General features: G+C 73.0%; 47 protein-coding genes, 1 tRNA gene and 4 pseudogenes (2 of these 52 only partly in view). 27 read left to right on the forward strand and 25 right to left on the reverse strand.

Features of this window, described 5'->3' with window-relative positions; translation table 11 throughout:
* Positions 1-779: the 3' portion of a mannose-6-phosphate isomerase, class I gene (gene manA / locus DNK56_RS31590; protein WP_111339177.1), read on the forward strand. It extends 427 nt beyond the left edge of the window; 779 of the gene's 1,206 nt are visible here — the last part of the coding sequence; its start codon lies beyond the left edge, outside the window; its stop codon occupies positions 777-779.
* Positions 780-878: 99 nt separating this feature from the next.
* On the opposite strand, the gene DNK56_RS31595 is transcribed toward manA, so the two are convergent.
* The 3 genes from DNK56_RS31595 to DNK56_RS31605 form a co-directional block, all read right to left on the reverse strand.
* Entirely contained in the window at positions 879-1,781 is a 903-nt protein-coding gene (locus DNK56_RS31595; protein ID WP_241990148.1) for a carbohydrate ABC transporter permease, read from the reverse strand.
* Entirely contained in the window at positions 1,778-2,749 is a 972-nt protein-coding gene (locus DNK56_RS31600; RefSeq protein WP_111339178.1) for a carbohydrate ABC transporter permease, read from the reverse strand. The genes DNK56_RS31595 and DNK56_RS31600 overlap by 4 nt, the downstream gene beginning before the upstream one ends.
* 86 nt (positions 2,750-2,835) lie before the next feature.
* The gene (locus DNK56_RS31605; protein ID WP_199563563.1) at positions 2,836-4,122 is read right to left on the reverse strand and encodes an ABC transporter substrate-binding protein; all 1,287 of its coding nucleotides are present in this window, start codon (positions 4,120-4,122) and stop codon (positions 2,836-2,838) included.
* 303 nt (positions 4,123-4,425) lie between these two features.
* Between DNK56_RS31605 and DNK56_RS31610 the strand changes: the two are divergent.
* Together DNK56_RS31610 and DNK56_RS31615 are read left to right on the forward strand one after the other, a co-directional pair.
* Positions 4,426-6,835: pseudogene (locus DNK56_RS31610) on the forward strand (glycoside hydrolase family 2 protein).
* A complete protein-coding gene (locus DNK56_RS31615) occupies positions 6,832-7,857 on the forward strand; it encodes a LacI family DNA-binding transcriptional regulator (RefSeq protein WP_111339180.1) in 1,026 nt (341 codons plus the stop codon). Before DNK56_RS31610 ends, DNK56_RS31615 begins: the two are co-directional and overlap by 4 nt.
* A 45-nt stretch (positions 7,858-7,902) precedes the next feature.
* Here the strand turns inward: DNK56_RS31615 and DNK56_RS31620 are convergent, their stop codons facing one another.
* From DNK56_RS31620 to DNK56_RS31635, 4 genes are all read right to left on the reverse strand, one after another.
* Entirely contained in the window at positions 7,903-8,238 is a 336-nt protein-coding gene (locus DNK56_RS31620; protein ID WP_111339181.1) for a DUF6204 family protein, read from the reverse strand.
* A gap of 88 nt (positions 8,239-8,326) precedes the next feature.
* Positions 8,327-8,680 (reverse strand): VOC family protein, encoded by a 354-nt coding sequence (locus DNK56_RS31625; protein ID WP_111339182.1) that lies wholly within the window; start codon positions 8,678-8,680, stop codon positions 8,327-8,329.
* Positions 8,681-8,737: 57 nt separating this feature from the next.
* Positions 8,738-9,547 carry a class I SAM-dependent methyltransferase gene (locus tag DNK56_RS31630; RefSeq protein WP_111339183.1) on the reverse strand — a complete coding sequence of 270 codons (810 nt, stop codon included), beginning with the start codon at positions 9,545-9,547 and terminating at the stop codon, positions 8,738-8,740.
* Positions 9,548-9,721: 174 nt separating this feature from the next.
* The gene (locus DNK56_RS31635; protein ID WP_111339184.1) at positions 9,722-11,227 is read right to left on the reverse strand and encodes a bifunctional phosphatase PAP2/diacylglycerol kinase family protein; all 1,506 of its coding nucleotides are present in this window, start codon (positions 11,225-11,227) and stop codon (positions 9,722-9,724) included.
* A 116-nt stretch (positions 11,228-11,343) separates the two neighbouring features.
* Here DNK56_RS31635 and DNK56_RS31640 point away from each other — a divergent pair, with 116 nt between their 5' ends.
* From DNK56_RS31640 to DNK56_RS31655, 4 genes are all read left to right on the forward strand, one after another.
* The gene (locus DNK56_RS31640) at positions 11,344-12,120 is read left to right on the forward strand and encodes an IclR family transcriptional regulator (protein ID WP_111339185.1); all 777 of its coding nucleotides are present in this window, start codon (positions 11,344-11,346) and stop codon (positions 12,118-12,120) included.
* Positions 12,117-12,968 (forward strand): SMP-30/gluconolactonase/LRE family protein, encoded by an 852-nt coding sequence (locus tag DNK56_RS31645; RefSeq protein ID WP_111339186.1) that lies wholly within the window; start codon positions 12,117-12,119, stop codon positions 12,966-12,968. The genes DNK56_RS31640 and DNK56_RS31645 overlap by 4 nt, the downstream gene beginning before the upstream one ends.
* A gap of 83 nt (positions 12,969-13,051) precedes the next feature.
* Positions 13,052-14,296, forward strand: coding sequence for an aminotransferase class I/II-fold pyridoxal phosphate-dependent enzyme (locus tag DNK56_RS31650; RefSeq protein ID WP_111339187.1), 1,245 nt, complete (start codon positions 13,052-13,054; stop codon positions 14,294-14,296).
* 36 nt (positions 14,297-14,332) lie between these two features.
* Positions 14,333-15,373, forward strand: coding sequence for an MBL fold metallo-hydrolase (locus DNK56_RS31655; protein ID WP_111339188.1), 1,041 nt, complete (start codon positions 14,333-14,335; stop codon positions 15,371-15,373).
* 15 nt (positions 15,374-15,388) lie between these two features.
* Here DNK56_RS31655 and DNK56_RS31660 read toward each other — a convergent pair whose 3' ends face one another.
* Together DNK56_RS31660 and DNK56_RS31665 are read right to left on the reverse strand one after the other, a co-directional pair.
* Entirely contained in the window at positions 15,389-16,015 is a 627-nt protein-coding gene (locus DNK56_RS31660) for a DedA family protein (RefSeq protein ID WP_111339189.1), read from the reverse strand.
* Positions 16,012-16,794 (reverse strand): MBL fold metallo-hydrolase, encoded by a 783-nt coding sequence (locus DNK56_RS31665; RefSeq protein ID WP_111339190.1) that lies wholly within the window; start codon positions 16,792-16,794, stop codon positions 16,012-16,014. Before DNK56_RS31665 ends, DNK56_RS31660 begins: the two co-directional genes overlap by 4 nt.
* Positions 16,795-17,014: 220 nt before the next feature.
* Between DNK56_RS31665 and DNK56_RS31670 the strand changes: the two genes are divergently transcribed.
* From DNK56_RS31670 to secD, 6 genes are all read left to right on the forward strand, one after another.
* On the forward strand, positions 17,015-17,419 hold the full coding sequence (locus DNK56_RS31670; protein ID WP_111339191.1) for a hypothetical protein: 405 nt from the start codon (positions 17,015-17,017) through the stop codon (positions 17,417-17,419).
* Between the two features lie 83 nt (positions 17,420-17,502).
* The gene (locus tag DNK56_RS31675) at positions 17,503-19,572 is read left to right on the forward strand and encodes a phage holin family protein (protein ID WP_111339192.1); all 2,070 of its coding nucleotides are present in this window, start codon (positions 17,503-17,505) and stop codon (positions 19,570-19,572) included.
* 61 nt (positions 19,573-19,633) lie between these two features.
* Entirely contained in the window at positions 19,634-21,748 is a 2,115-nt protein-coding gene (ligA, locus tag DNK56_RS31680) for an NAD-dependent DNA ligase LigA (RefSeq protein WP_199563562.1), read from the forward strand.
* Between the two features lie 143 nt (positions 21,749-21,891).
* On the forward strand, positions 21,892-22,701 hold the full coding sequence (locus DNK56_RS31685) for a rod shape-determining protein (RefSeq protein ID WP_199563561.1): 810 nt from the start codon (positions 21,892-21,894) through the stop codon (positions 22,699-22,701).
* A gap of 62 nt (positions 22,702-22,763) precedes the next feature.
* The gene (locus tag DNK56_RS31690; protein ID WP_111339194.1) at positions 22,764-23,366 is read left to right on the forward strand and encodes a hypothetical protein; all 603 of its coding nucleotides are present in this window, start codon (positions 22,764-22,766) and stop codon (positions 23,364-23,366) included.
* A 43-nt stretch (positions 23,367-23,409) separates the two neighbouring features.
* Positions 23,410-25,734 carry a protein translocase subunit SecD gene (gene secD, locus DNK56_RS31695; protein ID WP_111339195.1) on the forward strand — a complete coding sequence of 775 codons (2,325 nt, stop codon included), beginning with the start codon at positions 23,410-23,412 and terminating at the stop codon, positions 25,732-25,734.
* A 64-nt stretch (positions 25,735-25,798) separates the two neighbouring features.
* Here secD and DNK56_RS31700 read toward each other — a convergent pair whose 3' ends face one another.
* Entirely contained in the window at positions 25,799-26,605 is an 807-nt protein-coding gene (locus DNK56_RS31700; protein ID WP_111339196.1) for a helix-turn-helix domain-containing protein, read from the reverse strand.
* Positions 26,606-26,658: 53 nt separating this feature from the next.
* On the opposite strand from DNK56_RS31700, the gene DNK56_RS31705 reads away from it, so the two are divergent.
* Positions 26,659-26,964, forward strand: coding sequence for a 4a-hydroxytetrahydrobiopterin dehydratase (locus DNK56_RS31705; RefSeq protein WP_111339197.1), 306 nt, complete (start codon positions 26,659-26,661; stop codon positions 26,962-26,964).
* A gap of 26 nt (positions 26,965-26,990) precedes the next feature.
* Here DNK56_RS31705 and DNK56_RS31710 read toward each other — a convergent pair whose 3' ends face one another.
* Entirely contained in the window at positions 26,991-27,953 is a 963-nt protein-coding gene (locus DNK56_RS31710; protein ID WP_111339198.1) for a LysR family transcriptional regulator, read from the reverse strand.
* Between the two features lie 334 nt (positions 27,954-28,287).
* Between DNK56_RS31710 and DNK56_RS31715 the strand changes: the two are divergent.
* The 3 genes and pseudogenes from DNK56_RS31715 to DNK56_RS31725 form a co-directional block, all read left to right on the forward strand.
* A pseudogene (locus tag DNK56_RS31715) lies at positions 28,288-28,494 on the forward strand (helix-turn-helix domain-containing protein); the annotation flags it as partial.
* Positions 28,491-29,384, forward strand: coding sequence for a class I SAM-dependent methyltransferase (locus DNK56_RS31720; protein WP_111339199.1), 894 nt, complete (start codon positions 28,491-28,493; stop codon positions 29,382-29,384). The pseudogene DNK56_RS31715 and the gene DNK56_RS31720, both read left to right, overlap by 4 nt.
* A 234-nt stretch (positions 29,385-29,618) precedes the next feature.
* Positions 29,619-30,683, forward strand: a complete 1,065-nt coding sequence (locus tag DNK56_RS31725; protein WP_111339200.1) for an IS110 family transposase — start codon at positions 29,619-29,621, stop codon at positions 30,681-30,683.
* Positions 30,684-30,771: 88 nt separating this feature from the next.
* On the opposite strand, the gene DNK56_RS31730 is transcribed toward DNK56_RS31725, so the two are convergent.
* The 3 genes from DNK56_RS31730 to fdhD all read right to left on the reverse strand — a co-directional run bounded on the left by DNK56_RS31730 (position 30,772) and on the right by fdhD (position 34,638).
* Entirely contained in the window at positions 30,772-31,608 is an 837-nt protein-coding gene (locus tag DNK56_RS31730) for an aldo/keto reductase (RefSeq protein WP_111339201.1), read from the reverse strand.
* 91 nt (positions 31,609-31,699) lie between these two features.
* Entirely contained in the window at positions 31,700-33,499 is a 1,800-nt protein-coding gene (locus DNK56_RS31735) for an AMP-dependent synthetase/ligase (protein ID WP_111339202.1), read from the reverse strand.
* Positions 33,500-33,789: 290 nt separating this feature from the next.
* Positions 33,790-34,638, reverse strand: coding sequence for a formate dehydrogenase accessory sulfurtransferase FdhD (gene fdhD, locus DNK56_RS31740; protein WP_111339203.1), 849 nt, complete (start codon positions 34,636-34,638; stop codon positions 33,790-33,792).
* Positions 34,639-34,925: 287 nt separating this feature from the next.
* Here fdhD and DNK56_RS31745 point away from each other — a divergent pair, with 287 nt between their 5' ends.
* Positions 34,926-35,876 carry a beta-ketoacyl-ACP synthase III gene (locus DNK56_RS31745; protein WP_111339204.1) on the forward strand — a complete coding sequence of 317 codons (951 nt, stop codon included), beginning with the start codon at positions 34,926-34,928 and terminating at the stop codon, positions 35,874-35,876.
* Positions 35,877-35,942: 66 nt separating this feature from the next.
* Here the strand turns inward: DNK56_RS31745 and DNK56_RS31750 are convergent, their stop codons facing one another.
* Positions 35,943-37,247, reverse strand: coding sequence for a DUF2254 domain-containing protein (locus DNK56_RS31750; RefSeq protein WP_111339205.1), 1,305 nt, complete (start codon positions 37,245-37,247; stop codon positions 35,943-35,945).
* A gap of 164 nt (positions 37,248-37,411) precedes the next feature.
* Here DNK56_RS31750 and DNK56_RS31755 point away from each other — a divergent pair.
* A tRNA-Leu gene (locus tag DNK56_RS31755) sits at positions 37,412-37,496 on the forward strand.
* Between the two features lie 109 nt (positions 37,497-37,605).
* Positions 37,606-38,463 carry an RNA methyltransferase gene (locus DNK56_RS31760; protein ID WP_111339206.1) on the forward strand — a complete coding sequence of 286 codons (858 nt, stop codon included), beginning with the start codon at positions 37,606-37,608 and terminating at the stop codon, positions 38,461-38,463.
* A 111-nt stretch (positions 38,464-38,574) separates the two neighbouring features.
* Here the strand turns inward: DNK56_RS31760 and DNK56_RS36325 are convergent, their stop codons facing one another.
* The gene (locus tag DNK56_RS36325) at positions 38,575-38,799 is read right to left on the reverse strand and encodes a hypothetical protein (RefSeq protein WP_241990149.1); all 225 of its coding nucleotides are present in this window, start codon (positions 38,797-38,799) and stop codon (positions 38,575-38,577) included.
* Between the two features lie 1,021 nt (positions 38,800-39,820).
* Between DNK56_RS36325 and DNK56_RS31770 the strand changes: the two genes are divergently transcribed.
* Positions 39,821-40,939, forward strand: coding sequence for a tetratricopeptide repeat-containing glycosyltransferase (locus tag DNK56_RS31770; protein ID WP_111339207.1), 1,119 nt, complete (start codon positions 39,821-39,823; stop codon positions 40,937-40,939).
* Positions 40,940-41,111: 172 nt separating this feature from the next.
* On the opposite strand, the pseudogene DNK56_RS31775 reads toward DNK56_RS31770, so the two are convergent.
* Positions 41,112-41,381 (reverse strand): annotated as a pseudogene (locus tag DNK56_RS31775) (hypothetical protein); the annotation flags it as partial.
* Positions 41,382-41,415: 34 nt separating this feature from the next.
* Here DNK56_RS31775 and DNK56_RS35620 point away from each other — a divergent pair.
* Complete coding sequence (locus DNK56_RS35620; protein ID WP_199563727.1) at positions 41,416-41,715, forward strand: hypothetical protein; 300 nt, start codon at positions 41,416-41,418, stop codon at positions 41,713-41,715.
* Positions 41,716-41,728: 13 nt separating this feature from the next.
* Here DNK56_RS35620 and DNK56_RS31785 read toward each other — a convergent pair whose 3' ends face one another.
* From DNK56_RS31785 to DNK56_RS31805, 5 genes are all read right to left on the reverse strand, one after another.
* Positions 41,729-42,322 carry a class F sortase gene (locus tag DNK56_RS31785; protein ID WP_111339209.1) on the reverse strand — a complete coding sequence of 198 codons (594 nt, stop codon included), beginning with the start codon at positions 42,320-42,322 and terminating at the stop codon, positions 41,729-41,731.
* Between the two features lie 87 nt (positions 42,323-42,409).
* Positions 42,410-42,784 carry a hypothetical protein gene (locus DNK56_RS31790; protein WP_111339210.1) on the reverse strand — a complete coding sequence of 125 codons (375 nt, stop codon included), beginning with the start codon at positions 42,782-42,784 and terminating at the stop codon, positions 42,410-42,412.
* Between the two features lie 104 nt (positions 42,785-42,888).
* A complete protein-coding gene (locus DNK56_RS31795; RefSeq protein WP_111339211.1) occupies positions 42,889-45,036 on the reverse strand; it encodes a sensor histidine kinase in 2,148 nt (715 codons plus the stop codon).
* A complete protein-coding gene (locus DNK56_RS31800) occupies positions 45,020-45,748 on the reverse strand; it encodes a response regulator transcription factor (RefSeq protein ID WP_241990150.1) in 729 nt (242 codons plus the stop codon). The genes DNK56_RS31795 and DNK56_RS31800 overlap by 17 nt, the downstream gene beginning before the upstream one ends.
* Positions 45,749-45,796: 48 nt before the next feature.
* Complete coding sequence (locus DNK56_RS31805) at positions 45,797-46,891, reverse strand: helix-hairpin-helix domain-containing protein (protein WP_111339213.1); 1,095 nt, start codon at positions 46,889-46,891, stop codon at positions 45,797-45,799.
* A gap of 323 nt (positions 46,892-47,214) precedes the next feature.
* On the opposite strand from DNK56_RS31805, the gene DNK56_RS31810 reads away from it, so the two are divergent.
* The 3 genes from DNK56_RS31810 (at position 47,215) to DNK56_RS31820 (ending at position 50,974) form a co-directional block, all read left to right on the forward strand.
* On the forward strand, positions 47,215-48,510 hold the full coding sequence (locus tag DNK56_RS31810) for a cytochrome P450 (RefSeq protein WP_111339214.1): 1,296 nt from the start codon (positions 47,215-47,217) through the stop codon (positions 48,508-48,510).
* Positions 48,507-49,760 carry a cytochrome P450 family protein gene (locus tag DNK56_RS31815; protein WP_111339215.1) on the forward strand — a complete coding sequence of 418 codons (1,254 nt, stop codon included), beginning with the start codon at positions 48,507-48,509 and terminating at the stop codon, positions 49,758-49,760. Before DNK56_RS31810 ends, DNK56_RS31815 begins: the two co-directional genes overlap by 4 nt.
* Positions 49,761-49,966: 206 nt before the next feature.
* Positions 49,967-50,974, forward strand: coding sequence for a LacI family DNA-binding transcriptional regulator (locus DNK56_RS31820; protein WP_111339216.1), 1,008 nt, complete (start codon positions 49,967-49,969; stop codon positions 50,972-50,974).
* A gap of 8 nt (positions 50,975-50,982) precedes the next feature.
* Here the strand turns inward: DNK56_RS31820 and DNK56_RS31825 are convergent, their stop codons facing one another.
* Positions 50,983-52,944: a glycosyl hydrolase family 95 catalytic domain-containing protein gene (locus DNK56_RS31825; RefSeq protein ID WP_111339217.1), complete on the reverse strand. Its 1,962-nt coding sequence runs from the start codon at positions 52,942-52,944 to the stop codon at positions 50,983-50,985.
* Between the two features lie 43 nt (positions 52,945-52,987).
* Here DNK56_RS31825 and DNK56_RS31830 point away from each other — a divergent pair.
* Positions 52,988-55,075, forward strand: a pseudogene (locus DNK56_RS31830) (glycoside hydrolase family 3 C-terminal domain-containing protein); the annotation flags it as partial.
* Positions 55,076-55,179: 104 nt separating this feature from the next.
* Here DNK56_RS31830 and tnpA read toward each other — a convergent pair.
* Positions 55,180-55,608 (reverse strand): IS200/IS605 family transposase, encoded by a 429-nt coding sequence (gene tnpA, locus DNK56_RS31835; RefSeq protein ID WP_111339218.1) that lies wholly within the window; start codon positions 55,606-55,608, stop codon positions 55,180-55,182.
* Positions 55,609-55,631: 23 nt separating this feature from the next.
* Between tnpA and DNK56_RS31840 the strand changes: the two genes are divergently transcribed.
* A complete protein-coding gene (locus DNK56_RS31840) occupies positions 55,632-57,029 on the forward strand; it encodes an RNA-guided endonuclease InsQ/TnpB family protein (protein WP_274543546.1) in 1,398 nt (465 codons plus the stop codon).
* Here DNK56_RS31840 and DNK56_RS31845 read toward each other — a convergent pair.
* Positions 57,013-57,396, reverse strand: partial view of an IS1182 family transposase gene (locus DNK56_RS31845; RefSeq protein WP_111335593.1) — the end only. 1,272 nt of this gene lie beyond the right edge of the window; 384 of the gene's 1,656 nt are visible here — the last part of the coding sequence; its start codon lies beyond the right edge, outside the window — the gene reads right to left on this strand; it ends in the stop codon at positions 57,013-57,015. The two genes, DNK56_RS31840 and DNK56_RS31845, sit on opposite strands and share 17 nt — an antisense overlap.

A 57,396-nucleotide genomic window follows, 5' to 3' on the forward strand; every position in this document is an offset into this window, starting at 1 on the left:
GGCTGTGCGGCTTCCGGCCGCCGCTGGAGTGCGCCGCGCTGCTGGCCGCGCTCGGGGTTCCCGAACTCGCGCTGCACGGCCAGATCCTGCGTACGCAGCCCGAGGAGTCCGTCCTGCGCACGGTGTTCTCCGCGTTCCTGGAGCCTGCGGCCGGCCTCGTCGCGGCGGTGGCCGGGGCGGTCGCGCGCGGGGCGCGGGAGGAGGGCCCGCACCGGGCGGACCTGGCGCTGTACGACGCGGTCGCGCGGGCGTACCCCGGCGACGCCGGACTGCTCGCGGCGCTGATGCTGCGGACCGTACGGCTGGCGCCCGGCGAGGGGCTGTTCCTGGGCGCCGGGGTGCCGCACGCCTATGTGCGGGGCCTGGCGGTCGAGATCATGGCCGCGTCGGACAACGTGCTGCGCTGCGGCCTGACGGCCAAGCACATGGACCGGGCGGAGCTGCTGCGGGTGGTGCGGTTCGCCGCCCCGCCCGTACGCGTACTGACGCCGGCGGCGGACGGGCCGGAGGAGGTGTACCCGGCCCCGGTGGACGACTTCCGGCTCTCGCGGGTACGGGTGGCGGCCGGCGCTCCCGCCGTCGCCCTGGACGTGGCGGCGCCGCAGATCCTGCTCTGCACGCGCGGCGAGGCCCGTCTCACCGCGGCGGACGGCACGCTCACCCTCCGGCCGGGCTCCTCGGCGTACGCGCCGGCGGGGGAGCGGGTGACGGTGGCCGGGGACGGCGAGGTCTACCGCGCCACCGCCGGCATCGGCCTCTGCACGGACTCCGGCGCTTAACCGGTTTTGTGCAGCGCCGCCTCCCTCCGCGTATTCCCTTCCCTTGTCGAAAGGGGTGGGAAGAGCGGAGGGAGGCGGCGTTTTCCTTTTCGTGTTCCGTTACTTCGTCGCGCCCTGCGCGAAGCCGTTGTAGATGTAGCGCTGGAGGAACAGGAAGGCGATCAGCGTGGGGACGATGACGAGGACGGCACCGGCCGAGATGTTCTCCCAGTGGGCGCCGAACGGCCCCTTGAAGCGGAACAGCGCGGTGGAGACCGTGCCGAGGTCCTGGGACGGCATGTAGAGGAAGGGGATGTAGAAGTCGTTGTAGACGGTGATCCCCTTGATGATCACCACGGTCGCGATCGCCGGCTTGAGCAGCGGCAGAATGATCTTGCGGTAGATCGTGAACGAGTTCGCCCCGTCCAGCCGCGCGGCCTCGTCCAGGGACACCGGGATGCCCCGGATGAACTGCAGGAAGATGTAGATCGAGACGATGTCCGTACCCATGTGGAGCAGGATCGGCGCCCAGCGGGTGTCGAACAGGCCGAAGCCGTTGACCACCTGGAAGGTGGCGACCTGGGTGGTGACACCCGGCACGAGCGTGGCGACGAGGAACAGCGCCATGACGAGCTTCCTGGCCCGGAAGTGGAAGCGGTCGACGGCGTAGGCCGTCATCGACCCGATGATGACCGTGCCGGTGATCGAGAAGAGCAGGATGAACAGGGTGTTGCCGAACGCGGTGAGCATCCGGCCCTCGGAGAACGCGGTCGCGTAGTTGTCGAAGTTCAGCCAGTCGCCCGGCAGCGACAGCGCCCCGCCGTCGGTGGCCTCCGCCGAGGTCTTCAGCGAGGTGAGGAAGACGACGGCGAGCGGCAGGATCACCACCAGCGAGGCGACGACGAGCGACACGTAGACGAGGGTCTGTCCGATCCGGCCGCGCAGGCGGACCCGCCGGGGGCCGGGCAGGGGGCGGGAGCGGCCCGCGGTCTTCACGGGCGCGGTCCGCTGGGCCGTGGTCATACGAGGTCCACCTTTTCGTCGGGCACGAGCCGGCGCTGGATCCAGGTGATCAGCAGCACGATCAGCAGCAGCACCACGGCGGCGGCCGATGCCAGCCCGGTCTTGTTGAACTGGAACGCGAGCTTCACGGTCTGGATGACGAAGGTCGAGGTGCCGGTCGCACCGCCGGTCATGATCCAGGGAATCTCGAACACCGCGAGCGACCCGGAGACCGCGAGGATGACGCTCAGGCTCAGCACGGGCCGGATGCTCGGGGCGATGATGTGCCGGAACTGGTCCCACTTGGTCGCGCCGTCCAGCTGGGCCGCCTCGTACAGCTCGCCCGGAATGGACTGGATGGCGCCGAGGAACAGCACGAAGTTGAGGCCGGTGTAGCGCCACACCGAGACGCCGGCCAGCGAGGTGTTGGCCGATTCCGGGTCGCCCAGCCAGGCGTGGTCCGGGTCCTGGCCGAACCAGGAGAGCACCGTGTCCAGGGTGCCGCCGTCCTGGAAGAAGTACAGGAACACGAAACCGATGGCCACGCCGTTGATGAGGTAGGGGAAGAAGAGCAGCCCCTTGAACAGGTTCCGGAACCGCAGATCGAAGCTGAGCACCGTGGCGAAGTACAGCGCGATCACGATCTGGAACGCCGAGGCCGCCAGGTAGTAGAAGCTCACGAAGAACACCCGGAACAGCTCGGGCCGGGTGAAGATCTGGACGTAGTTGTCCACGCCGGTGAAGTTCCGGTCGGGGCTGATCCCGTCCCAGTCCGTGAAGCTGTAGTAGAGCATGTTGCCCACGGGCACGTAGGTGAACGTGATCAGCAGGGCCAGCGGCGCCACCAGGAACAGCCAGGGTGTGGCGCGGCGGAGCAGCCTGCCCCGGTGGCCACCTCTGCGGGGGCCGGCTCCGGTGGCGGAGGTGCCGCGACGCTGGGGCGTCGCACGGTGCGTTCTCACGCTCACCGCCTCGGTCGTCTCGGTCATTGTCGGGCCTTTCATCATCCGCGTCCGCGTCGGTCGTGCGGGGCGCGGGCCCCGGCCGGTGTCGTTCGGCCGGGGCCCGCGCCGGTTCAGGAGCCGATGGTCTTCGCGGCGTCGTCCCACTTCTTGTTCAGCTCGGCGAAGTAGCTCTCGGCGCTGCCCTTCTGCGCGCCGCGCGCGATGTCCACCAGCTTCTGGCGGTAGTCGGGCTTGTTGAGGCCGATCTCGGCGGCGTTGTCGATGTCGTTGACCGTGCCGGTTTTGGCCTCCGAGCGCTCCACGAAGGTGACATCGTTGTCAACGAATTCCTTGAGGGTGTCGGGCATGGGGGCCGACTTCAGGGTGGGTACGGCGCCCTCCTTGGCGGAGTAGCCGGACTTCTCCGTGAACCAGTCGATCCAGGCGCGGGCCGCCTCCTTGTGGTCCGAGTGGATGTTGACGGCCTGCTGGTAGTCCGACACGAGGGTGGCGCACTGCCCTTCCTCGCGCTGGACGGGCGCCGGCATGTATCCGATGTCGTCGGGGTTGCCGCCCGCCTGCTCGGCGGCGTCCCGCATCTGGCTGATGGCCCAGGAGCCGACCATCATGGAGCCGATCTCGCCCTTGGCGAGCTTGCTCTTGGACGCCTCCCAGTTGGTGGTGCTCGGGTCCTTCTCGGAGAGCCCGTCCTTGACGATGTCGTACAGCAGGGTGTCGATCACGCGCAGCTCGCTGCCGGGCTTCCACGGGGAGACGGGCCCGGCCAGCTTGTTGTTCGCCTCCTCGCTGCACGTGACGGAGCCGATGTTGGCGGACCACTGGACCAGCGGCCAGCCGTCCTTGAAGTTGGTGTAGTACGGGACGGCGCCGGTCTTCTCCTTGATCGCCTCCAGGTCCGCGAGGAACTCCTCCGGCGAGCCGGGCCAGTCGGTGATGCCGGCCTTCTTCCAGAGGGCCTTGTTGTAGACGAAGCCGTTGGCGGTGCCGAACTGGGCGATGCCGTAGGTCTTGCCGTTGACCTCGGACTTGTCGCTGAAGCGGTACTTGTCTGCCATCTCGATGGAGGAGCCGAGCGGGGCGAAGAACTTGGGGTAGTCGTTCTTGGCGACCGCGGCCGGGATCATCAGGACGTCGCCGTACTCGTCCGTGTTCATCCGGATCTTGACTTCGCCCTCGTAGTCGGTGAGGCCCTCGAACTTCACCTCGATCTTGGGGTGGACCTTGTTGAACTCCGCCGCGTAGGCCTTCATCGCCCCGTTCTTGATCAGGTCCGTCCGCTGTGTCAGGACCGTGATGGTGCCGCTCGCGCTGCCCGGGTCGGCCGGGGCCGAGGCCGTCTCCGTGGACGGTGTGCCGCCGCCCCCGCATCCCGTGACGGTCAGTGCCGCGACGGCCAAAAACGTACCTGTGAGTGTCCTGGTCTTCCCCCATGTGCCCTGCTCCTTCGGACGGCGGCTCGGGTCTGTGCCGGATGTCGGCACTATGACAGGAGAGAAGTGAACCGGTAAAGCGCATGTTTCCCCTGAGATGCCGAATCGTTACCGGGGTTCGCGTTTTCGCAGGTAAGAGGGCGTGCGGTTCTGCGGGCATGTGATCACATGAGAACTAGACCGGTTTATGGACAGGGGTCGAACGACGGGCTAAGTTGTGCCGCGTCGTACATCTGTCACCGTGCGCACTGGGCCGATTGGAGCCGCACCATGAAGGACATCACCCCGCTCGCCGAAGGCTGGAACCTGCGCTACGACCAAGCGCTGCTGCCGGCCTCGGTACCCGGCTGCGTCCACACCGACCTGCTCGCGGCGGACGTCATCCCCGACCCCTTCCTCGACCGCAACGAGACCGAGGTCGCCTGGGTCGGCCGGCGCGCGTGGACCTACCTCACCGACGTGTCGCACCGGAGCACGCACGAGCGCACCGACCTCGTCTTCGACGGCCTGGACACCGCCGCCCGGATCACCTTCGACGGGCGCGAGCTGGGCACCACCCGCAACATGCACCGCACCCACCGGTTCGACGCCACCGGCCTGACCGGCCGGCTGGAGGTGCGGTTCGCCTCCGCGTACGAGGAGGCCGCCGCCGTCCGCGCCCTCACCGGCGACCGGCCCAACGTCTACCCCGAACCCTTCCAGTACATCCGCAAGATGGCGTGCTCCTTCGGCTGGGACTGGGGCCCGACCCTCGTCACCGCCGGCATCTGGCGCCCCGTACGCCTGGAGCACTGGTCCACCGCGCGCCTCGCCTCCGTCCGCCCCCTCGTCACCGCGGACGACACGACCGGGACCGTCGAGGTGCGGCTGCGCGTCGAGCGCACCGCGTCCGGGGCGGGCGCCGAGCTGCGGGCCCGCGCCACCGTTGCCGGAGCCGAGGCGGAGGTCCGCTTCGAGGGCGACGAGGCCGTGCTGCGGCTGACCGCGGACCGGCCCCGGCTGTGGTGGCCGCGCGGTTACGGCGACCAGCCCCTCTACGACCTCGACATCACCCTGCTCGACGCCACCGGACCGCTCGACACCTGGCACCGCCGCATCGGCTTCCGCACCGTCGAGGTGGACCGCGCCCCCGACGAGCACGGCACCGGCTTCACCCTCGTCGTCAACGGCGTCCGCGTGTTCGCCCGGGGCGTCAACTGGATACCCGACGACGTCTTCCCCTCGCGCGTCACCCCCGAGCGCTACCGCACCCGGCTGCGCCAGGCCGCCGACGCCAACGTGGACCTGGTCCGCATCTGGGGCGGCGGCATCTACGAGGACGAGGCGTTCTACGACGCCTGCGACGAGCTGGGACTGATGGTGTGGCAGGACTTCCTCTTCGCCTGCGCCGCCTACCCCGAGGAACAGCCGCTGCGCGGCGAGATCGAGGCCGAGGCCCGCGACAACGTTGTCCGGCTCATGCCGCACCCCAGCCTGGTCCTGTGGAACGGCAACAACGAGAACCTCTGGGGCTTCCGCGACTGGGACTGGGAGGAGCCGCTCGCCGGTGACTCCTGGGGCGAGGGCTACTACCTGGGCGTCCTGCCCCGGATCGTCGCCGAACTCGACCCCACCCGCGCCTACACCGCCGGCAGCCCCTGGTCCGGCTCCTGGGACCACCACCCCAACGACCCCGCCCACGGCACCCACCACTCCTGGGAGGTGTGGAACCGGCAGGACTACGCCGAGTACCGCGCGGACGTGCCCCGGTTCGTCGCCGAGTTCGGCTGGCAGGCGCCCCCCCGCGATGGCCACCCTCCGCCGCGCCCTGCCCGGCGAGGAACCGGCCGCCGACTCGCCCGGCATGCTCCACCACCAGTAGGCCGAGGACGGCAACGGCAAGCTCGACCGCGGGATCGCCCGCCACTTCGCCCCGCCCGAGGGCGACTTCGACCGCTGGCACTACCTGACCCAGCTCGTCCAGGCCCGCGCCGTCGCCACCGGCATCGAGCACTGGCGCTCCCACTGGCCGGTCTGCGCCGGCACCGTCGTCTGGCAGCTCAACGACTGCTGGCCGGTCAGTTCCTGGGCCGCGATCGACGGCGACGGCCGCCTCAAGCCCCTCCACCACGAACTGCGCCGGGTGTACGCGGACCGCCTGCTGACCCTGCACCCGGACGGCGACGGCGACGGCGCGGGCGTGGTGCTCGCGGTGATCAACCAGTCCGCGACGCCCTGGCACACCGAGGTGACCCTGTCCCGCACCGGGGCGGACGGCGCGCTCAACGGCCGGGACGTGCGGGAGGTGACGGTCGCCGCGCGCTCCGTCGTCCGCCTGACCGTGCCCGCCGGACTCGTACCGGCCGGCAGCGCCACCGAGTTCCTCGTCGCCGACGCCGAAGGGCTGCGGGCCACCTGGTTCCCGGTGCCCGACAAGGAGTTCGACTACCCGGAGCCGTCCTTCGACGTGACCGTGGAACCCGCCCCGGGCGGCGGTGGTAACGTCCGCGTGGTGGTCAACGCGCACACCCTCGTCAGGGATCTTCTCCTCCAGGCCGACCGGCTCGACCCCGCTGCCGCGGCCGACCGCGGTCTCGTCACCCTGCTCCCCGGCGAACAGGCCGTCATCGGGATCGACGGCTGCGGCGACGTGAGCGCCGACGACGTGCGCGCCGCCCTGTTCTGCGTGGGCACGAAGTGACCGCTCCGGCTCGCGTCACGATCAAGGACGTCGCCGCGCGGGCCGGTGTGTCCAAGGGGGCCGTCTCGCTCGCCTTCAACGGCAAGCCGGGCGTCTCGGACGCGACGCGGGAACGCATCTTCCAGGTGGCCCGGGAGCTGGGCTGGGAGCCCAACCGGACGGCGCGCAGCCTCTCCGGCCGCAGCGCCGACATCATCGGGCTCGTGCTGAACCGCCCGGCCCGGCTCCTCGGCCTGGAACCGTTCTACATGGACTTCATCTCGGGCATCGAGAGCGTCCTGGCGGAGCGGTCCTGTTCGCTGCTGCTGCGGCTGGTCCGCGACGTGGACGAGGAGATCGAGCTGTACCGGGAGTGGTGGCGCGGCCAGACCATCGCGGGCGCCGTCCTCGTCGACTTCCGGTCGGACGATCCGCGCGTGCCCGCGCTGGAGGCCGTCGGGCTGCCCGCGGTCGCCGTCGGCCATCCGTCGCTGACCGGGTCCTTCCCCGCGGTGTGGACCGACGACGCCACGGCCACGGCGGAGGCCGTCCGCTATCTGGCCGCCCTCGGGCACCGGCGCCTCGCGCGCGTCGGGGGCCCGGCCGGCTTCGGGCACAGCGCGATCCGCACACGCGCCTTCGAGGCCACGGTGCGGGAACTGGGCCTCGAACACGGCACCCAGATCGCGACCGGGTTCGACGAGCGGGAGGGCGCCCGGGCGACGCGCTCGCTGCTCCTGGCGAAGGACCGGCCCACCGCGATCGTCTACGACAACGACATCATGGCGGTGGCCGGCGCGGGCGTCGCCGCCGAGATGGGCTTCGTGGTCCCGGACGACGTCTCGCTGCTGGCGTGGGACGACTCCCAGCTGTGCCGGATCACCCATCCCACTCTGTCCGCGATGAGCCACGACATCCACCACTTCGGCGCGGAGGTGGCGCGGACCCTGTTCACGCTGATCGAGGGCACCCACCCCGGTGACCTCCGGGTGCCGACCCCGTCGCTCACGCCCAGGGGCTCGACGGCACCGGCGCCGCAGTGACGCCGCGCGCCGCGCGACCGGGACCTCCCGGTCGCGCGGCGCGGCTCAGCGGCGCTTGTGGTTGATCTTCATCGTGTCCATGTCGGTCGCGGTGGACCGCAGCTCGCCGTGCCCGTAGCCGGCCTCGCGCAGCGCCGTCAGCGCCCGGTCCTCGGCGATCGCGGACGCCATCTCCTCGCCGTCCGCGGCGTCCGACACGACCACGTAGCGGAAGCTGAAGTGCTTGAGGACCCGGTCGTAGGTGAGCGAGCCCTCCTCGGTGAACCGCATCCCGGCGAGGCCGTGCTCCTCGACCTCCGCGAGCAGCCGCTCGCGCGCCGCGTCCGTCAGGTCCTGCCAGGTGCCGCGCACGATCACCCGGTACGTGTGCTGCGTGCTCATCTGCCGCGCCGTTCCTCTCCGCCTGCCCCGTCGTCTGTCCGGGGCGAGCGTACGGCGGGCCGCAGCGGGACGGAAACGGAATTCCGGCTCAGCCGGTCAGGTTGCGGTCCACGTACTCGAAGACCGAGCCGTCCGGGTGCACGGCGATGAGGTTGCGGCCGACCGGGGTGGGCACCGGGCCCGCGATCACCCGGGCGCCGACCCCGGTCAGCGCCGCGTGCGCCTCGTCCACGTTCTTCACGGCGATGGTCGCGGTGACCTTGCGCAGGATCTCCAGCTCCGCTTCGGGACCGCTCATCAGCAGGAAGCAGCTGATCGCGGCGACGGAGACCCCGCCGCGCTCGAACCGCAGGGCGGGGGCGCCCGTGAGCTTCTCGTAGAAGGCCACCGCGGCCTCCAGGTCGTCGACGCAGATACGCAGCGTGGTTCCCAGAATCTCCATGGCGGCCAGGTTAGTTGGCCGCCCGCCGCCATGTGGTCCCTTCGGGCCGGGGCCGGCTCAGGCGCGGCAGAGCACCTCGCCGTGCGGCACCATGAACCAGCCGTCGCCCTGCTCGCCCCACGTCCGCCACGCGGCGGCGATCTCCGCCAGCTCCTCGGCCGTGGCGTGCCCGCCCTCCACCGCGAGCGCCGCGTACGCCGAGCCGACGGTGCGGTCCGCCCACAGCCCGCTCCACCAGGCGCGGGTCTCCGGGGTGGCGTAGCACCAGGTGGACGCGCCGGGCGTGATCTCGGTGAACCCGGCCTGCCGGGCCCAGGACAGCAGCCGGCGTCCGGCGTCCGGCTCGCCGCCGTTGGCGCGGGCCACCCGGCCGTACAGCTCCTGCCAGTGGTCCATGACGGGGGACTCCGGGAACCAGGTCATCGCCGCGTAGTCGCTGTCGCGTGCCGCGACCACGCCGCCGGGGCGGCACACCCGGCGCATCTCCCGCAGCGCCCGCACCGGATCGCCCACGTGCTGCAGGACCTGATGGGCGTGGACCACGTCGAAGGAGTCGTCGGGGTAGTCCAGGGCGTGGACATCGGCGACGGCGAACTCCACGTTGTCCAGGCCGCGTTCGGCGGCGACCGCGGCCGCCTGGCCCAGGATCTCGTCGGTGGTGTCCACCCCCGTCACCCGGCCCGGCGCCACCAGCGCGGCCAGGTCGGCGGTGATGGTGCCGGGGCCGCAGCCGACGTCCAGCACGGCCAGGCCGGGGCGCAGCTCACCGATGAGATAGGCGGCGGAGTTGGCGGCGGTGCGCCAGCGGTGCGAGCGCAGCACCGACTCGTGGTGGCCGTGGGTGTAGACGGCGGTCTCCTTCGGCATGGCCGTGCGTCCTCTCTCGAATCGCGAACCGCGAAAGCGCTGTCCGACGGTTCCAACGTAGAGCCTTTCGCCGAATAATGAGATGGGTATCTTGCGATGTGGACAGCGTGCGGAGGTGCGAAGGGGCGGCCGACTTCGCGCCGACCGCCCCGAGTTGGCCCTTCCGCCGACCGGCTACGCCTGCATCGGGCAGTACACCGTCAGCGCCTCCGGCAGCTTGTCCACCAGCAACTCCGTCCCGCTGTGCGCCACTTCACCGTCGTACGCATACGGCGTGCCCGGCTCCAGGCCGGAGATCCGCACCCGCTGCCTGCGCACCGCGGCGTGCATGGGGGAGCGGGTCAGCGGTCCGGCGACCGCCGCCGCCAGCAGCCGCAGACCGGGGGTCCGGCCACCGTGCACCATCCGTACGTCCAGCAGCCCGTCCGCGAGATTGTGCCGCCGGCCCGGCGCCGGGCCCACCCGCTGGAACATCCCGTTGCCGACGAACAGCAGCCACAACGGGCGCCGCCTGCCCTGGATTTCGGCCTCCAGCGGACGTTCCCCGCGCAGCACGCGCAGGGCGGCGAGCACCCCGGCCGGCCAGCCGCCGATCCGGGGCGACCAGTGCTCCCGCAGCCGCACCAGCTCCGGATAGACGCCCAGGCTGAACGCGTTCAGGAAGTATCCCGGCCCGCCCTCCGGCCCCTGCGGACCGGGCCGGAACCGCCCCAGGTCCACCCGCACCGCACTCCCCGAGGCGAGCGCGGAGCCGACGTCGGCGACGGTCTCAATGCCCAGGTCGTACGCGAAGTGGTTGAGGGTGCCGCCGGGGAACACCGCCAGCGGCACCCCCCGCGACGCCGCCACGGCCGCCGCCCGGTTGACCGTGCCGTCCCCGCCGCACACCCCCAGCGCCCGGCCCCGGCCCGCCGCCTTCTCCAGCTCGTCGGCAAGCAGCCCCGGCGAGCACTCCACGATCTCCGCCCGCGGCAGCGCGTCCCGCACCAGCGAGGCGGTCGCGGTCGCCGTCCCCGACTCCTGGTTGACGACCACCACCAGGCCCTCGCCGTCCGGCAGGGCGGGCGCGTCGGCAGGCGGCCGGCCCGGCGCGGGCAACTGCCCCCTCGTCGGCACCACCCCCCGCAGCGCGAACGCCGCCCCGACCCCCAGCACCGCCCCCGCCACCACATCGCTCGGGTAGTGCACCCCGGTGTAGACGCGGGACGCGGCCACGGACAGCGCCACCGGCGCGACCACCGCCCCCCACCCCTTCGACTCCAGCGCGACCCCGGTGGCGAACGCGGCGGCCGACGCCGCGTGCCCCGACGGGAACGACGTGGTCACCGGCTGCCGCTTCAGCCGCCGTATCACCGGCACCCCGTCCAGCACCGGCCGCTGCCTGCGCACCGCCCCCTTGCCCACCGTGTTGATCGCGGCCGAGGCCACCGCGAGCGAGGCGATCCCCCGCAGCGCCGCCCGCCGGGCCCGCGCACTGCCCCCGAAGGCGGCCATGCCCGCCGCCGCGCCGAACCACAGCAGCCCATGGTTGGCGCTGCGGCTCAGCCGGGGCAGCACGGGCCCGGCGGCCGGCCAGTGCCGCTGGGCCAGATTCCGGAACACGGCGGCATCGCGCCGGTGGAACCGGTCGCTCAGCCCGGCGAGCCGGGAGGGGACGGAGGCATTGCTCGCAGACGACATGCGACAGCGAATACCCCGCATCGCCGCGCCGAACCAGCGGCCACGCCGAAGGTAGCCTGTGATCGTCGTACCGGTCGCCGGCCGGGACGCCGCACACGAGAGGGGGGTGCACGGCCATGGGGCGACTCGTCCCCGCGGTGACCAGGGCGCTCGACGTGCTCGAACTCTTCCTCCACGGCGACGGAACGCTCTCCGCGCCCGAGGTGACCCGCAAGCTCCAGCTGCCGCGCACCACCGTGCACGAGCTGCTCACCACGCTCGCCGCCCGCTCGTACCTGGTCAGGGACCCCGACCGGCCCGGACAGTACCGGCTGGGCGTGCGCACCTACCAGCTCGGCAGCCGGTACGCGGAACAGCTCGACCTCGCCGCCGAGGGCCGGCAGGTCGCCCGCCGCCTCGCCGCCGAATGCGGCGAGAGCGTGCACGTGGCGATCCTGGACGGCACCGACACCGTCTGCGTCGCCCAGGCGGACTCCACCCACGCCGTACGCATGGTGTCGGCGGCCGGCCACCGGCTGCCCGCCCACTGCACCGCGGCCGGCAAGACGCTCCTCGCCTCACTGCCCGCCCCGGAGCTGGACGCCCGGCTCGACGGACTGGAGCTGACCGCGCTCACCCCGCACACCATCACCGCCGGGCCCGAACTGCGGGCCGCGCTCGACGCCGTACGGGAACAGGGCTTCGCGGTCGAGCACCAGGAGTCCGGACCCGGCGTCGGCTGCGTCGCCGCACCCGTGCGCGACCGGACCGGGCGCGTCGTCGCCGCCCTCTCCGTCGCCGTCCCGCTGATCCGCTGGACCGAGGAGCGCGCCCGCGAACTCGCCGTGCTCGCCGACCGGGGCGCGGACGACCTGTCGCAGCGCCTCGGACACGAAAAAAGGAGCCCGGTGTGACCCGCACCCGCGCCGAGGTCGCCGTACGGGAACAGGCCGTCCTCGGCGAGGGCCCGACCTGGGACGCCGCCACCGGACGGCTGATCTGGGTCGACATCCTCGCCGCCCGCGTCCACACCTACGCACCGGCGACCGGCCGCCGCACCCTCATGGCCACCGGACAGCACGTCGGCGCCGCCAAGCCGAGAGCCGGCGGCGGACTGGTCGTCAACCTGCGCGACGGCGTCGGCCTCTACGACACCGGCGGGGCCTTCCGCCGGCTGGTCCACGACCCCGTACCGGGCCGCCGCGCCAACGACGCCGCCGTCGCCCCGGACGGCGCGCTGTGGGCCGGCACCACGCGCTACGACCACGCCGAGGGCGGCGGCACCCTGGCCCGGATCGCCCCGGACGGCACCACCACGCCCGTCCTGCCCCGGGTGACGTGCAGCAACGGCACCGGCTGGAGTCCGGACGGCCGGCTCATGTACTACACCGACACCCTCACCCGCCGCATCGACGTCTTCGACGTGGACGGCCCCCACGTCACCGGACGCCGCCCCTTCGCCGTCCTGGAGGACGGCGCCGGCTACCCCGACGGGCTCACGGTCGACGCCGAGGGCGCCGTCTGGGTCGCCCTCTGGGACGGATCGGCGCTGCGCCGCTACACCGCGGACGGCCGCCTGGAGCGCACCGTGCACCTGCCGGTGCGGCGGCCCACCGCCTGCGCCTTCGGCGGCCCCGGACTGCGCGACCTGTACATCTCCACCGCCCGCACCGGACTCGACGCCCCGCACCCGCTCGCCGGCTCCCTGCTCGTCCTCCCCGACGCGGGACACGGCCTGCCCGGCACCCCCTTCGCCGGCTGACCGCCCGGCCCGGCCGCCCTCCAGAGCGGGCGCGCCACCCCGTTCCCTCGTATAAAGGAGGGCAAACGGCGAAGGAGGCCCGGATGGGCCGGACCGGGCGTCACCCCAGCGGCACACCCACCGTCCGCGAGGACCGCGGACCCGTACGGTACGGGCCGCCGGCCCCCTGGCCGGGGCTGCCCGTGCTCCCGGAACTGGCCGGCGTGCTGGCGTCCGCCGCCGGCCGCGCCGCCCCCGAACCGCCCGGCGGCTCGGCCGCCCTGCGCGAGGCCGCCTGCGGCTACTGGGAGCGGCGCGGACTGCGCACCGGCCCCGGACACATCGCCGCCGCCCCCGGCACCGCGCCCCTGCTGCTCGCGCTGATCGCCGCACACGGCGGCGACGTACTCCTGCCGCGCCCCTGCCCCGCCTCCTGGCTGCCGCAGGCCCGGCTCCTCGGCCGCCCCGCCTACCAGGTCCCCACCCCCGCCGAGTGCGGCGGCGTGCCCGACCCGTACGCCCTCCTGGAGACCGTACGCAGAGTGCGCGCCGAAGGCGGCCGGCCCCGGCTCCTGCTGCTCTCCCCGGCCGACAACCCCACCGCCACCGTCGCCCCGCCCGAACTCGTCCGCGAGGCCTGCGAGGCCGCCGTGGACCAGGGGCTGCACATCGTCAGCGACGAGACCTGGCGCGACACCCTGCACCGGCCGCACGACACGGTCCTGGTCAGCCCCGCCGAGATGTGCCCCGACGACGTCACCGTGCTCTCCGGCCTCCACGGCGCCCTCACCCCCGCCGCCTGGCCGGTCGCCGTCGCCCGCTTCCCGGACACCGCCCGCGCCGCCACCCGGCACGCCCGCACCCTGGACGTCCTCACCGCCCTCGACGCCACCGTCGCGGGCCCGGTCGCGGCCGCCGCCGCCCACGCCCTGCGCGAACCGGCAGCCGTCACCGAGCACGCCCGGCGCTCCGCCGCCCTGCACGGCCGCCTCGCCGCCGCGGCCCACCGCGCCGTCCTCGGCCGGGGCGCCCTCGCCCGGCCCCCGCAGGCCGGCCGCCACCTCTACGCCGACCTCGGCCCGCTGCGCGCCACCCTCGCCGCCCGCGGCGTCACCGACTCCCTCGAACTGGAGGAGTACCTCTCCGCCCGCCTCGGCACCCCCACCCCCGGCGGACACCGCTTCGGCGACGAACTCGGCGCGCTCCGGGTCCGGCTGGGCACCGGCGCGCTCCTCGGCACGGACCCCGCCGGACAGACGGCCGCCCTCACCGCCGCGGACCCCCTCGAATTGCCGCCGGTCGCCGCAGCGCTGAGCATTTTGCGAGCAGCCCTCGACACCCCGCGCTGACCCACCGCGCCGGCGCACTCCTGGACGGGAGCCCCGATGACGGACCGGACCACGCGCCAGGTCGCCCCCGACACACCCCCCGCGGCCTGCGGCGACATCGTCCCGCCCCGCCCCCTGGGCGAGGTGCGCGACTGGCCCCGGAGCTTCGCGGACCGGCTCACCGCCCCGCTCCCCGGCGTCAAGGGCATGTCCCGGCTGGCCCGCGAGCACTCCATCCGGCCCAACGCGGAGGGACTGCGCCACATCCACCGGCTGCCCTACGCCCCCGCGCCCCTGCCGCCCGTCCCGGCCGGGACCGCCTGCGTCACCTGGGCCGGACACGCCAGCTGGATCATCCGCACCGGCGGCCTCACCGTCCTCACCGACCCCGTCTGGTCCCGCCGCATCCTCGGCACCCCGCCCCGGATCACCCCCGTCGGCGTCCCCTGGGAGGACCTGCCGGCCGTCGACGCCGTCGTCATCAGCCACAACCACTACGACCACCTCGACGCGCCCACCCTGCGCAGACTGCCCCGGTACACCCCGCTCTTCGTCCCGGCCGGCCTCGGCCAGTGGTGCCGCCGCCGGGGATTTCGCACCGTCACCGAACTCGACTGGTGGGAGTCCGCCCGGCTCGACGGCGTCCGCTTCGACTTCGTCCCCGCCCACCACTGGTCCCGGCGCACCCTCACCGACACCTGCCGCTCGCTGTGGGGCGGCTGGATCATCGGGGACGGCGACACCGGCGGGCGGATCTACTTCGCCGGCGACTCCGGATACGGCCACTGGTTCACCGAGATCGGCCGCCGCCACCCCGGCCTCGACCTCGCCCTGCTGCCCATCGGCGCGTACGAGCCCCGCTGGTGGCTCCGCGACGTCCACACCGACCCGGAGGAGGCCGTGCGCGCGTACGAGGACCTCGGCGCCCGCGCCATGGCCCCGATGCACTGGGCGGCCTTCCTGCTCTCCGCCGAGCCCGTCCTCGAACCGCTCACCCGGCTGCGCACCGCCTGGCAGCGCGCCGGACACCCCCGCGACCGGCTCTGGGACCTGCCCATCGGCGGCTCACGCCTCCTGACGGCTGCCGACGCCGGCTGACCCCGCCCGCCGGACTCACCGCGCCCAGCGCGCCCGCGTACGCCGCCACACCGCCGGCGCCCCGCTGATCACCAGCGTCAGGACCACCGCGGCCACCACCCCCTGCCACGGCTCCGGGAACAGCGAACCGCCCAGGATGCCGATCAGCTGGTACGTCGCCGCCCACGCCAGACACGCCGGCACATCACCGCGGGCGAACCGCCGCAGCGGCATCCGCCCCAGCAGACACGCCAGCATCACCGGAATGCGCCCGGCCGGCACCAGCCGCGACAGCACCAACACCGCCGCCCCGTGCTCGTCCAGCTTCCGCTGCGCCTGCGCCAGCCGCTCCGGCGCCGCCCGGTCCCGGATCGCCCGCAGCCACCGCGACCCGTTCCGCGACCGCACCCCCCGCTGCCCCAGCCAGTACAGGCATATGTCCCCCAGGAACGCCGCCGCCGACGCCACCCCGAACACCACCAGCAGCGCGAACGGCGACGACTGGTGGAACGCCACCACGGCCGCCGAACTCACCAGCGCGCCCGTCGGCACCACCGGGACCAGCGCCCCCACCGACACCAGCAGGAACAGCGACGGATAGCCCACCGCCTGCTGCGTCGACTCCGGGGGCAGCTGCGTCGCGTCCCGCAGGAACCCGATCACCCGCAGCCCCCCGGCCGCACCCGCTCGCCGTGCGCCAGCCGGTGCACCACGACCTCCGGCGCCGCCGCGGCCGCCTTCCGCACGAACTCCTCGCCCGGCGCGTGGAACTCGTGCGGCCGGACCCCGTCCATCCCGATCGGCCAGTACGTGCCGTAGTGCACTGGCACCGCCGCGCGCGGCCGCAGCCGGGCCAGCGCCTGCGCCGCCCGCCCCGCGTCCAGATGCCCGTGCCCCAGATAGGGCCCCCAGCCGCCGACCGGCAGCAGCGCCACGTCCACCGGGCCGACCACCCGCGCCATGTCGTCGAACAGCCCGGTGTCCCCGGCGAAGTACGTACGCGCCGAGCCCTCGACCACGTACCCCAGGGCGGGGGAGCGGTGCCGACCCACCGGCAGCCGCCGGCCGTCGTGCAGCGCCGGAACGGCCCGCACCCGCACCCCGCCCACCCGCACCTCGTCGCCCGCCAGCACCTCCGTGATCCGCAGCCCGCGCGCCCGGCGCAGCAGCCGCAGCCCCGGCACCGACCGGACCGACCCGCGCGGCACGACCACCCGCGCCCCCGGCGCGACCCGCGCCAGCGACGGCAGATGCAGATGGTCGGAGTGCAGATGCGAGATGAGGACCACATCGGCCACCGCCGCGTCCGGGCCGGGCAGCGCGCCCCGGCGGCGCCGCAGATGCGCGAAGCGCCGGGCGAACAGCGGATCGGTCAGCAGCCGGACCCCGGAATCCTCGATCGTGCACGTGGCATGACCCCACCAGGTGATCTCCACCGGCACCCGCCGCCTCCTCCTGCTCACCGGGCCGCCCGGACCCGTTCCGCCTGCCCGTCGAGCCTACGGGCACTCCCGCCCGCACGGGCCGCACACCCGGCGCACCCGTCGTCCGGGGCGGGGGAGCCGTGCCCCCGTGCGCCCCCTCACCGCCCCGCGACACGCCCCCGGAACAGCGGCCGGCGGCGCATAGGGTCGGGACACGACGGACAGGGGGAGAACGGTCATGGGTGACGTACGGGTGGCGGCCATCGCCAGTCTGACGCCGCTGGAGGAGCTGGACAGCGACCCCTTCCTCGTGGACACCCGCGGCCAGCACGCCATGTGCGCCCGCTGGGCCGCGGACCGCGGCTACGTCGTCACCCGCCAGCTCCGCCTGTACGGACTGCGCCCCGACCACCCCGCGCTCTGGGCCGACATCGAGAGCGGCGCCGCCGAACTGTTCGTCGCCCCCTGCGACCGGGTCCTGGCCCGCGCCCTGGCCTCGGTGCCCGAGTTCACCGCGGAGTGCGAGCGGCGCGGCGTACGCCTGGAGATCGCCGGGCTCGACGAGCCGTCCTACACGGCGGACGGCAAGGCCGGGGTGCACCGCAGGCTCTCCATGCCGACCGCCGGCTACGACGGCTGCTGACCGGCCGGGGAACCGTCCGGACCGTTGTGAAAGGCTGGGTCCGGGCCCGGAAAGGCAGGGCCCGGACATGAGGTGACGACGGCGTGGGCGACAGGCGATGGCGGCGGGCCGGCAGCGCCCTGATGCGGGTGGTCGCGGTCTGGGCGGTCTCGACGCTCACCATGCTGGTGCTCGCCGGCATCCTCCCGGACTTCCGCCTCCAGTCCCCCGACGGCGACAGCACCACCAAGACCGCCTTCACGGCGGCCTGGGGCGCGGGCGCCTTCGGCCTGCTCTCCGCCCTGGTCTGGCCGGTCCTGGTACGGGCGCTGCTCATCGTGCCCGCCCTCGTCCTCGGCCTGCTCGTCTTCTTCCTCAACGGCTCGCTGTTGCTGATCGCGCTGCGCCTCATCCCGGACGGCCGGGGCGCCGCCGCGCCGGAGACCGCCGTCGTCGTCGCCGCCGCGATGTCCGCCGTCGCCTCCGCGACCTCCACCGCCCTCGCCGTCCGCGACGACGACGCCTACCGCCGCCGGCTCTCGCGCCTGGCCGACCGGCGCCGCCGCCGCAGCGGCACGGACGCCGACGCGCGCGGCGGCCCGCCGGGCACGGTCTTCATCCAGCTGGACGGCGTCGGCCACGACACGCTCGTCGCGGCCGCCGCCGGGGGCGTGATGCCGACCGTCGCGCAGTGGCTGGCCGACCCGGCCGGACACCGGCTCACCCCCTGGCGCACCGACTGGTCCAGCCAGACCGGCGCCAGCCAGCTCGGCATCCTGCACGGCAGCAACCACGACGTGCCCGCCTTCCGCTGGTACGAGAAGGAGACCGGCGTCGTCATGGTCTCCAGCAGACCGGCCAGCGCCCTGGAGCTCCAGCGCCGGGCCGTCGCCCGCACCGGCGACGACGGACTGCTCGCCCTGGACGGGGCCAGCCGCGGCAACCTCTTCGGCGGCGGCGCCGGCCAGCTCGCGCTCGTCCTGTCGATGGCCGCCCGGCGCGGCAAGGGCCGCCGCTCGCGCGCCGGGTACTTCGCCTACTTCTCCGACCCGGCCAACGCCGTGCGCACCGCCGGCTCCTTCGCCGCCGAGGTCTGCCGCGAGATCGCCCAGTCCACCCGCTCCCGCCTCCGCAAGGAGACGCCCCGCATCAAACGCGGCGGCCTCTACCCCTTCATCCGCGCCTTCGCCACCGTCGTCGAACGCGATGTGGTGGTCGCCGCCGTGATCGGCGACATGTTCGCGGGCCGGACCGCCGTCTACGCCGACCTGGTCGCCTACGACGAGGTGGCGCACCACTCCGGGCCGCGCAGCCGGGACGCGGAGAAGGTGCTCGCCCGCCTCGACCGGGCGCTCGCCCTCATCGCCCAGGTCGCCGAGCAGGCCCCGCGCACCTACCGGATCGTGCTCCTCTCCGACCACGGCCAGAGCCCCGGCGACACCTTCGCCGGGGTGTACGGGCTCACGCTCAAGGACCTGGTGCGGGCGGGCAGCGGGCTGCCCGTGCCCCGGCGCGCCCAGCGCACCCGCAGCGCGTCCGAGGCGCGCGACGCGGTCCGCATCGCCCTGCACCGGCCGGTCGCCGAGGGCCAGGAGGAGCGCGTCGCCAAACCCTCCGACCCGGTCGTCCTCGCCTCCGGGAACCTCGGCCTGATCTCCTTCCCCGACATCGCCGGGCGCGCCTCGCTGGAGCAGCTGGAGCACCGCCACCCCGCCCTGCTCTCCACGCTGGCCAGCCATCCGGGCATCGGCTTCCTGCTGGTGCGCGGCGAGCGGGACGGCTCGGTGGTGCTGGCCCGCGACGGGACGCGGGTGCCGGTGGCGGAGCTGGTGGACGGGAAGGGGCCGCTGGCGCCGTACGGGCCGGGCGCTGCGGACGCGATCCGGCGCACGGACACCTTCCCGCACGTCGCCGACGTGATGGTCAACTCGATGTACGACCCCGCCACGGGCACCGTGCACGCCTTCGAGGAGCAGATCGGCTCGCACGGTGGCCTGGGCGGCGACCAGTCGCGGCCGTTCCTGCTGTGGCCGCGCTCCCTGACGGACCCGCTGGACGCCGTCGCCGACGGGTCCGGGGAGCGGCCGGACGAACTCGTCGGCGCCGAGGCCGTGCACCGGGTCCTGCGGTACTGGCTGCGGGAGGCGTCGGAGCCCTGGGAGCCGGGGTCCTGACCGGTCCGGCGGGCCCCGCCGGACGGGCACGGACGGGGCGTTGTCAGTGGTGGGCGGCAGGATGGTGGGCATGACGAACTCAGCAGTCGTGCTCGCCGACCATGCCTCCTACGCCGCCGCCGTCGACGAGGCCGCGCAGGCCGCCGCCGCGTATTACGCCACGGGCGAGAGCACGCTCGACGACGACGCCTACGACCGGCTGGCGCGCGGCATCGCCGCGTACGAGCGGGAGCATCCGCAGGAGGTGCTGCCCGCCTCCCCGACCGGGAAGGTGGCCGGCGGCGCCGCCGTCGGGGACGTGCCGCACACGGTGCCGATGCTCTCCCTCGACAACGTCTTCTCGGCCGAGCAGTTCGCCACCTGGACCGCCTCGCTGGAGCGCCGCATCGGCCGCCCGGTCACCGCCTGGAGCGTCGAGCCGAAGCTCGACGGGCTCGCGGTCGCCGCGCGCTACCGCGAGGGCCGCCTGGAGCGGCTGATCACCCGCGGCGACGGGACCGCCGGCGAGGACGTGTCGCATGCCGCCGGGACCGTCGTCGGGCTCCCCGCCGAGCTGGCCGAACCGGTCACGCTGGAGATACGCGGCGAGATCCTGATGACCACCGAGCAGTTCGAGCGGGCCAACACCGTCCGCACCGAGCACGGCGGCGCCCCCTTCGCCAACGCGCGCAACGGCGCCGCGGGCACGCTGCGCGCCAAGGACCGGGCGTACACGGTGGAGATGACGTTCTTCGCCTACGGCGCCCTCCCGCTGCCCGAATCCGGCGAACCGGCCGACGCCCTGACGGAACTGCCGCACAGTCAGGTCCTGGCCCGCGTCGCGGAGCTCGGGGTGCACACCGCCGCCGACACCGACGTCGCGCCCCGCACCGCCGCCGGCGTCGAGGAGGTCCAGGCCCGGATCGAGGAGATCGCCGCGCTGCGCGCCTCGCTGCCGTTCGGGATCGACGGCATCGTGATCAAGGCGGACCTCGCCGCCGACCAGCGCGACGCCGGCAACGGCACCCGCGCCCCGCGCTGGGCCATCGCCTACAAACTGCCGGCCGTCGAGAAGGTCACCCGCCTCCTCGGTGTCGAGTGGAACGTCGGCCGTACCGGCATCATCGCGCCGCGCGCCGTCCTGGAGCCCGTCGAGATCGACGGCTCGACCGTCGGCTACGCCACCCTGCACAACCCGGCCGACATCACCCGCCGGGACCTGCGCGTCGGCGACCACGTCATGGTCTACAAGGCGGGCGACATCATCCCCCGCATCGAGGCCCCCGTCGCCCATCTGCGGACCGGTGACGAACAGCCCGTCGTCTTCCCCGAGGCGTGCCCGCAGTGCGGTTCGGAGATCGACACCAGCGAGCAGCGCTGGCGCTGCGTACGCGGCCGCGACTGCCGTCTCGTCGCCTCCATCTCGTACGCGGCCGGCCGCGACCAGCTCGACATCGAAGGACTCGGCACGACCCGCGTCGTCCAGCTCGTCGAGTCCGGTCTCGTCGCCGACTTCGCCGACCTGTTCACCCTGGAGCGCGAACAGCTCCTCACGCTCGACCGGATGGGCGAGACCAGCACGGACAACCTGCTGGCCGCCATCGACACCGCCCGCACCCAGCCCCTCTCCCGCGTCTTCTGCGCCCTCGGCGTACGCGGCACCGGCCGCTCCATGTCGCGCCGCATCGCCCGCTACTTCGCGGAGATGGACCGCATCCGGGCCGCCGACGCGGAGGAGCTGCAGCGGGTGGACGGCATCGGCAAGGAGAAGGCGGCGAGCGTCGTCGCCGAACTGGCCGACCTCGCCCCGCTGATCGAGAAGCTGGTCGCCGCCGGGCTCACCATGACCGAGCCGGGCGCCACCCCGCCCCCGCCGCCGGGCGAGGCGGCCGCCGCCGATGACGCCCCGGACACCGAAGGCGCCGCCGCCGACGCCGGGCCGCTGGCCGGGATGACGGTGGTGGTCACCGGTGCCATGACCGGCGCCCTGGAGAAGCTGTCGCGCAACCAGATGAACGAGCTGATCGAGCGGGCCGGCGGCAAGTCCTCCTCCAGCGTCTCCAAGCGGACCACGCTGCTGGTGGCCGGCGAGAAGGCGGGCTCCAAGCGGACGAAGGCGGAGGATCTGGGCGTACGGATCGCGAGCCCGGCGGAGTTCGCCGAACTGATCGGGGAGTTCCTGCCCGTGGACGCCTGAGACCTCGGTTCGAGCCCTTCGAATTTGCCCGGGAGTGGCTTTCTTTGCCTCCCTATTGCATAGTGAGGGCTCGGCCATGCCTCGCGATCAGCGGGTCACTGGGTGTGTGTACGGCCACGGCTGCGAGCCGGGGGTGAGGGGCGATGCGTTCTCTGCGCGACGGACAGCGGCACGACCGCGCCGTCAACCGGCGGCACCGGGGCGCCACCCGGGGCCTCGCGCTCGACCTCGGCAGCTCCCGGACCCGTGCCTGGGTGCCCGGCCGGGGCGTCGTCACCGAGACCTGCGACGACGCCGTCGAGCACGGCCGGGGCAGGCCCGTGCGGCGCGGCCGCATCGTCGACCCGGACTCCTGCCGCCGGATGCTCGCCCGCATCGCGGACCGGGCCCTGGGCGACGACCGCGACGACGCCCTCATCGTCGTCAGCCACCCCGTCCTCGCCGGACCCGCGCACCGCGCCGCCGCGCGCGACGTGCTCCGCGGCCTGGGCCCCTGCGACGTCATCGTCCTGGACAGCGCCAGGGCCGCCGCGGCCTGCGCCGGACCGCAGGACGGCGGACCGCTCCTCGTCCTCGACGTCGGCGCCGAGCTGACCGAGGCCACCCTGCTCGTCGACGGCCTGGTGCGCGACGCGCGCCTGGCCGAGACCGGCCTCAGCGACCTGGGACCGGGCGAGCCGCCCGCCGCCGTCGTCCGCGCCGTCCTCGACATGGTCATGGCCATGTGGCGGCAGGACCGGCACGGCGCGATGCTCGGCGCCCTGCGCCGCGGGCCGCTGCTCGCCGGAGGCGGTGCGCTGCGCCCGGACGTCACCAACCGGATAGCGCTCCGCCTCGGCGTCCCGGTCCGGCCCGCCGAGGACCCCGCCACCACGGTGGTACGCGGCGCCGGCATCGTCCTCAGCTCCGTCCTCCGCCACGCGGAGCCCGCCCTCCCCGGCCGAATCCGGTGACCCCGGTCCCCTGGGGGCCGCCTCGGGGGACCGCACACCCCGAAGCCCGCCCGGACGCCCCGGTGCGCGACGAGCCCGCCGCCGAACGCCTGCCCGCCGCGCACGCCTCCGCCGCGTGGCGGTGCCTCGTCGCGCTGCTGCTCGCCATGCTCGCCCTCGGCGGCGGCGCGCCCGCCGTGGCCGGCGCGGGCCTCCCCGTACGCGCGGTGGCTTCCCTCGCCGGTACGCACACGGCACCGGCCCCCGCCCTGCCCCCGCGCGGCACGCCCGCCGCCCGGACCGCCGGGGCCATGACGACCGTCCCCGGCCTCCCCGCACACTCCCTGTCCGGCACCCGCTCCGGCGCGTCCACCCCGGCCGCCGCCGCGCCCCCGACCCTCATCGACGGGGGACCGCGCCCCGGCCCGTGGGCGGCCGCCGAACACCCCCGTACCGCACACCAGCTGCCGCCGCCCGGCGCCGGCGGGCTCGTCCCCAGCCCCGCCGGCGTCCCGCTGCCGCTCCCCGTCCCCTCCTCCGCCCGCCCCGTCCCCGCCGCCGCGGCGCCGAACCCGCGCCCGGCGCTCCCCGGCGTGCGCGGACCTCCCGGCACCGGTGTCCACCGGTCCGGGGACCGCCCAGCGGTCCCGCTCACCCACCACGCCGTGCCGTTCCCGCCGTCCTGACCCGGACGGGGAGCGCCCGGCGCTCCCCGGAGGAAACCCCGCAATGACGCGCGCCACCACGGTGCGGGCAATTCTGGCTGCGGCCGTACTGCTCGTCTCCGTGTTCATCTCGCTGAACATGTCACCCAGACTCGGCCTCGACCTCCAGGGCGGCACCCGCATGGTGCTCCAGGCCAAGGACTCCGAGACCGCCAAGGCCGACCGCGAGAGCACCGACCGCACCCTGGAGGTGCTGCGCCGCCGCATCGACTCGCTCGGCGTGACGGAGCCCACGCTGACCCGCTCCGGCGACAACCGGATCATCGTCGAGCTCCCCGACGTCCAGGACCCCCGCAAGGCCGCCGAGGTCATCGGCAAGACCGCCCAGCTGACCTTCCACGCCGTCCAGGGCCCCGGCCTGCCCGAGGGCGCCGAGGGCGAGAAGGACAAGGACAAGGGCGGCAAGGAGCTGACCCTGCCCGACGAGGACGGCCGGCCGCTCGCCCTCGGCCCCGTCGCGCTCTCGGGCGCGGGCGTCAAGGAGGCGAAGGCGTCCTTCGACGCGCAGCAGGGAGCCGGCTGGACCGTCTCGCTCGACTTCCACAAGGACGCCGGCCGGAAGTGGACCAAGCTGACCGGTGAGGCGGCCTGCAACCCCGTCCAGGACGAACGGCGCCGCGTCGCCATCGTGCTGGACGAGAAGGTGATCTCCTCCCCGCAGGTCTCACCGTCCGTCTCCTGCGGTACGGGCCTGCCCTCCGGCTCCACCCAGATCACCGGCTCCTTCAGCGCCGACGAGGCCCGCGAGCTCGCCCTCCTGATCGAGGGCGGCGCCCTGCCGGTGCCCGTCGAGATCGTCGAGCAGCGGACCGTCGGCCCGACGCTCGGTGCCGCCGCCATCGACGCCAGCGCCCGTGCCGCCCTGATCGGCGCGTCCGCCACGGCCCTGTTCATCATCGTCATCTACCGCCTGTTCGGGGCGCTCGCCGCCGTCGCGCTGGTCGCCTACGGCGTCATCTCGTACGCCGCCCTCGTCGGCCTCGGCGTCACGCTCACCCTGCCCGGGCTCGCCGGGTTCGTCCTGGCCATCGGCATGGCCGTCGACGCGAACGTGCTCGTCTTCGAACGGGCCAGGGAGGAGTTCGCGGCCAGACCGGGCAAGTCCTCCTCCCTGCGCGCCTCGCTCGCCGCCGGGTTCAAGGGCGCCTGGAGCGCCGTCGCCGACTCCAACGTGACGACGCTCATCGCGGCCGGGCTGCTGTTCTTCCTCGGCTCGGGCCCGGTCAAGGGCTTCGGTGTCACGCTCGCCATCGGTGTGCTGGCCTCGATGTTCTCCGCGCTCGTCATCGCCCGCGCCCTCACCGAGATCGCGTCCCGCTCCCGGTTCGTCGCCGACTACCGGGGCGTCAACGGCATCGGCATTCCGGGCCGGGTCCGCACCTGGCTCTCCCGGCGCGACCCGCATCTGATGCGCCACCCGCGCCGCTGGCTGACGATCTCCGCGGTGCTGATCGCGGTGGCCGTCGCGGGCATCGTGGTGCGCGGCGTCAACTTCGGCGTCGAGTTCACCGGCGGACGCCTCGTCGAGTACTCCACCAGTCGCCCGGTGGACGTGGACGCCGCCCGCAAGGCCCTGGCGGGCGCCGGATTCGGCGACGCCGAGGTCACGACGGCCGGGGCCGGCGACATCTCCGTACGCACCAAGGACCTCGACAACAACGAGGAGCACACGCTGCGGGCCGCGCTGGCCGCCGAGGGAGGTGAGACGACCAAGGTCCGCGACGAGCTGATCGGCCCCAGCCTCGGCGACGAACTGCGGCGCAACGCGCTGATCGCCCTGGGCATCGCCGTACTCGTCCAGCTCGCCTATCTGGCGTTCAGATTCCGCTGGACCTTCGCCCTGGGCTCGGTCGGGGCGCTGGTGCACGACGTGATCATCCTGGTCGGGGCGTTCGCCTGGATGGGGCGGACCGTCGACGGCATCTTCCTGGCCTCCCTGCTCACCGTCATCGGCTACTCCGTCAACGACTCGGTGGTGGTCTTCGACCGGGTGCGGGAGCTGTGGGCCAAGGCCCGGAAGAAGCCACTGCCCGACGTCGCGAACCAGGCGATCATCCAGACCGTGCCCCGCACGGTGAACACCGGTATGGGCGCCCTGTTCATCCTCGTCGCGCTCACCGTCCTCGGCGGCGACTCGCTGGAGGACTTCGCGCTCGCCCTGCTCATCGGAATCATCGTCGGGACATACTCTTCGGTGATGACCGCCGTGCCGGCCGCGCTGCTCCTGGAGCGCACCAGCAAGGTCCCGCCGCCCGCCCGCACCCGCGCCCCGCGCGCCCGCCAGGGCTCCGGCCGGCGCGACCCGCAGGACAACGGCGCCCGGGTGTAACCCGTGGGGGCGCTCCGGGTCTCCCGTGCCACATCCGGCACGGGAGACCCGGACCCGCCCGCCCTCAGAGCACCAGCGACCGCAGATACGCGCCGGTCTCCGGATCGGCCGGCAGCAGCGTCTCGACGGCCAGCTCCGCCACCGTCACGTCCATCGGCGTGTTGAACGTGGCGATCGACGCGACGAACGACAGCACCCGCCCGTCGTGCTCGATGACCAGCGGCAACGCGAACGGCACCGAAGGGGCGGACGGCCGCCCGTCCACCCCGTCCGCGCCCGGCGGCAGCGGATAGCCCGCCACCTCCTCGTACAGCTCGCGCAGCTCCGCCGACCGCACCAGCGCGATCTGGCGCTCCATCTGCGCCAGCAGGTCCGCCCGCCACGCGCGCAGATTCCGGATGCGCGGGGCCAGCCCCTCCGGGTGCAGGGTGAGGCGCATGGCGTTCAGCGGCGGCGCCAGCAGATGATCCGGCACGCCGTCGAGCAGCCGGGTCATCCCCCGATTGGCGGCCACCACCGTGTACGTCCCGTCCACCACGAACGCCGGATACGGGTCGTAGCCCCCCAGCAGCCGGTCCAGGCCGTCCCGCAGCGCCCCCATCGCCGGGTCGTCGAGCGCGGTCTCCGTGTAGTGCGGGGCGTAACCCGCCATCACCAGCAGGGCGTTGCGCTCCCTGACCGGCACCTCCAGATGCTCGGCCAGCCGCAGCACCATCTCCTCGCTGGGGCGGGCGCGCCCCGTCTCGATGAACGAGATGTGCCGGGCGGAGGAGCCGGCCCGCAGCGACAGCTCCAGCTGGCTCATCCGCCGCCGTTCCCGCCAGCTGCGCAGCAGCGGCCCTACCCCCGTGTCGAGCGCGACAGTCGTCATACCCAGACCGTAACGTCACCGGCATCGACCACCACCAGTGAGGGAGCCGCCCCATGCCCGCCGCACCGCTGTCGCCGCAGGAGATCGAGGACGGGCTGCGCGACCTGCCCGGCTGGTCCCCGGACGGCGACCGGATCACCTGCTCCTACCGGCTGCCCTCGCACGTCGCCGCCGCCGCGTTCACCGTCCACATCGCCGCCATCCAGGACGAGCTGAACCACCACAGCGACCTGACCCTCGGCTACAACACCGTCACCCTGGCCGTGAACTCGCACGACGCGGGCGGCAAGGTCACCGGCAAGGACCTCGCCCTGGCCGCCCGCATCGCGGCGGTCGCCCCCGGGCACGGGGCCGGCTAGGGGATCTGTCGGACACCCCCGGCCGCTCAGACCACGGCGCCGAAGCCCGGGTGCGCGGCGAGCCAGCGCGTGTAGCTCTTGCTGCGCCCCACCGCCTCGGCGTACGCCGCCCGCATGTACCCGCTCACCGCCCCGGCCGCCGCCGACGCGGCGGCCGAGCGCGGGTGCCAGCCCAGCAGATGGCGCCAGCTGAGCGGCGCCCCGGCGACCGGCCGGGTGACCACCCCCGGGGTCGGCGGGAACGTCGCCCGGCACAGCCCGACCGCCCGCCCCACCTGCACCAGATGCACGACCGATGTGGTGTCCGTCTCGTACACCGAGGCCGGGCTGAACCCGGCGCGGGCACAGGCCGCCACGAAGCAGTCCGCGAAACAGCCGTCCCCCGGCACGTCCGCCCAGCACTCCTCCGCCAGCTCGGACAGCTCCAGCTCGTCCCGGCCCGCCAGCCGATGGGTCTCCGGCAGCATCACGAACACCGGATCGACCCCGACGACCTGCCACTCCAGCCGCCCCGCGTCCGGCGGCGCGCTCTCGCCACACGTCCCGATCAGCGCGAAGTCCAGCCGCCCGTCCACCAGTTGCGAGGCGATCTCCGCCACCGACCAGGAGGTGTACGTGGACACCGGCGCGGCCGGGTGCGCGGTCGCCAGCCGGTCCACCAGCCCGCCCAGCAGCGGGCCGTGCGTGCCGCCGAGCCGGAACCGCTCCATGGCGCCCGTGGCGTTGGCGAACCTGACCGCCTCCTCCTGGAGCTCGCTCACGGCCGGCAGCACCACCCGGGCGCGCTCCAGGACCAGTTCGCCCAGCGGGGTCGCCCGCGCGCCCGTGTGGTCCCGGTCGAACAGCGGGCCGCCGAGCGCCTTCTCGATCCGTCGCAGTTGTGCGCTGAGCGCGGGCTGCGCAAGACCCAGCGCGGCGGCGGCCTTGGTCAGGCTGCCGGTTTCGGCGATGGCACGTACGGTTCGCAGATGCCGCAACTCCAGGTCCATCACCGCACGTTATGACCCCGGTGGCCCCACGGCAATACGTCGTTGGTTTAGACCTCTTCTTCAGCCACCTGGACGCGCGTCGATGGCCGGTAGTCGCCCCCGGACAGCCGGATCGCGCCGATGCGCCCGCCAACTGCGAAGCTCCGCACGGGAGTCGAAGCGGGCAGATGGCTGAAAGCGGGCGACGGACCGCCGGACCGGCCGGAAACGCCACCGCCACACAGCTCGGCGCCGCCTCCCACCCGCCCCATCCCCGAGGCTCTCGGCTCCCCACGCCCGCGTCGACGCTGCTGCGCATGGACGCACTGGCCGAACTGCTGGACGGGCCGCGACCGCCGTCGCGGCCGACCTCCTGCGCGGGACCGACGCCACCGTCGAGGCCGTGGCCCGCAAGGTGGGCTACAGCCAGGCCTTCGCGTTCAGCACCGCCTTCAAACGCGTACGCGGCGTCAGCCCGCAGGAGTACCGCAAGGGCGGCGGCTTGCCGGAACGGCAAGGAAGTTTGCGCGCGGACCCGGGTGTGGCGACGCTGGAGCCATGAGCAACCACACCAGCCACGGGCACCACCACGGCGGCCACGGCGGCGGCGAACCCGACTGGGACGTCATGGCCCCGCTCCTGGAACGGAACGCCGAACTCAGCGCCGGGCAGTACACCGAGGCGGCCCGCTGGATCGCCGCCCTGCCCGACGCGCCCGAGGTCCGCCGGGTCCTGGACGTCGGCGCCGGCCCCGGCGTCGTCGCCTGCCTGCTCGCCGAGGTCTTCCCGGACGCCGAGATCGTCGCCGTCGACGGCACCCCCGCGCTCCTCGAACGCACCCGCGCCCGCGCGCGGCGGCTCGGCCTCGCCGACCGCGTCACCACCCTGCACGCCACCCTCCCCGAACAACTCCCCGAGCTGGGCGAGGCCGATCTGATCTGGGCCGGCAACACCCTGCACCACATGGGCGACCAGCGCGCCGTGCTCGCCGGATTCGGCTCGCTGCTGCGCCCCGGCGGCACCGTCGCGCTCGTCGAGGGCGGCCTCCAGCCCCGGCAGCTCCCGCGCGACCTCGGCTTCGGCCGGCCCGGCCTGGAGGCCCGGATGGAGGCCGCCGAGGCGGAGCTCTTCCAGACGATGCGCGCCGAACTGCCCGACGCCCGGCGCGAGGTGGAGGACTGGGCCGCCCTGTTCGGCGCGGCGGGCCTCACCCCGCAGGGCACCCGCAGCTTCCTGCTCGACCTGCCGGCCCCGCTCCCCGACCCGGCCCGCGAACAGGTCGTCGCCGACTTCACCCGCCGCCGCGACGGGCTGCGCGACCACCTCGACGCCGAGGACAACGCCGTCCTCGACCGGCTGCTCGACCCCGAAGACCCGGCCGGGCTGCACCGGCGCCCCGACGTCTTCCTGCTGCTGGCCCGCACCCTCCACCTGGGCCGGCGCGACGCCTGACAGTGAGGATCAGCCATGGCATCGCCCGGGGGTCTGACTCTCCGCCTGACTGACGCTTCGGTTGTCCTTCTGGGGAATCGTCGGCCTGCCGGGCGATGCCGTCTGGCGCGTGGCCGGTCGGGCTTCCGTGACTTCATAGGAGCCCGGCCAAAGGTCCCATCACTGTCTTGTCCGTCTGCCCGACCGGCTCGCGCCCTCCCACCGTTGAGCGTTGGAAGGGCAGCACACACCAGCATGGCAGACGAGATAGCGGTGGTCGGCGGGATCGACACCCACACCGACCTCCACCAGGCAGCGGTCATCGACAGCATTGGCCGGCACCTGGCCACCAAGCGGTTCGAGACCACGCCGGAGGGATACCGGCGGCTGCTGGACTGGCTCCGGTCCCACGGTGAGGTCCTCGCCGTCGGGGTCGAGGGGACCGGTGCCTACGGCGCCGAGATCGCACGCTTCCTCACCGCGAACGGGGTCGCAGTGGTCGAGGTGGACCGGCCGGACCGCAAGGCGAGGCGCGACAACGGCAAATCCGACCCGATCGACGCCTACGGGGCCGCGACCGCGGTCCTCTCCGGCCGGGCCGGAGGAACACCCAAGGCGCGCAACGGGATCGTGGAGGCGATCCGCGCCCTGCGGGTCGTCCGCAAGAGCGCCGTCAAGGCCCGCACCCAGACCATCAACCAGATCCGCACCCTCATCGTCACCGCTCCCTCCGTGGTGCGGGACAAGCTGCGGGGACTGTCCACGCGGGAGCTGATCGACACCCTGGCCCGCTCCCGTCCGGCCGGTGAACTCGACGATCCAGCCTGCGCGGTGAAGACCGTCCTGCGGCGGCTCGCCCGCCGCTACCAGGCGCTGGACGAGGAGATCAAGGACGCGGACAAGGAGATCGGACCGCTGGTCACCAAGGCGGCCCCGAGGCTCATCGCCCTGCCGGGCCTCGGCCCCGAAACCGCCGGCCAGCTGCTGACGAGCGCGGGCGACAACCCCGACCGGCTCCGCTCCGAAGCAGCCTTCGCCCACCTCTGCGGGGCCGCACCGGTCCCGGCCTCCTCCGGCCGCACCAACCGCCACCGCCTCAATCGCGGCGGCGACCGCCAGGCCAACAACGCCCTCCACACCATCGTCCTGGTCCGCATGAAGTACGACCAGCGCACACGGGACTACGTCGCCCGACGCACCGCCGAAGGCATGGTCAAGAAGGACGTCATCCGGTGCCTGAAACGGTTCGTCGCCCGCGAGATCTACCGCCACCTACCCCATGTGATCCACACCACCAAACCGCTCCCACAGACCGCTTGACGATCTATAGGAGCTTCCCCGGACACGACGAAGCCGCCGCCCCCGCTCGCGAAGGAGCGGGGGCGGCGGCCCGGCGGGAGTGCGGCGGTCAGGCGCCGAGGTTGAACTCGCCCGGATTCGGGCCGAGCCGCTTCCCCTCGTCCAGCGCCGCGAACGCGGCCAGGTCGTCGGCGTCCAGCTCGAAGTCGAACACGTCGATGTTCTCCGCGATCCGCGACGGCGTCACGGACTTCGGAATCACCACGTTCCCCGTCTGGATGTGCCAGCGCAGCACCGCCTGGGCGGGCGTACGGCCGTGCTTGCGGGCGACCGCGACGACCGTCGGAACCTCCAGGAGCCCCTTGCCGGAGCCCAGCGGCGACCACGCCTCCGTCAGGATGCCGTGCTCGGCGTGCAGCGCACGGGACTCCGCCTGCTGGAGCTGCGGGTGCAGCTCGATCTGGTTGAGCGCCGGCACCACGGAGGTCTCCCCGAGCAGCCGCTTCAGGTGCTCCGGGAGGAAGTTGGACACACCGATGGCCTTGGCCCGGCCCTCGGCGTGGATCTTTTCGAGCGCGCGGTAGGTGTCCACGTACGCGTCCTTGGCCGGGACCGGCCAGTGGATCAGATACAGATCGACGTACTCCAGACCCAGCTTGGCCAGGGACGCGTCGAAGGCGCGGAGCGTGGAGTCGTGGCCCTGCTCGGTGTTCCACACCTTGGTGGTCACGAACAGCTCGTCGCGGGGGACGCCGGAGGCGGCGATGGCCCTGCCCGTACCCGTCTCGTTCTGGTAGATCGCGGCGGTGTCGATGCTGCGGTACCCGGACTCGATGGCGGTGGCGACCGCCTTCGTCGCCTCGTCGTCCGGCACCTGCCAGACACCGAAACCGAGCTGGGGCATCTCGACGCCGTTGTTGAGAGTGAGGGAGGGTACCTGGCTCACGAGCGGACGATCCTAACGTTGAGGGGTGGGTCTCCCGCGTACAACGATCAAGGGCGCCCGCGCATTCCCGGCACCGGACCCTTTCGTCCGCTCAGCGGTACAGCGCGTCCACCTCGGCCTCGTACGCCGCCTCGATCGCCCTGCGCTTCAGCTTCAGCGACGGCGTCAGCAGCCCGTGCTCCTCGCTGAACCGGTGGGCCAGGATGCGGAACGTACGGATGGACTCCGCCTGCGAGACCGCGGTGTTCGCCGCCACCACCGCCCGGCGCACCTCCATCTCCAGATCCGGGTCGCGCACCAGCTCGCCCGGCGTCAGCGCGGTGCGCCCCCGCATCGTGAGCCAGTGCTCCACGGCGTCCTGGTCGAGGGTGACCAGCGCCGCGACGAACGGCCGGTCGTTGCCGACCACGATGCACTGCGCCACCAGCGGATGCGCCCGCACCCGCTCCTCCAGCGCGGCCGGCGAGACGCTCTTGCCGCCGGACGTCACCAGGATCTCCTTCTTCCGCCCGGTGATCGTCAGATAGCCGTCCTCGTCCAGCGAGCCCAGGTCGCCGGTGGCCAGCCAGCCGTCGTTGAGCACCGCGCCGGTGGCCTCCGGATTGCCCAGGTACCCGCCGAAGACGTGGTCCCCGTACACCCACACCTCGCCGTCGTCCGCGATGTGCACCGTGGTGCCCGGGATCGGCTGCCCCACCGTGCCGTACCGGGTGCGCTCCGGCGGGTTCGCGGTGGCCGCCGCCGTCGTCTCGGTCAGCCCGTACCCCTCGTACACCGTCACCCCGGCGCCCGCGAAGAACAGCCCGAGCCGGCGCTCCATGCCCGAGCCGCCCGACATGGCGTGCCGGATGCGGCCGCCCATCGCCTCGCGGACCTTCCGGTACACCACCTTGTCGAAGAACTGGTGCTGCACCCGCAGCCCGGCCGCCGGGCCGGGTCCGGTGCCGAAGGCCCGCGCCTCCATCGCCTCCGCGTACTTCACCGCGACGTCGACCGCCTTGTCGAACGGCCCCGCCCTGCCCTCCGCCTCGGCCCTGCGCCGGGCCGTGTCGAAGACCTTCTCGAAGATGTACGGCACCGCCAGGACGAACGTGGGACGGAACGAGACCAGGTCCGGCATCAGCGCCTTCGCCGCCGGCTCCGGCTGGTGGCCCAGCTTCACCCGGCCCCGGATCGCGGTGACCTCGACCATCCGCCCGAAGACGTGCGCCAGCGGCAGGAACAGCAGCGTCGACGCCTCGTCACCCGGCCGGGAGCGGAACACCGACTGCCAGCGCGCGGCCATGGTGTCCGTCTCGAACATGAGGTTGGCGTGCGTGAGGACACAGCCCTTGGGCCGGCCCGTGGTGCCGGAGGTGTAGACGACCGTCGCCACCGACTCGGGGGTCACCGCCCGCCGGTGCCGGTGCACCACCTCGTCCCCGACGCGCGCGCCCGCCTCCACCAGCTCCGCCACCGCGCCCGCGTCCAGCTGCCACAGCCGCTTCAGCCCCGGCAGCCGGTCGATGACCGAGGCCACCGTCATCGCGTGGTCCTCGTGCTCCACCATCACCGCCGACACCTCGGCGTCGTGCAGCATCCACAGCACCTGCTCCGCCGAGGACGTCGGATAGACCGGGACCGACTGCGCGCCGACCGCCCACAGAGCGAAGTCGAACAGGGTCCACTCGTAGCGGGTGCGCGACATCAGGGCGACCCGGTCGCCGAACCGCACCCCGTGCGCGATGAGCCCCCTGGCCAGCGCCAGCACCTCGTCGCGGAACGCCGCCGATGTGACGTCCTGCCAGCGCCCGTCCGCATCTTTTCGGCCGAGCGCGACCCGGTGCGGCTCGGTCTCGGCATGATCGAACACCACGTCGGCGAGGCCACCCACGAGGGGCGCGGCCGCCATGGCTGGGACAGTGAACTCGCGCAATGACCTGCTCCTCGGGGCTTTGCACAGCGCCGCGACGCTACCCCACCCGGCGCCTTCGCGGGAGGGTCCGGAGCGTTCCGTACCGCTGGGGATACGCACTGGTCAGGGACCGAAATCCGGCCAGATGGGCAGGGCTCGGGCGCGCTTGGGACCGCCGGGTAAGCGGCTCGCGCCGGAATCTCCACCGAATCCGTACGGTGCGGCCACCGCCATGTACGGGTGCGGCCACCGCTCCGCACGGGTGCGACCACCGCCGTTTCCGGTGGTCAGGGGGTGGTGCCGGCGAACCCCAGCGCGATGCGGTGCTCGCCCGCGTACACGTTCATCGAGGGCCCCCGCAGGAAGCCGACCAGGGTCAGCCCCGTCTCCGCGGCCAGGTCCACGGCCAGCGACGAGGGCGCCGAGACGGCCGCCAGCACGGGGATGCCGGCCATCACCGCCTTCTGCGCCAGCTCGAACGAGGCCCGGCCCGACACCAGCAGGATCGAGCGGGACAGCGGCAGCCGCCCGTCCGTCAGCGCCCGCCCCACCAGCTTGTCCACCGCGTTGTGCCGCCCCACGTCCTCCCGGACGTCCACCAGCTCGCCCGTCTCCGAGAACAGCGCCGCCGCGTGCAGCCCGCCGGTCCGGTCGAAGACCCGCTGGGCGGCCCGCAGCCGGTCCGGGAGCACGGCCAGCAGCGCGGGCGCGATCCGCAGCGGGGGAGTGTCGGCGACCGGATGCCGGGTCGTGGTGCGGACGGCGTCCAGGCTCGCCTTGCCGCAGAGCCCGCAGGACGAAGTGGTGTAGACGTTGCGCTCCAGCGTGATGTCGGGGACCTCGACGCCCGGCGCCAGGGCGACGTCCACCACGTTGTACGTGTTGACCCCCTCGGCGGTCGCGCCTGCGCAGTACACGATCGACCGCACGTCGGCCTGCCCGCCGATCACCCCCTCGCTGACCAGGAACCCCGCCGCCAGCGCGAAGTCGTCGCCCGGTGTGCGCATGGTGATGGCGAGCGGTCTGCCGTCGAGCCGGATCTCCAGCGGCTCCTCGACGACGAGGGTGTCGGGCCGGGTGGAGACGGCCCCGTCCCGGATGCGGATGGTGCGGCGGCGCTCGGTGACCCGTCCCATGACCGTTGAACCCGATTCCTGTGCGTACGAGGGCCCGAGCGGCGCCGGGCGGCGGCTGCCGGGAGCCACCGGACCCGCCTGCGGCGGAGGGCCCCGACCGTCACATTGTCCTGCACCCGGAACACGCCGCCGCAACCGGACGGCCGGGTCCGAAGCCGTCCCCAGCCCTTGCCAAGCGCAGGCCCTCCAAGGCGGAGCCGGTAATCCTGTGGGATCACCTGCCCCCGTACCGGTCGGTAGCGACCAAGACTGGATGGTTCCAGACAGATGGAGCGAGGGGAACCTGCATGACCGGCTCACGTGTCGTCGCACTCGGCCACTACCAGCCCGCCAAGGTGCTGACCAACCATGACCTGGCGGCCATGGTGGACACCAGTGACGAGTGGATCACCAGCCGCGTCGGTATCAGGACCCGCCACATCGGCGGCCCCGACGAGCCGGTGGACGAACTGGCCGCGCACGCGGCGGCCAAGGCGCTGGCCTCGGCCGGGCTCCAGCCGGCCGACATCGACCTGGTGCTGGTCGCCACCTCCACCGCCATCGACCGCTCGCCGAGCATGTCGGCCCGGGTGGCCGCCCGCCTCGGCATGGCCTCGCCCGCGGTGATGGACATCAACGTGGTGTGCTCCGGCTTCACCCACGCCCTCGCCACCGCCGACCACGCCCTGCGGGCCGGTGCCGCCACCCGCGCCCTGGTCATCGGCGCCGACAAGATGGGCGACATCGTCGACTGGTCCGACCGCTCCACCTGCGTCCTGATGGGCGACGGCGCCGGGGCGGCGGTCGTCGTCGCCGACCCGGCGGACGCGGAGCGGCCCGGCATCGGCCCCGTGCTGTGGGGATCGGTCCCCGGCATGGGCGACGCCGTCCGTATCGAGGGGACCCCGCCGCGCTTCGCGCAGGAGGGCCAGTCGGTCTACCGCTGGGCCACCACCCAGCTGCCCCCCATCGCCCGGCAGGTGTGCGAGCGGGCGGGCCTCACCCCGGAGGACCTGGCCGGGGTCGTCCTGCACCAGGCCAACCTGCGGATCATCGAACCCGTCGCCCGCAGGATCGGCGCGGTCAACGCCGTCGTCGCCCGCGATGTGGTCGACTCCGGCAACACCTCGGCCGCCTCGATCCCGATGGCCCTGTCCAAGCTGGTCGAGCGCGGCGAGATCCCGAGCGGCGCCCCGGTCCTGCTCTTCGGCTTCGGCGGCAACCTGAGCTACGCGGGCCAGGTGATCCGCTGCCCGTGATCCGCTGCCCGTGAGGCGCGGCCGGACCCCCTCCCCGGCCGCCACCGGGCGGCGCGGGCGAATCGTTCAGCCGATGCCCTGCCGGTCGGGGCGCAGCGCGAACGCGCGCTCGGCCGCGTCCGGCACCGCCCGCCGCACGTTCTGCACCAGCAGGGCACGATGCCGGACCAGCGGCCCCCGCCGCTCCGGCCCGGCCAGCCGCACCAGGTCGTCGATCCCGGCCAGCAGCCGCCGCGTCACCTGCGGGGCGGGCGCCGCGCACCGCCGCACCTCCTCGAACCCGAGGTCCACCAGGTCCTCCCACGACGGCACCTCCTGCACCAGCCGCACCGCACCCGTGCGGTCCCGGTGGTGCACCGTGCCCAGCGGCAGCCGCACCGCGGCGGCCAGGAACTGCACGATCCGGTCCAGGCACTGCACGGCCGTCGTCGGGTCGTTCACCGCCGAGGACAGCGCCCGCAGCGCGATGTCCGACAACTGGCGCAGCCCGAACGCGAGATCCAGGTGCAGGGTGCGCTGCACGCCCACCGAGACCGTGTAGCGCAGCGCGTGCCGGGGCGGCGCCGCCCCGCCGTGCACGGCAAGCACCGGCGTCCCCGGCACCACGAAGTCCCCGAGCCGGGGGATCAGCCGGAGCACCACACCCTGGCGGCGGGCGGTCCGCACCAGCCGTGCCACATTGACGTCCCGCAGGACCCCGGCCCGTCCCTCGTACAGGATCTGCCCGGTCTCGGCGGGCAGCGGCTCCGTCGCCGGACGCCCCGCCGGCATGCGGCCCAGCACCCGGAAGGTGTCCCGGGTGATGCGGTCGAGGACCGGTCCGACCTGCATCAGGCGCAGCGTGGAGCTGACGTAGCCGATGAACAGCAGCAGGCTGAGCCCGACGAGCACGGCGGTCAGCACGCTCTGCACGAACGGCAGCGAGGTGACCAGGCGCGGATCGGTCTCGCTCTCGTACGAGCTGAGCACCAGCAGCGAGAACACGAACGTCGCCAGGAACACCGACAGGGTCAGCTTGCTGATCCGGCTGCGGATGAAGATCCGCACCACCCGGGGGGTGAGCTGCCCGCTCGCCATCTGCACCGCGACCAGCGAGATGCTGAAGACCACACCGATGAAGGTCATCATCGCCGAGCTGACCGTGACGACGATCTGCTTGGTGTCCTCGGCGACCGACACCAGGTCCTGGATGTCGTCGTACGCCTGTTCCCGGCGCAGATACGAGACCAGCTGCTCGTCCACCGCCGCCGCGGCGAACCACAGCACGAAGGCGCAGACGAGCGTCAGGGCGGGGGCGAACCAGAACGTCTCGCGCAGATGTTCGCGCAGGGGTGACAGGGCGCGGGGCGGACGGGGGCCGCGATCTCTCATGGAGGGGAAAGTAACCCGCCGCGCGCCCCGCCCGGCGGACCCCGCCGCCGACCCGCCGCCGACCCGCTGTCCACCGTCCGGCCACCGGATATGCAGGTGAGAGGCACTCCGAACCCCTGGTATTGTTTTCCTTGTCGCCGCGGGAGACCGGGGCGGATCACCTGGTCCGGGTGGCGGAATGGCAGACGCGCTAGCTTGAGGTGCTAGTGCCCTTTATCGGGCGTGGGGGTTCAAGTCCCCCCTCGGACACTCATCCAGTTCCCACGGTTCATCGCGAACCGTGGGAATTTCTGGTTTCCGGGGCGGCCCGCGCCGCCTCCGGAGCGGCCGATCACCCCTTGGAGGACCCCCGGTGGCTGTGCAGCGGATCACGACCCGCAACGCCCGCTTTCAGCAGTTCCAGACGCTGCTCACCAACCGGACCAAGCGCGGACGCGCCGGCGAGTTCATCGTCCAGGGCGTCCGGCCGATCACCATGGCCGTCGAGCACGGCTGGACGGTGCGGTCCCTCCTGTACGACGCGAGCCGCCCGCTGTCCCGCTGGGCGGGGGAGCTGATGCGCGGGAGCACCGCGGAGCGCATCGCCATGGCCCCGGAGCTGCTGGCGGAGCTGAGCGAGAAGGCGGAGGGCGCCCCGGAGGTCCTGGCGGTGGTCGAGATGGCCCCCGACGACCTGGCCCGCATCCCGGTCGACGACGACTTCCTCGGCGTCGCCCTCGACCGCCCGACGCAGCCCGGCAACATCGGCAGCATCATCCGCTCCGCCGACGCCTTCGGCGCCCGCGGCCTCGTCGTCACGGGCCACGCGGCCGACCCGTACGACCCGAAGGCGGTCCGCGCGACCACCGGCTCCTTCTTCGCCCTCCCCGTGGTCCGCACCCCCTCGCACCACGAGGTCGCCCGGTGGCTGGACGCCGAACGCGGCCGGGGCCGCCCCGTCCTGGTCGTCGGCACCGACGAGGACGGCGAGTGCGACGCCTCCGAGTTCGACCTCACCGGCCCGGTGCTGCTGCTCGTCGGCAACGAGACGACGGGCCTGAGCAACGCCTGGCGCGAGCACTGCGACCATGTCGTCAGCATCCCGATGACGGGCTCCGCCAGCTCCCTCAACGCCTCCAACGCGGCATCGATCGTCCTCTACGAGGCCCGCCGCCAGCGCTTGGCGAAGGCGCGGCGCCAAGCGTCCGCGCCCCGGGCGGACAGGGCGGCCGGATAGCGCGGCAGCGCGCGGCCGGCGAGTCGACTCTGGTGCGTGGTGTTGCCGCGATGAGTTGAGTCCCCGCCGGAAGGCCGGCGGGGACTCAATGCGGAGACGTGAGGTGTGCGGTCAGCTACAGATCGCGTAGACCGTAATGGTGGTGAGAGCGCCCGCCGTCGCGGTCACGGTCCAGTGGTCTCCGTTCGGGTAGGACTGCCCGAGGGCGGTGGCGAGGCCGTTGGCAGACATGCCTCCGGAGATGGGAGTGGTGCCTGCCGGGCATGCGGGGGAGTCGTAGGACCCGTTGACGCCCAACAGGACCTCGTAGTCCTGGGAGACGATCTGCGCATCCACCGGTCCGGCCGGTCCGGTGGCACCAGTCGCACCCGCAGGACCGGTGGGTCCGGTTGCGCCGTCGGCTCCCGCGGGTCCGGTGGGTCCGGTTGCGCCGTCGGCACCCGCAGGTCCGGTGGGTCCGGTTGCGCCGTCGACTCCGTCAGCACCGGCGGGTCCGGTGGGTCCGGTTGCGCCGTCGGCACCCGCAGGTCCGGTGGGTCCGGTTGCGCCGTCGGCTCCGTCTGTGCCGGCGGGTCCGGTGGGTCCGGTTGCGCCGTCGATGCCGTCAGCACCCGTCGGGCCGGTCGGCCCAGTGGGACCCGTCGGCCCAGTGGGACCGGTCGGCCCAGTCGGGCCGGTCTGGCCCCCGTGGCCGTTGTCGCCCCCATGGCCGTTGTCGCCCTTGTGGCCCTGCTCGCAGTGGCTCTGGCCCTCTCGGCACCCTTCGTCACCCGGGTCGGTAGCCGAGGCTATGCTTCCGACCGTCTTGGTGCGCTCCGTTGCGAGAGCTGGGCCGGCCATGCCCGTGAGCATGAGAGCGATGGATGCGAGGCTACTGCCCGCAACCCACGCGCTCCGGCTGGGAAGCGGAAGCGGTCCGAGTGAGGAACGTGTCCTGCGGTCAGGACTCATGCGGTTCTCCTGATTCCGGGAAGTCGAGTGGTCACGTCGCCCCGGAGAGGGCAACACCCTCATCATTACCAACTGCAATGGTTTGCGCACGTTGTGTGAAGAGTGGACTCATTCGCACTGCCCGCCGTCGATCACAATGCACATGTCATTTCCTTGTCGGCTTTGACATGTGCAGCGAGCTCCGAGGTGCCTGCCGGGTGCATCCCGGCCGTGCGGCGCGGGTGGCGGCCGGTCTCACGAAACCCGCGCCTGCTGCCGCCCGGCCCGGCTCGCTCATAACGAGAACCGGCGTTGCGTCGACAATCCTTGGTGTCGAAGTGTCTAAAGTGATTGCGGCGACTTCCTCCACGCGATTCAGGCTTTTATCGGCACGCCCGATGGGAAACTCGAAGGTAGGGCCAGAGTAATGAAACCGACCATCTGCCTGTGCATGATCGTGAAGAACGAGTCGGCCGTAATTGAGCGGTGTATCGCCTCGGTGCGCGACATCGTCGACACCTGGATCATCTCTGACACGGGCTCGACGGACGGGACCCAGGATTTGATTCGCAAATCCTTCGACGGTGTCCCCGGTGAGCTGCACGATGACCTCTGGGTTGACTTCGGGACAAATCGCACGCTGAATATCCAACGTGCCCGCGGGAAAGCGGACTACCTGCTTCTGATCGACGCCGACATGACCATCCGGCTAGAAGGGCCATTGCCTCCTCTGACCTGTGCGTCCTACATGATCCGGCACGCCGGCAGCCTCGCCTACCGGATCAAGCGTCTTGTCCGTGGCGATGTGCACTGGCGCTACGAGGGCGTGACGCACGAGTACCTGACAGCCGACGAGGCGCACGACGAGGAGAACCTCGACGCCCTTGTGATCGAGCACTTCGCCGACGGTGGCTCCAGGCACGACAAGTTCGAACGGGATATGGCCCTGCTCAGCTCGGAGCTCGAACGCGATCCCACGAACGCGCGCAGCACGTTCTACCTGGCCCAGACCATGCGTGACATGGGTCGCACCGAGGAGGCGATCGCCCTTTACGAACGCCGTGCGGAGATGGGCGGCTGGGGGGAGGAGGTCTATTACTCGCTCCTGCAGTCAGGAATCCTCAAGGATGAATCCGGCGACTGGCCGGGAGCCATGGATACCCTCTCGCGGGCATGGGAACAGCGGCCGCAGCGTCTGGAAGCGTGCTTCGAGTTGGTCTCACGGCTGCGGAAGCGTGGAAACTATCGCGCCGGTCATGCCTTTGCGTGTGCGGGGATCAATCGCACAGAGCCTGACGATATCCTCTTCACTCAGCCATGGGTCTATAAGTGGGGGCTGCTCTTCGAATATTCCATCGTTTCCTACTGGGCAGGGGATGCGGCGGGTTCCCTCGATGCGTGCGACCGTCTCCTGGCCATTCCTGACCTGCCGGAAGCGCATCGCACGCAAACACTGCGGAATCGCGATTTCGCCCTCGCTCGGCAAGCCGAAAAATCGAACAGCATCGAGGGGGAGGCATCCGGGCGGCCCGGAGCCGAAATCTAGCCTCGTCTGCGGACTCGAAGTCAACCTCGATCACCGTGAATTGCGGCACGCAGGTCTGCCTCTGGCGCACGATCCGCACGCCGCGGATCGGGTGCGGCGGGACCGGGGCGACACCGACGTCATAACCGGAACGCTACCCAAACGGACGCGCGAGAGCTGCCGCCGGACGAGGTTCACGGAGCGCGGCCCGCGCAGCGGTGGCGGCGTCACCGGACTGGGAGGAGCGCGCCTCGTCCACGATGATCGCGAAGCTGGTGCCGCTTGTCTCGGTCGGGTTGCGCTGGATGCGGTCCAGCAGCGCCGGGAACGAGTGCAGGGTGACGGTCACGATCCTGCCCGTGTCGCGGGACAGCGCGCGGGCGAGCTGTTCGCTCTTCGAACCGTGCCTCTCGTCGGCCTTCACGACCAGGCCCTCGGTCTGCGAGCAGCTGCCGACCGTCTCGCCCCATGGCGAGGGCCGCCTCCGCGCGGAGCGTGTGCACGCGGCGGAACGCCTCGCCGCAGCGTCGTTGCTCGTCCAGCGGCAGCAGCGGCACCCTGAGCCGGCCCGGGCTGACGTGCAGGACCGTGCTGCCCGCCTCCGCCGCGTGGTGCCGGTGCCGGCCCGCCTCATCGACGGACACACGACCCAAGAGTGGGAGCGGGCCAAGGACGCGCGTGGGGAATTCGGGTCCACCGTCGCCGACAACAGCCTCACCGGCCCCGGCCAGGTGACGCGCACCAAGGGTGAGTACTTCAAGACGAACCGGTGCGCGGAGTGGAAGCGGACCGGCTGAGCGGTCACCCCCGTCACGTCCGCTTCGCGTACACGATCAGGTTGTCCACCGGGTGGCCGTTCGCGTCGATCGCGCCGTCGCAGGTGATCAGGCGCAGGGCGCGTTCCGTGGTGCGGCCGTAGACGCGGGCGGTGGGGAAGTCGTCCTTGCGGACCGTTTCGCGGGCCGTGACCTCGAAGTGGACCTTCTTGCCGTCCGCGTTCCGTACGACGATGTCGGCGCCCTCGGCGATCTTCTTCAGGTCGTGGAAGACGGCCCGCCCGTAGCGGGTGTCGTTGTGGCCGATCAGGACCGCCGCGCCCGGTTCGCCGGGCACGGCGCTGCCCGTGTACCAGCCGGTCGTCATGCCCCGGTCGGCCGGGGGCACCTCGACGGTCCGGTCCGGATTGAGGCCCAGGCGCATGATGTCGGAGTCCACGCCCAGGGACGGGATGGACACATGGGCGGGGGGCCGGGCGGCGGCCGGGCTGTCGGCGGGGGTCCGGACCGCCGCCGGTGACTTCTCCGCCGCCGGAGCGGGGTCGCCGGAGCAGCCGGTGAGGGCGGCGAGCGCGGTGAGGGCCAGGGCGGCGGCGACCGGCAGGGCGACGCGGTGGGTGCGGGGCATACGAGAGGGCTCCAGGATCGTGCGTACGGCGGTGGCGCCGCCCGGTCGGCCGGGCGGCGCCACCGCGTTCATCGGCTGCGGGACGGGTCAGCCGTCGCGGCGGGCGGTACGGCGGCGCAGGACGACCGTCCCGGCACCGGCCAGCAGCAGCGCGCCGGCCGCGGAGCCCGCGATCACGGCCGTGCTGTCGTCCGAGGAGCCGGCCGGGTGCTCACCGGCCGCGACACCCCCGCGCGGCGCCTCGGAGGGCACCGCCGAAGGCACGGCGGACGGCACGGCGGACGGCTGTTCCGACGGCGGCAGCGTCGGCTCGGGCGACGGCACGATCGTCGGCTCGGCGGACTGCCTGCTCGGCGCCGCCGACGGGGTGGAGTCGGCGAAGGCCGCGGTGGCCGGTACGCACACCGCGCCGGCCGCGACGGCGGCGAGCAGGGCGGTACGCAGGGTGGTGCGCAGGGGCATGGGCAGGGCTCCGTTCCGGATGGGCCTCGGAGAACGGCCGCGGTGCGGGTGCGCACCGGGCGCGAGGCATGCGGACAGGCTCGCGCCAAGTTGTGAGGAAGCTGTCAGATCGTTGTGTTCATCGCATCAGGGTCGCCGCCGGAACCGCCCTTCGCCGCCGCACCCGCAGCTCCCGCCGCACCCGTAGCTCCCGCCACTCCCGGCGCACCCGTGCCTCCCGCCGCCGGGGCGTCGGCCGGGAGGCGGAGCGTGAACACCGAACCCTCGCCCGGAGTGCTCACCGCCGTGGCCGTACCGCCGTGCGCCTCCACGAGTTTGCGGACGATCGCCAGCCCGAGGCCGCTGCCGCCGGTACGGCGGTTCCGGGACTTCTCACCCCGCCAGAACCGGTCGAACACCCGCGCGAGGTCCGCCGCCGGAATGCCGCTCCCCGTGTCGGCGACGTCCACCAGCACCGCACCCCCGTCCTCGGAGCCGTACGGCCGCAGCGTCACCGTGCCGCCCGCCGGGGTGTGCCGTACCGCGTTGGACACCAGGTTGCCCACCGCCTGCCGCAGCCGGACCGGATCGGCCGTCAGCCGGGGCGGCGGCCGGTCCGCCGGGGACGGCACCACGCCCAGCGCCACGCCCGCCGCCTCGGCGCCGGCCTGGTGCGCGGCGGCGACCTGCCCCAACAGCTCCTCGATCCGCACCGGTTCGGGATGCAGCCGCAGCGCGTCCGCGTCGGCCTGCGCCAGGTCCCGGAGGTCGTCGATGATGTGCTGGAGCTGGACCGCCTCCGTGTGCAGGAAGGCGATGAACTCCGGGTCCGGGTCGGCCACCCCGTCCTGCGCCGCCTCCAGCCAGCCCCGGATGTTGCTGAGCGGGGTGCGCAGCTCGTGCGCGACATCGCTCACCATCGCCTTGCGCTGGGCCTCCAGCCGGGCACGGTGCGCGGACATGTCGTTGAACGCGGCGGCCAGCCGCCCGAGCTCGTTGTCCGCGGCCACCACCACCGGCGCGGTGTCCTCCCCGTCCCGCATCCGCTGCGCGGCGCCCGTCAGATCCCGCAGCGGGCGCACCAGCCGGGCGCCGACGAGCACCGAGGCGCCCACCGTGAGCGCCAGCACGAGGGCGGCCGCGCCCGCGATCCGCGCGGTGTTCGCCGGTGAGAGGTCGAAGCCGGGCACGGTGGCGCCGCCCGGATCGCCGATGAACAGCAGCGCGGGCGAGGCGACGTACGAACCGAGCTGCTCCCGGCGGGCGGCGCCCACACAGGACGCGACGGCCCGGTCGTCCTCACTGGTGACGGCCGCCTGCTCGTCCCCGGGGCCCGGCACGGTGCTCGGCACCGGGCTCGGCTCCGCGCGGGGCGCGATGCTCGGCGCGTCGCTCGGGACGGCGGTCGGCGGCAGGGTCGGCACCGGCGGGGCGGGCACGGGCACCGCCTCCGCCGGAACCGGCTGCGCCGCCTGCCCCCAGGACACCCCGAGCTTCAGCTGGACGCCGTCGCGGCCCTGGCGCTCCAGACAGGCGTCGGCCAGCTGGGAGAGGGCCTTCAGCGCCATGCGCTCGGTGGCGGTGGGCGCGTCCAGGGCGTCCAGCGCGCAGCCGGTGCCCCGGACGCGCTCCGGATCGTTGCCGCCCACCACCTGGATGAGCGGGCGGCCGCTCGCACCGGCGACCACGTCCGCCGCGATCCCGTAGTCGCCGAGGCAGGCCGCGGCCCGGTCGGCGGCCCCGCGCAGCCGGTCCCGCTCGGCGGCCGGCAGCCGGAACGGCCCCACCGCGCGCGGGTCGACCCGGTCCGTGGTGGTGCCCGTCGCCCCGGCGCCGGAGCCCTGGGCGGCCAGCGCGGTGTCCACGGACAGCGGATCGACCACCGCCGACGCCTGGGCCGGCAGCGTCGCCGCGCCGGATGCCGCCGAGTCGGCGAGCGGGGCGCGGGACTGGGTGGTCAGCGCGATCCGCCGGCCCGACTGCGCGGCCAGGTCGCGCACCGTCCGCCCGACGCCCTCCCAGGTCGGATGCGTCGCCGCGTAACCGAGCAGCCGGTGGTAGATCCGGGCGTCGGCGGCCAGGTTCTGGCCCTGCTCCTGGCGGATCGCACCGGACGTCGTCTGCACCGCCAGCCAGGCCGTCGCCGCCACCGAGCACGCCGCGACCAGCGCCGAGACGGCCAGCAGCCGCGCGAACAGGCTCTTGCGCAGCGGCACGCCCCGCCGGGCACCGCCCGCACCCGGACGCCGCCCCGCGCTACGAAGTCGCCGCACGGCCCGCCGCCTTCGCCGGGTCCGTCAGCTTGTAGCCGACACCGAAGACGGTGAGCAGCCGGACGGGCCGGCGCGGGGCCGGCTCGATCTTCTTGCGCAGATTCATGACGTGCACATCGACGGTCCGGTCGCTGATGTAGCGGTCGAAGCCGTGCAGTTCGGCCAGCAGCCGCTGCCGGGAGAACACCCGGTCCGGCTCGGCCGCCAGCGCGGACAGAATCCGGAACTCGCCCGGCGTGCACTCCACCGCCGCCCCGTCCACGGACACCACGTGCCGGGCCGGATCGACGACCAGCGCCCCCACCCGCAGCACCCCCACCCCGTCCGGATCGCCGCCCGCGCCGTGCCGGCCGCGGCGCAGCAGCGTACGCACCCGGGCCATCAGCTCACGCGGGCTGTACGGCTTGGTGACGTAGTCGTCGGCGCCCAGATCGAGGCCGAGGAGCAGATCGTCCTCGGTGGTGCGGGCCGTGACCATCAGCACCGGCAGTTCCCGGTGCTCCGCGCGCAGCACCCGGACGACGTCGAGGCCGTCCGCGCGCGGCATCATCACATCGAGGACCAGCAGATCCGGTTCCCGCTGCCGCACCGCGTCGAGCGCCGCGAGCCCGTCCGGGGCGAGGGTCACCCGGTGACCCTCGCGTTCCAGGTAGCGGCGGAGGAGTTCGGCCTGATTCTCGTCGTCTTCGGCGACGATCACGTTTGCGCACACCTGCTCGATCGTAAGGGGCCCGTTCGGCGTGCTCCCCGGCGCGGCGTCTCAGGCGACGAGGCGGTGGGCGTCCCTGGTGGCCTCGGCGAGCGCCGCGTAGTACTCCTCCGGGCGCCGTTCGAAGTCCGTCCAGGCCGCCAGCACGTCCAGTTCCCCGCCCGGCCCCCGCAGCAGATCGACGGAGGTCTGCCCGAAGCGGGGGCCGGCGCCGTCGCCCTCGGCCTCCGCCAGCTCCGTGGCCGCTTCCGCGGCGGCCCGCCCCTCGGGGCCCGCCTCCACCAGCACGCGCAGGGCGGTGACGAGGGAGTCCGCCCGGGGATCGGACCGGCCGGCGGCCAGGCGTACCAGCGTGTCGGCGCTCACGCCCTCGGCCGTCCACCGCGCGGCGGCGAGCGCCTTCTCGGCCGTACGCCGTCCCACGCCGGGCAGTTGCCCCAGCCGCCACTCGCCCGCGTCGAGGACATCGCGCACGGTGGTGATGCCCGCCCGCTCCCACTCCTTCGTACGGAACCGGCGCCGCTCGTCGTCGCGCAGCCGGGTCACCGGGACGGTGCCCAACTCCTCGCGGACCCGCGCCCGGTGCAGGGGTTCCCATGCCGTGCGGACCGCTTCGACGGCCCGCGCGCGGTCCTCCTCCACCGCGGCCGCGGCCCCGGCCAGCCGCCACGCCCGGTCGAGGACTCCCCGGCTGACACCGCTCATCCGGCCCACCGCGCGGACGTTGCCGCCGATGACGCCGGTGGTGATCAGCAGCAGCCCGAACACCGCCAGCATGTCGGAGACGTCGATCCAGCGATCGATCGCCGCGTCGTCCTCACCGAGGTTGTACAGCCGGCCCCTGCCGGAGCCCTCGGCGACCACGAAGCCGCTCTCGTAGCCGGTGCGCGTCTCCGGGTCGTGGTAGGGCGGCTTCAGCAGCGGATCGCGGTCGGGGTCGCACCGGTAGGTGCCCGTCCGGGTGGTGCGGTCGAAGGGGTCCGTCCATCGCACCGAGCAGGTGCCGTCCTTCTTCTCGGAGAGCACGGTCAGGCCGACCTGGCGGAGTTCGGGCATGTCCGGAGCGAGCGAGTAGGCGAGGGCGGAGCCGGTGAGGAGCAGCAGCCCGAGCGCCAGTACCCAGCGGAAGAACGGCTTGTGTCTCACCCGGTGTCCCCGTGTCCTGTCGGCGGTGCGTACGGCGCTGTCAGCATCGTCCCGGCCGGACGGGGCCCGCAAGAACGGGAGTCGGCAGTGGAACGGGCCGGATTCTGCCCGGACCGGGCAGTGCCGCGGACCGGACCCGGGCGCCCGCCGCCCCGGCTGCCGGCGGCTGTCGCGAGTGATCGGGCAGTTCGATGGTTATGACCGTCCACTGCTGGGAATTGATCACGATTGACCGGCCCACTGCACGCAAACTCACTTATAGTGAGCGGATGTTGACCGCGTGATTGTGACGCGTGCTGTTGTCGCCATAGAAATCAGGATTCATGACACGCCCTTCCCCGGCAGAGTCCGCGCCGGTTTCTCCGTCCGCCCCCTCCGGCTGCCCGGCGCACGCCGGCGCGGTGCCGCTCTGGGGTCCCGGCTTCCAGGCAGAGCCCCGCACCGTGTACCGCGCCATGCGCCGCGACCACGGTCCGGTCGTGCCCGTCGAACTGCCGGGCGGCTTCCCCGCCTGGCTGGTCATCGGCTACCGCGAACTGCACCGGGTCACCAGCGACGGGGAGTTGTTCCCGCGCGACGTCGGCCTCTGGAACCAGTGGCCGCACGTCCCGGACGACTGGCCTCTGCTGCCGATGGTCGGGCGGCCCATGCCGTCCATCTACTTCAGCGCGGGCGAGGAGCACCGCCGGCACGTCCGCATGGTCGGACCCGCCCTCGAAGGCGCCGACCCGTTCCAGATCCGGGGCCACTGCGAGCAGTTGGCCGACCGGCTGGTCGACGCGGTGTGCGCGCGGGGCACCGCCGATCTCGTCGCCGAGTTCTGCGAACCGCTCCCCGTGCTCGTCCTCGCCCGTCTGATCGGCTTCCCGGACGAGGAGGGCGCCGAGATCGCGCGGGTGCTCAAGGGCCTGGCCGACGGCGGCCCCGAGGCGCAGAGCGCGCATCTGCGCTTCGGCGAGCTGATGGCGCGGCTGCTCGCGTCGAAGCGGGCCGTGCCGGGCGACGACGTGACCTCCCGGATGCTCGCATTCCCCGAGGAGTTCACCGACGAGGAGTACACGCTCGACCTGATGGCGGTCACGGCCGCCGGGCACCTGCCCACCGCCGACTGGATCAGCAACTCGGTCCGGCTGATGCTCACCGAGGACGAGTTCGCCGACTCCATGGCCGGCGGCCGGCGCAGCATCGGCGAGGCGATGAACGAGGTGCTGTGGGAGGACACCCCCACCCAGATCCTGGCCGGCCGCTGGGCCGCGCGCGACACCCAGCTGGGCGGGCAGCACATCGCCGCCGGCGACATGGTGCTGCTCGGGCTCGGCGCCGCCAACACCGACCCGCTCATCCGCCAGGGCGTCGCCGGCGCGGGCGGCCCGGCCCAGGGCGGCAACGGCGCGCATCTGGCCTTCAGCCACGGCGAGTACCGCTGCCCGTTCCCCGCCCAGGAGATCGCCGAGATCATCGCCAGGACCGGCATCGAGGTGCTGCTCGACCGGCTGCCCGACCTCCGGCTCGGCGTACCCGTCGAAGAACTCGTCCGGCGGCCCTCCGCCTTCCTGCGCGGCACGACTTCGCTCCCCGTCCGGTTCACCCCCGTACGTACGACAGGAGACTCTTCGTGAACTGCCCCCATGCCGCACAGGCGGCGGCCCAGCACGGTACGACCGTCGTCATCGACCCCATGGTCCAGGACCTGGACGGTGAGACGGCACGGCTGCGCGACGCCGGGCCGCTGGCCCGGATCGAACTGCTGGGCGTGCCCGCCTGGACCCTCACCCGGCACGCGGACGCCCGGCGGCTGCTGGTCGACCCGCGGCTGGTGAAGGACATCAACGCATGGGGGCTGTGGCAGAGCGGCGTGGTGACGCGCGACTGGCCGCTCATCGGAATGATCGACGCGGGACGCTCCATGTTCACCGTGGACGGGGACGAGCACCGCCGGCTGCGCACCAAGACCTCGCAGGCGCTGACGCCCCGCCGCCTGGAGGCGATACGGCCGGACATCGAGAAGTTCACCGCCGAACTGCTGGACGCACTGGAGGAGGGCGGCCGGGACGGGGCGGTGGTCGACCTCAAGTCGGTGTTCGCCCAGCCGCTGCCGATGCGGGTCGTCGGCATGCTGATGGGCGTCGACCCGGCGGAGAACGCCATGCTGACCCGGCAGTACAAGGCGTTCTTCTCGATGCTCACCCCGCAGGAGGAGCGCCTCGCCCTCCTCGACGACCTGGACGTCTTCTACACCGCGCTCGTACGGGAGAAGACCGCGCGCCCGACCGACGACCTGACCTCCGCGCTGATCCTGGCCGAGGAGGGCGGCGAGCCGCTCACCGAGGAGGAGGTCATCGGCAACCTCAAGGCCATGGTCGCCGCCGGCCACGAGACCACCATCGGCCTCATCCTCAACGCCGTGCGCGCCCTGCTGGCCAACCCCGGTCAGCTCCGCATGGTGCTCGACGGGGAGGTGCCCTGGGAGACCGTGATCGAGGAGACCCTGCGCTGGGACACCCCCACCACCCATCTGCTCATGCGGTTCGCCACCGAGGACATCCAGGTGGGCGACGCCGTCATCGCCAAGGGCGAGGGCGTGGTCGTCTCGTACCGGGTGATCGGCCGCGACCCCGAGCAGCACGGCCCCGACGCCGACGCCTTCGACATCACCCGCCCCACCCCCATCCGGCACATGACCTTCGGGCACGGCCCGCACATCTGCCCCGGCGCCGCCCTCTCGCGGGTCGAGGCGGGCATCGCCCTGCCGGCCCTCTTCGCGCGCTTCCCCGGCCTGCGGCTCGCGGTCCCCGACGAGGAGCTGCGCAAGCTCCCGGTGATGACCCAGAACGACATGGCGTCCTTCCCGGTCGTGCTCCACGGCTGAGCCGGTGTGACGGGGGAGGACGCGGCGGGCATATCGTTGCGGTAATGGACGCGCACAGAGGTGTCGAAGCGCTTCGACAGTGGTCTGGACATGCCGTCATGGCAAAGCTAGGATCACGTTTTCTCTCCACGTCATGGCTGGGGAGAGCGGAGTCGAAGCGCTTCGCTACATCGCTTCGCCCTATCTGACCGGTGAGGGAGAGCCGCATGGTCACCCTGGCCGAGGTCGCGCAGCACGCCGGAGTCTCGGCGAGCACGGTGAGCTACGTCCTCAGCGGGAAGCGCTCCATCTCCGTCGCCACCCGCGAACGCGTCGAGCGCAGCATCCAGCAGCTCGGCTACCACCCCAACGCCGGGGCCCGCGCGCTCGCCAGCAGCCGGTCCAACATCATCGCGCTGATGGTGCCGCTGCGCACCGACATGTACGTGCCGGTGATGATGGAGATCGCCATCGCGGTCGCCACCACCGCCCGCACCCACGGCTACGACGTCCTCCTCCTCACCGGCGAGGAGGGGCCCGCCGCGGTGCGGCGGATCGCCGGCAGCTCGCTGGCCGACGCCATGATCCTGATGGACGTCGAACTGCACGACGAACGGCTGCCGCTGCTGCGCGAGACCGACCGGGCCGCCGTGCTCATCGGACTGCCCGCCGACACCGCCGGACTGACCTGCGTGGACCTCGACTTCGAGGCGACCGGCGCGCTCTGCGTGGAGCATCTGGCCGGCCTGGGCCACCGCGAGATCGCCGTCATCGGCGAGGCCGCCGCGGTCTACGAGCGGCACACCGGCTTCGCCGAACGGACCGTGGACGGCGTACGGGCCAGGGCCCGGGAGACCGGCATACGGGTGCTGCACCGCCCCTGCGAGGGCGGGTACGCGGCGATGGCGCAGACACTGTCGCGGATATTCGACGAGCGCCCCGGCACCACGGGCTTCATCGTGCAGAACGAGGCGGCGGTGGAGCCGCTGCTCAACCTGTTGCGGCAGCAGGGCCGGGCCGTGCCCGAGGACGTGTCCGTGGTGGCGATATGCCCCGAACAGGTGGCCTCCCAGGCGTCGGTGCGGCTCACCTCCGTCGCCATCCCGGCCCATGAGATGGGGCGCCGCTCCGTCGAGCAGGTCGTCGCCAAGCTCTCCGGCCGGGGCACCGACGAAGTCGAGCTGCTGGCCCCGGAACTGACGGTACGGGAGAGCACCGGGCCCGCCCCGGTCTGAGCGGGGCCTCACCGGGGGCCGAACTCCAGGACCAGCTCCACCCCGGCCGTCAGCTCCACCGCCCAGGTGCACGGCGCGGCGCCCGCCCCCGTACGCACATCGATCCGCGCGTCCCGGTCCGGGCGCAGCACCGCCCGCGCGGAGCCGTCCGCCGACCAGCGCAGATCGGGCCCGGCACCGAACCGGGTCCGCACCCCGCGCAGTTCGCCACCCGGACAGGACGTGAGCGGCGCGGGCAGCAGCACCAGCCGGTGCGGGGTCGACTGGACCAGCGACTCGATCACGGCGGCCGGCAGCGCGTGCGCCGCGTCCGCGTTGTACACATCGCGCCCCGGATAGTGGGCGCTCATCAGCGAGTCGTGGAAGAAGTCGCCCGCCAGCACCGACCGGACCGCCGCCGAGGCCCGCGCCCCGTCGCGCAGCCGGGCCGCGATCAGCGCGTGGTGCAGATGGCCGTGGGCCGAGTCGTTCTCCGCGCCCCGCAGTTCGAGCGCCCGGTGCGCGGCGGCGGCCAGCTCCGGCGTGTCGTACGGGTTGATCGCGTCCAGCGGCCACACCGGGTACAGGTGGCTCAGATGACGGTGGTCGTACGTCTCCGCCAGGCCCGGCCACGCCCACTCGGCCAGCGCCCCGTCCTCGTTGACCCGGTAGTCCGCGAGCCGGTCCGCCAGCGCGAGGCGACGTGCCGAGGCCGGCTCGCCCGGTGCGCGGTCGGCGGACGCGGTCAGCGCGTGCCGGGCCGCCGCCAGGTCCATCGTCGCGTTCACCGTGCCCCAGCTCGCGTTGGCGGGCCGGTTCTCCGGCGAGTACGACGGCACCACGGCCACCCGCCCGTCCGGGCCCGTCCGGGTGAGGAAGTCCTCGTAGAACAGCGCGGTCTCGTGCAGCGCGGAGGTCAGCCGGGGGTCCTCCGTCCCCGTCGTCTCCGCGTGCTCGATCAGCGGCTCCAGGAGCCAGTCCGCCCCGGCCGTCCACAGATGCAGCGGGTAGGCGCGCTGGTAGTGGCGGGTGTGCCCGGACTCGCCGTCCGTGTGCGACGGGGCCACGATCCCGCGCGCCCCGAACACCGCCCGCGCGTTGTCCCGCCAGTCCGCGAGCTGCCCGTACACCAGGGCGGCGTGCGCCTCGGACACCTCGGGCAGCGCGGCGACGGCGGCCGAGGCGATCTGCAGGTTGAGGTTGGCGTTGGTGGTGAACGCCCCCGACCAGGCGGTGTCCCAGTCGCCCGTCCACAGCCCGGTCAGCCGGGGCGGCAGCAGCAGGCTCCTGGCCCCCTCGACCCGGACGCCCTCGCCCGCCACCGACACCCGCCCGCCCTCCGCGCGGAGCACGGTCAGACCGGTGTACCCGAGGTCGCTGTCGGGGTAGCCGGCGCGCAGCGTCAGCCGGGCGCCGTCCGGGGTGAGGACGGTGCTGCGGCCGACGGCCAGCCGGGGCGGGGCGCCCGGCAGCGCGTGGTCCAGGGTGACGTCCACGGCGAGCCCGGGCCCGGTGACGTGCTGCGCGATCACGCCGTCCGCGCGCGAGACGAAGACCCGGCTGCGCCAGGTCTCGCAGCCGGCCGTGATCTCCCCCGTGCCGAAGCGGACCGCGCGGCGGTAGCCGGACGCCGGATCGGCCACCGCGGGGGCGGCGTTGCCCGGCGCGGGCCGCAGCCGTGTCTGGAACGCCGGGTGGAAGGGCTGCACCCACACCAGCGGCCGGCCCGCGCCGAAACGCTCCGCCGCCGTGGTGTCCCCGGCCAGCAGGGCGCTCTGCAACCGGCCCAGCCGGTCCGCGAGTTCGGGCGGTCGGACGTGCTCGCTGCCGTTGGGCCGCACCAGCGTGTGGTGGTTGACGATCACCCGGTCGTCGGCCGGGTCCCCGTACACCATGGCGCCGTGCCGGCCGTTGCCCGCCAGGAAGGCGTCCTCCCAGCGGGCGGCCGGGCGCGGCTCCCAGGTGCCGTCGATGTCGGTGCGTACGGTCACGGCTCGGTGCTCCGCAGCACGGCGACGCAAGAAGGACCCGCACGTGACGGAACAACCGCAGCCCTTCCGCGACCTGCGGCTGCCCTTCGCCAAGCGCGTCGACGATCTGCTCCAGCGGCTCACGCCGGACGAGCGCGTCGCGATGCTCCACCAGTTCGCCCCGGCCGTCGACAGGCTCGGCATCGGCGCCTTCCGCACCGGTCAGGAAGCCCTCCACGGCGTCGCCTGGATGGGACCGGCCACCGTCTTCCCGCAGGCCGTCGGCCTCGGCGCCACCTGGAACGACGAACTGGTGCGCCGCGTCGGAGAAGCCGTGGGCAACGAGGTCCGCGCCAAGCGCGCCCAGGACGACCGCGTCGGCCTCAACGTCTGGGCCCCCACCGTCAACCTGCTGCGCCACCCGCTGTGGGGGCGCGGCGAGGAGGGCTACTCCGAGGACGCCGGCCTCACCTCCGCCATCGCGGTCGCCTACACCCGCGGCCTGCGCGGCGACCACCCGCACTACTGGCGCACCGCCCCGGTCCTCAAGCACTGGCTCGCCCACAACAACGAGACCGACCGCGACACCTCGTCCTCCTCGGTCCGCCCCAGGGTCCTGCACGAATACGACCTGCGGGCCTTCCGCGACGCCGTACGCGCGGGCGCGGCGGCCGGCGTGATGCCCGCCTACAACCTGGTCAACGGCCGCCCCAACCACGTCTCGCCGCTGCTGTCCCGGCAGCTGCGCACCTGGACCGAACAGCCCCTGGTCGTCTGCTCCGACGCCGGCGCGCCGACCAACCTGGTGGACTCCGAGCACTACTTCGACACCCACGAGGAGGCGACCGCCGCCGCCCTGCGCGCCGGCGTCGACAGCTTCACCGACCACGGCCAGGACCCCACCGTCATCACCGCCCGCGTCAAGGGCGCCCTGGAGCGCGGCCTGCTCGACGAGCACGACATCGACACCGCCGTCCGCCGCCTGCTCCACATGCGCTTCGCCCTCGGCGAGTTCGACCCCGGACTGGACCCGTACGCGGACACCACCGCCCTGGACACCGAGGAGCACCGGGCGCTCGCCCTGGAGGCCGCCGAACAGGCGGTCGTCCTCCTCAAGAACGACGGGCTCCTCCCGCTCGACCCGGCCGCCGGCCGGACCGTCGCCGTCGTCGGGCTCCTCGCGGACGCCTGCAAGCTCGACTGGTACAGCGGCACCCTGACGCACCGCTCCACCCCGCTCGACGGACTGCGCGCACGCTTCGGCGCCGACCGCGTCGTGCACGCCGAGGGCGCCGATCTGATCCGGATCAAGTGCGCGGACGGCTGGCTGCACATCCCCCCGGCCGGTCCGGACACCGCCGCCGCGCAGGGCGCCGAGGGCGCACTCGACCCGGCGCTGCTGGCGGGCCGCACCGACCTGCCCCCGCTGACCTGCGCCGACACCCCGTCCGAGCTGGCGCTCGTGGACTGGGGCGACGGCCTCATCACCCTGCGGGAGCCGGCGGGCCGCTATCTGTCCGTCGCCGAGGACGGCCGGGTACGCGCCTCCGCGGACGAACCGGGCGGCTGGGTCGTCCAGGAGACCTTCCGCCGGGAAGCGGTGCAAGGTCATGCCGGCGGTCACCGCCTTCTGCACATCGGAACGGGTGGGTATGTCTCAGTCGCCGCCGACGGCGTAAAGGTTGCCGCCCCGGACGGAGACGATCCGGCCGCCGCCGGAACCGTCTTCGAGATCGAGGTGACCGAGCGCGGCGAGGACGCCGTCGCCCGCGCCGCCGCCGCGGCCGACACCGTGATCGTGGTCGCCGGGAACGACCCGCACATCAACGGCCGCGAGACCGAGGACCGCACCACCCTGGACCTGCCCGCCCAGCAGGAACGCCTCTGGCGCGCCGCCCACGCCGCCAACCCGCGCACCGTCCTGGCGGTCACCTCCGCCTACCCCTACGCGCTGCCCGACGCCGCCGCCACCCTGCCCGCCCTGCTGTGGACCGCCCACGGCGGCCAGGCGGCGGGTACCGCCCTCGCCCGCGTCCTCGCCGGCGACGTCTCCCCTGCCGGCCGGCTCCCGCAGACCTGGTACGCCTCCGACGCGGAACTCCCCGGCCTCCTCGACTACGACATCATCGGCTCCCGTCAGACCTACCTCTACCTCTGATCTTGGCCAGTGCTCCGCCCTTCAGGGCGGGGGTGAAGGCCATCCTTGGCGCGGAGGCGCGCAGCGCCGGAGTTCGCTGCGAGCCTCCGGGGCAACGGTCAGACGGGCCGCTTCTGGTTCTCGATGTACTGCTTGACCGCGGTCAGCGGTGCGCCGCCGCAGGAGCCTGCGAAGTAGGAGCCGGACCAGAAGTGTCCGCCCCACAGATATCGGCGCACGTGGCTGTCGTACTCCTTGCGCAGCAGCCGGGCCGAGACTCCCTTGAGGCTGTTGACCAGCTTGGAGAGCTGGACCTTTGGCGGGTAGTGCACCAGGAGATGCACGTGGTCGTCCTCGCCGTTGAACTGTTTCAGCTCGGCCTCGAAGTAGCTGCACACCTCCCGCATGATCTCTTCGCACCGCGTCAGCATGGCGTCGGTCATGGCCTTGCGTCGGTACTTCGTTACGAAAACCAAGTGGACGTGCAAGTTGTAGACGACGTGACGTCCTGTGCGTACATCGGGATTGGGGTTCCATCGTGGTGACATAAACCTATGCTAGGGTGAAGATCATGGGTCAGGAAATCGCGTACGAGAAGCGGCAGTTCGGGCACCGCGCCCGACTGGCGCTCACTCCTGCGCAAGTCCGGCTCATGGACGACCAGGGCCACGCGGCGCGTACGACGTGGAACCTGCTGCACGACTTCTGGACGATGACGCCGAAGTACCGCCGCGACTTGAAGGCTGCGGACGAGGCGATCCGGCAGGCCCGCAAAGAGATCGACTGGCTCGGTGTGCTGCCCGCACAGGCGGCACAGGCCGTCCTCAAGACGTATTTCCAGGCATGGAAGAACTGCTGGGAAGGACGGGCGGACGAGCCGAACTTCAAGGCCCGCATCCGCACTCCGCTGACGGTGGACGTGCCGCAGGGCCGGGATCTGAACATCGTTCGGATCAACCGCCGCTGGGGCGAGGCCCAGATCCCGAAGATCGGACGGGTCCGGTTCCGCTGGACCCGCGACCTTCCCATCGGCAAGCGGGCCGACACCGACAACCGGATCACCGGGGCACGGCTGGTCAAGGACTCGCTCGGCTGGCACATCGCCTTCCGCGTCCAGACCCGAGAGGCCGTCCCGGCCCCGCACACCGGTCCCGAGATCGGCATCGACTTCGGCGTGAACCTCCCCCTCGCCCTATCGGACGGCAACCACCAGGACCACAGCCACGCGCCGCGCCTTCCCGACGGCACCGCCGACCGGGACAAGTGGCTCACCGAGAAGGAAAAAACCGTGCTGCTCCGCCTTGAGCAGCACGCCGCACGTCTCAAGCAGCACCGCAAGCGCGGAGAGAAGTTCTCAGGCCGCCTGCGCGCTGTGTACCGCCGGATCGGCAGACTCCGAGCAACAGCCACGCGACGAGCAACCGACTGGCAGCACCAGACCACCACCATGCTCGCCCGCACGTATGGCGTGATCGTGGTGGAAGACCTGCACATCACGAACATGACCAAGAGCGCCAAGGGCACCATCGAGGAGCCGGGCAGGAACGTCGCGGCCAAGGCCGGACTGAACCGCTCCATAGCCCAAGAGGCATGGGGCCGGACCATGACCATGCTCGGGTACAAGACCGCCCGAAACGGGGGCACCCTGGTCAAGGTCCCGGCCCCGTACACCTCCCAGCGCTGCCACGCCTGCGGGCTCGTCACACCCGGCAGCCGCGAGGACCAGGCCACGTTCGTGTGCAAGAACAGCATGTGCGGATGGACCGGCAACGCCGACGAGAACGCGGCCCGGAACATCCTGCACCTGTACCGGATCGGCCACACCGTGGTCATCCCGGCTGCCGGGAGGGCAGTCGTCAGGCGGCGTAAGCCGTCCAACCCACCGGCGCAAGCCAGGCGGGAATCTCCCTCGTTCACGACTCCGTTGGGGAATGCAGAAACGGGGCTGGTGGTCAGGCTGTCAGGGTGAGTGCGGCGAGGTGGGAGGTGCGTGTTGGGCCGAGGGGGGTGCCGTTCAGCCAGGCGTCGAGTCGGATGATGTTGATGGCGGTGGCTGCGAGGACGTTGCCGAGGTGGGTCTTGCGTTGCCCGGTGTAGCGGGTGTGGCGGATGCCGGTGCGGCGGACGGCTTGCGAGATCGTGCCCTCGACACCGGCCCGGATGTCGTACCGCTTCTTCCACTCCTCGGTTCGCTGTTCCCGGCGGCGCTGGTCGAGAACCTGCTGCTGCTCGCGGGGCAGCAGGGTGAGGCTTCGGCCCCACTTGCCGTTCGACGCCCTGGTGCACTTGTCCCGCACCGGACAGGCCGCGCAGTCCTGAGCGGTGAAGTGCACCCG

The organism is Streptomyces sp. AC1-42W, assembly GCF_003248355.1.
Taxonomy (GTDB): Bacteria; Actinomycetota; Actinomycetes; order Streptomycetales; family Streptomycetaceae; genus Streptomyces.

What these genes read in the sequence shown, in the direction of transcription:
- DNK56_RS31790 (WP_111339210.1), bottom strand. Translation starts at nt 42,784, where the DNA reads ATGCCCCTGCGCACCACCCTGCGTACCGCCCTGCTCGCCGCCGTCGCG.
- DNK56_RS31635 (WP_111339184.1), bottom strand. Translation starts at nt 11,227, where the DNA reads ATGTCGTCTGCGAGCAATGCCTCCGTCCCCTCCCGGCTCGCCGGGCTG.
- DNK56_RS31785 (WP_111339209.1), bottom strand. Translation starts at nt 42,322, where the DNA reads ATGCCCCGCACCCACCGCGTCGCCCTGCCGGTCGCCGCCGCCCTGGCC.
- DNK56_RS31620 (WP_111339181.1), bottom strand. Translation starts at nt 8,238, where the DNA reads ATGAGCACGCAGCACACGTACCGGGTGATCGTGCGCGGCACCTGGCAG.
- DNK56_RS31705 (WP_111339197.1), top strand. Translation starts at nt 26,659, where the DNA reads ATGCCCGCCGCACCGCTGTCGCCGCAGGAGATCGAGGACGGGCTGCGC.
- DNK56_RS31720 (WP_111339199.1), top strand. Translation starts at nt 28,491, where the DNA reads ATGAGCAACCACACCAGCCACGGGCACCACCACGGCGGCCACGGCGGC.
- ligA (WP_199563562.1), top strand. Translation starts at nt 19,634, where the DNA reads ATGGTGGGCATGACGAACTCAGCAGTCGTGCTCGCCGACCATGCCTCC.
- DNK56_RS31700 (WP_111339196.1), bottom strand. Translation starts at nt 26,605, where the DNA reads ATGACGACTGTCGCGCTCGACACGGGGGTAGGGCCGCTGCTGCGCAGC.
- DNK56_RS31630 (WP_111339183.1), bottom strand. Translation starts at nt 9,547, where the DNA reads ATGCCGAAGGAGACCGCCGTCTACACCCACGGCCACCACGAGTCGGTG.
- DNK56_RS31810 (WP_111339214.1), top strand. Translation starts at nt 47,215, where the DNA reads ATGACACGCCCTTCCCCGGCAGAGTCCGCGCCGGTTTCTCCGTCCGCC.
- DNK56_RS31685 (WP_199563561.1), top strand. Translation starts at nt 21,892, where the DNA reads ATGCGTTCTCTGCGCGACGGACAGCGGCACGACCGCGCCGTCAACCGG.
- DNK56_RS31735 (WP_111339202.1), bottom strand. Translation starts at nt 33,499, where the DNA reads ATGGCGGCCGCGCCCCTCGTGGGTGGCCTCGCCGACGTGGTGTTCGAT.
- fdhD (WP_111339203.1), bottom strand. Translation starts at nt 34,638, where the DNA reads ATGGGACGGGTCACCGAGCGCCGCCGCACCATCCGCATCCGGGACGGG.
- DNK56_RS31710 (WP_111339198.1), bottom strand. Translation starts at nt 27,953, where the DNA reads ATGGACCTGGAGTTGCGGCATCTGCGAACCGTACGTGCCATCGCCGAA.
- DNK56_RS31745 (WP_111339204.1), top strand. Translation starts at nt 34,926, where the DNA reads ATGACCGGCTCACGTGTCGTCGCACTCGGCCACTACCAGCCCGCCAAG.
- DNK56_RS31670 (WP_111339191.1), top strand. Translation starts at nt 17,015, where the DNA reads ATGGGTGACGTACGGGTGGCGGCCATCGCCAGTCTGACGCCGCTGGAG.
- DNK56_RS31840 (WP_274543546.1), top strand. Translation starts at nt 55,632, where the DNA reads ATGGGTCAGGAAATCGCGTACGAGAAGCGGCAGTTCGGGCACCGCGCC.
- DNK56_RS31600 (WP_111339178.1), bottom strand. Translation starts at nt 2,749, where the DNA reads ATGACCGAGACGACCGAGGCGGTGAGCGTGAGAACGCACCGTGCGACG.
- DNK56_RS31725 (WP_111339200.1), top strand. Translation starts at nt 29,619, where the DNA reads ATGGCAGACGAGATAGCGGTGGTCGGCGGGATCGACACCCACACCGAC.
- tnpA (WP_111339218.1), bottom strand. Translation starts at nt 55,608, where the DNA reads ATGTCACCACGATGGAACCCCAATCCCGATGTACGCACAGGACGTCAC.
- DNK56_RS31625 (WP_111339182.1), bottom strand. Translation starts at nt 8,680, where the DNA reads ATGGAGATTCTGGGAACCACGCTGCGTATCTGCGTCGACGACCTGGAG.
- DNK56_RS31640 (WP_111339185.1), top strand. Translation starts at nt 11,344, where the DNA reads ATGGGGCGACTCGTCCCCGCGGTGACCAGGGCGCTCGACGTGCTCGAA.
- DNK56_RS31820 (WP_111339216.1), top strand. Translation starts at nt 49,967, where the DNA reads ATGGTCACCCTGGCCGAGGTCGCGCAGCACGCCGGAGTCTCGGCGAGC.
- DNK56_RS31650 (WP_111339187.1), top strand. Translation starts at nt 13,052, where the DNA reads ATGGGCCGGACCGGGCGTCACCCCAGCGGCACACCCACCGTCCGCGAG.
- DNK56_RS31770 (WP_111339207.1), top strand. Translation starts at nt 39,821, where the DNA reads ATGAAACCGACCATCTGCCTGTGCATGATCGTGAAGAACGAGTCGGCC.
- DNK56_RS31655 (WP_111339188.1), top strand. Translation starts at nt 14,333, where the DNA reads ATGACGGACCGGACCACGCGCCAGGTCGCCCCCGACACACCCCCCGCG.
- secD (WP_111339195.1), top strand. Translation starts at nt 23,410, where the DNA reads ATGACGCGCGCCACCACGGTGCGGGCAATTCTGGCTGCGGCCGTACTG.
- DNK56_RS31595 (WP_241990148.1), bottom strand. Translation starts at nt 1,781, where the DNA reads ATGACCACGGCCCAGCGGACCGCGCCCGTGAAGACCGCGGGCCGCTCC.
- DNK56_RS31750 (WP_111339205.1), bottom strand. Translation starts at nt 37,247, where the DNA reads ATGAGAGATCGCGGCCCCCGTCCGCCCCGCGCCCTGTCACCCCTGCGC.